Source organism: Vibrio sp. 1F263 (assembly GCF_041439035.1).
GTDB classification, from domain to species: Bacteria; Pseudomonadota; Gammaproteobacteria; order Enterobacterales; family Vibrionaceae; genus Vibrio; species Vibrio tasmaniensis_A.
On the sequence record NZ_JBGONI010000006.1, the window covers coordinates 1 to 57,671 of the forward strand.

Genomic DNA, 57,671 nt, shown 5'->3' on the forward strand with positions numbered 1-57,671 from the left:
ACCTTGGAACTTCAAACACTGACAAGTCGCCCCGTGGGTTCATGGGGCGGATACATAGAAGAAGCCCAATGGGCTTCTTCTATATACGAGTATACTATTTGTTTACGACAACCCTTAGCTTAATACCACTAATTTCGTCAATATAAGCCTCAGTAGCTCCCAGAACTGATAGAATATCTTTAGAAATCAGAGGTTTTGAAATTGCTGGTTGAACGATAGCTACTCCAACTTTGAATGAGGCATATCTAGCAACTTTTGACAGATGGATTAGCTGTTCTAGTGTTCCTTTGTCTATACGTGATGCCTTCTCTTGACTTAATCTAACTCGCTCTCTATCGATTAATCTGTTGATCAGAGCTTCTTTGTTAGCAAACCATTTAATACTTTTCACAGCTTGCCCTGCCACTTGATAGATATCGTCTACTCGTGCTCCTGGCTTCGCTACGCCTCTCTTTTTAGTACAATATTTGCAGTGGTATAAATCTATAATTAGCTCGGAATCATCGTTGTTTTTGATGGCGACAATATCAGCGACCTCTCCACTACCATCATCATCGAAAACTAGGTCATAACTATCTTTGATTTTCTGGATAGTATGATACTGAATTGAGTGAGGGTGTTTGAGGTGTGTTTGAGACTCGACCGAAATATCAACGCCATCCCACAACCAGCACTCAATATTGTTTAAGGAGTACAAGTATGCGTACTCTTCATACGAGTAGTATCTATACCCACCATCAATGATAGAGGTATCCTCCAAGAAGAAAGCTGGGGCGTTCTCATCAAAGAAATCAGTCACTAGATGCTCATCACTCCCTATGATTATGTATAGAGGTGTATCGGAGCCGTAAGTTACTTCACCCTTGGCTGTAATGGTTGCTGAAACACTAAATGATCCAAGAGGAGTCGAGATGTTAAAGTACCTGACGTTCTCTTTATCATTAGTTTTATCTGATAAAGTTAGCTCGCAGTTGAATAATGTCTCTTCCCACTTACCATCGCTTAGATATACTTTTCGGTCATTCTTGCGCAATAGCTCAACTGGCCATTCGACATTGAGTAACCTAAGATCTGGATATTCGGTTAACTCTTCACTTTGCATAGCAGTTTTCAATACTTGGTTGGTATCGATAGACTCATCTAAGATTTTTTTGCCAACGTTTTTGCACCAGTCGATCCATTGCTCAAGGGAATCACTGTCCATCGACCAGACTTTACCCTTGTATGAACATCCGACACTAACAAGTTTACCGTCCTCGTACCCTTTACCAAAAATATTGGATTTGATAGAACGTTTAGCTTCAATGTCTGGAATCTGATCATTGATTTCAGTTCCTGTATGCATAGAGTAGCGCAGACCTTTCTTGTTCTTGTTTAGACCAACATTTTGGAGCTTCAATCTCTTGAGTCCAGACAGTGCACGAAATACCCGCTCTCCGTTTACTTGAGGAGCTCCATCCGCGATTAGTTTTGCTAAACGTTTTACAAGACCATCCTTTGCAGATGAGTGAATAAAGAGCAACTTGTTTCGTTTATCTAAATAGGCAATATACAGATCCCAAGATTCGTCAAATAGCTCTTTGGAGCTTGACCATCCAACAGGAGCATATGACTTAACCGAAAAGATAAGCGTATCTTGCTCATCATTGAGAACGGAGTCATGAATCTGAAATTGCTTATTACCAAACTTATAGAAGTTTTCAGGTTTCCAAGTAGAGGCTTTTAAGTTAAATACGGTGGTACTTATGCTTGGTGTTAAGCCTAAATCCAGTAATTTACTTGGCTCTGAAAAGCCAGCTTTGAAATCTTGATATTTTAGCTCTGATGTTACTTTCTCACTGCTGATGTTACTGATAATACAATTCCAGTCTGAATCTTCATTATATAGCTCTTGAAGGCAGTCGTTCAGTTTAGGGTTTGCTATGTTAGCAACAAATTTTGCATCGCCGACTCCTTGCGTTGTTCTTGTGAAGCGTCCAGTAAACTGGAGCATTACATTGATGCTTTTATGTGGGTCATGAATCGCTGAGATTTTTAATTGAGGTAAATCGAATCCTTCTCCGAGCATATTTACACATACAATTATTCGATGTTTTCCCGCCTTAATCGCTTTAAGAACTTCGTCTTTGCGTTTTGCTTTACTTGTAATAAGTATAGGGCTGAGCTCAGTCTCATTTTTATAGTATTCAAATACTTGTGCTGCTCTTTTGATGTTGTTTGCTCTAGCCATCACTATGTGGTTAAGACCGTTCTTCAAGTCGGCCTTTAATAAGTCAATAGCTTTCTGAGCAATCACTTTATCTGCTTTCTCTTCTACAAACTCTTTCACTGGATGAAACTCTATTGGCTTAAAGTAACCATCAAGTTGGGCTTTGCTAAGTGAATAGTTAAATATAATCTTTCCGTCTACTCTAGAGCAGTCCGTTCGAAAAGGAGTTGCGGTAAATTGAAATACTGGTTTATCGGCAAACTGCGCTTTTATTCGAGCCCAAGTGGTCGCGGTTACATGGTGTGCTTCATCCACAACTAGATGAGAACATGCTTTTGTTCAAGCTTCTAAGGCACCCTTGTGGAACTGTGATAATGCAGCGGCAGTAGCAATGATTACATTCGAGTTTAATAGTTGATTTATTTCGACGATATCTTGAATACCGTGTTTTATAGTCGCAACGATAGGGTTCTCGAAGTTATCATTAAGCATCCCTAACTGTCTTAAAAGCCCAAGTTCTAGAAATTTTTTCTTGGTTTGTTCGCGCAAGGCGTCAGACGGTACAATGACTAATGTCTTGCGAAATCTCCCCGCCACAACTATGGATAAAATAGTTTCGGTTTTCCCCGTGCCTGTTGGCATAACGATACTAGCAGCACTAGTATCTTCGGATTTTTCGTAACCAAGTGCAGCGTAAATTCCGCCAATTTGTGGAGGACGTAAGCCAGGGATTCTAAGAGCCAAGTTTTCTTCTTGAAAGATAAAATTGTTTTGACACCATGATGTATGGATTTCGTCAGGTGACAGTTTTTTACCTGCTAAGCCTAACCAAGATAGTTGGCTTTTTCCGATTAAGCTCTCTTTTAAGATACTCATTTTCAATTCCTCAAAAATAAACGCACAAATGCAACATGGTTATTTGTAATCTGATGCATATTGATATTGCTTGTTAATGTAGTCAATTGAAATTGTTTAGAATTGATCAAGAATGCTTCAAATATTTATGATGACACTTAGGCTAGTGGATCTTCTGAACACTCCACCAGAACCTACTTTTTCAGGTCACCCGCGCTCTTGGTGATGTCGATTGTAGAACTCATCATTTTCTTCGTCGTAATCGTCTTTGATGATATTACAGTCAGCGATAGCCGCTTTATGATGTCTCTGTTTTTTCTTGTATTCTTCACTCTGCTGATCGATGCGGGAAGCTTCAGCAAACCAAATAACCCATTCAGTCGTTGATATCTCTTTGCTTTCAATGGCAACGGCGTTAAATGTACACATGTAATCACAGAACATGTTGAATAGTTTGCCGTTGTCATTTTGTTTGAGGAGTGATTCAGGACTCGCAGTTAGATAGTTATGGCTTTGCTCAAACATTTCTAGTGCTTTTAGATGGTCGTTAAGTCGCTTATCAATAAGATTTTTATAGTTAGGATGCACTTTATAATCCCAAACCTGGTAAGTTTTAGGAGTAAGAAACCACCTTACCGCGTTGTGCCGCTTAATTACCTTTATGAGATCTAGGCGTGGTGCGAGGTATGGGTGAATGTCTCCATTCTCGTCAAACTGCTCAATTGGGTAGAGCCTTGTATCATTCAGAGTCACAAACATGGCAATGTCACGCAAGTGAGGTTTAACCTCGTGTGCTTCGAAAATTTGTTTTAATGTACCGAGAAATGTCATAGTAATTGTTCCTAGTTTTTAGGTTTTTCGGCGATTTGTTTCGCCTGCTTAATCGAAAGGGGTAGGCGCTTTCTGTTTTTGATTAACGAGTGTTGTGAGTTCACTTGTCTCTCGACGTGTGACACCGAATTAGCCTTATTTACGTGTTGCTTAATTTGTTTAGCCAACTTTTTATCTACCTGATTCCAATCAATAGATTTATGGAACTTAGCAGGCTCTCGTTTTGGTAAGTGTTGGTTTAGCCAATCTTTGTCATATCGAAAGAGCCACATGTAGCAACTGCTCGAATGTTTAATCTCTGTTCTAGTTAATGTTGGGTTTTGAGAAATGATTGACTGGAGTGTTTGACGATATTGATTTCGTTTTTGGCAGAACCAGAGCCGTTTTCTCCAAGCCGCTAACCCTGACATCGAGTTGATTTTTTGTTCCACGGTTCCTACGCTAACACCGCATAATTTCGCGATATCTCGTCGATGAAGTCCACGGAATGCGAGTTTTATGATCATATCGACTAGCGAGTTACTTAGTCGTTTGAATCGATGATTTACCGCTATCCCATTCCTCTGCGCTAAGGCTGCTAGATAGCCCACCGAATATCCTGTCGCCTTGGCGACAGAACGAAGCGAGTTTCCTGAGGTTAGCTCTGATAGACAGACACGAGGTTTAGATGATTCCCGATTGCAATAATTTGAGGCCTGCTCAGTTTGTTGAAGATAAAACTTGGCGTTCTTCGCAAAGGAAGCACCAACCAATGCATGCTGTATGTAATGGTTGTAGTGGCCATTTAAGAGAAGGAATCTTAAGAAATTAAATTGGTATAGCTTCGAAGGCAGTAGCTTTGCACCAGCAAATAAAGGAGCCCAAAAGTCTTGTAGACGATTGACTGCTTCTGATTGCCTGATCTGTCCTTTCGGAGTTAACAAATGGGCCTTACCCATCCAAGATGAGTGAGAGGGCGTAGCAAGATGCTCGAATCTACGTTCGCATTCATATCGATGCCAACTACTGATGAATTGTGACAACCTCAACGCTCGTTCTAAACACAGATCAGAACCATGGAAAGATCTTTCGTAAAGTGTTGGTGGTAGTTCAATGCGCTTGTTAAGACCATCAGCATCTGTCGGTGCGTATTGCAGCCAACATGCATGTTTTGGACAAACGAACATACCGTAATACTGATGTACGGTACGCCAAATACCATGCCCATATTTCAATGCATCTTCCTCTAGGCATCGTGAGCAGAACTTTAGTGCGCTGCTAAACCGTAACCGAGAACAAGCGGTACGTGATACAGCAGCGATGTGACTGCCATCATTACTCAACATGTGCCATCTAAGTCTTGCTTTGCTTTTGTCATCTTGAAGGCAAGCGCCGACAACAGGGAAACAAGTACCGTTAAACAACAACCTTTCCGCGTCTATTGAGGTCTGTTTGGCAACTTGTTCGAGCATGCAAGGAAGCTGGGGGTTAATGCGAACATCCGTGCGCCCTAGGAGATCTCGGTTTTTTTCGCGTAGCGAGCGTCTTGGTGAGGCTGCGTGGTGTCGCGCAACTAGACTATAAAAGGCTTCTCCAGCTATTTCGTGCAGGTACATAGATCTATAGTTGTCCTGTAGCGACCAGCATGAGAATGTAGATCAGTGGTGGACTAAATCTGTTTGTTGAAGTCGATAAAAATAGGCGTGTAGTCCTCATAGTAGGAGTAATTATGTGATCATTTACTTTCCTCGTATTCGAGAAGTACTGCTCTAGAGCGCTTTTCCCTAGAGTCATGAAAATCTCTTTGTACCAATCGCCACAAGCTTTCTTAAAAGCTAACGTTTCAGTTTGCTCAAGCGTAAATCCCATGTGTGCCAACGTATTTTGTTGCACGGATTCAAGGTCTAGGGCGAGTTCTCCATTGTTTAATGCAATCATTAGCCGTTCAACCTTCAGCGTTGTTTCATCAGAATACAATTCTTGACATGTCATGTTGGAATCACACTTTGGACAAGCTAAAGTTGGTGTTGGCATTCGGCTGATGTTCTTCAAGCGGTAATCACATGAAGAGCAGGCGTTGATAAGTCTTGAACCGTGTTTGTAACAGTGAAACACACCTTGCAGTTGATGTGGTTGATGGAAATATGGCACACCATACGCGTCATGATCTTCTTCTATGCAGTCTTTGCAGTAACGCCATGTGCGGTTGTGAACTGTTTGCGAGTGTATAAATTCAATGTCATATTGTTTCCCTATCAGAAACAACGGAACTTGTCTTTTCTCATGTTCGTTCAGGAAAGACTCAATGACGTTACCGTGTAAATGCTTTTTCCAAATAGTACGATTATCACTATTTAAAGTGTCCATGAGTAAGAAGTCGAGATCTGAGAACGCTGTCACTGGAGAAGAACTAAATTTTTCGAGCCCTAAACGTCGTGCTGTAGTACTAAAAGTACCAAATGGAGACATAATATGAATCCGATGAAGATAACTTCTCAGATGTTCGTTGGGAAGCAAGTTTAAGATGTTATTCATACTTGCGAGCCTGTGCTAAAAGAGATTCAGGAGTGAGCTTCTCAAGCATTTCTTGATCTTTTTCAGATAGGTTTACGGCAGAGCGAGAGCTTTTAGTGGGCTGCTTCTTGAGTTGGTCACTGCCAAAATTTGAATCGCCGTAGGGAGAAAAATCCTCTTGAATCGAGTGAAGTTGAGACAAAGGAATACAATCTTCATATTTATGGAACTGACCACGTTTTAGAGCCGTCAGTGCTCCTGAAACCAGGATAAACTGTTCTTTAAATACATGGTTTAATGCAGCCATGCTCAGATCTTGATTGCTTGGAGTTAGATAGGTCAGATAAGACAACGTGGCCTTTATTAAACTACTTGCTATGGCAGGTATTCCTGCTGACAGGTAGTGTATATGACGCGTTAGAGTATCGATGTCAGTTGTCTGATTCTTAAGTAATTGTGTAGAACACATTTGCTTAATGAAGCGTTTCCAAAAAGAACTTTCAACATCACATTGTTCTAAGATAAGCGAACCTGTTTTTCCAATACGCCTAGCGGAGGTCATCTCTTTGGAAAATAGATTGAGTGTTGATAATGTCCCGACCAATAGGAGCGGTACACCAACCTTGTTAAACAACTCTTCAACGAACTTTAGTGTGGCATTTTCGTTGTTACCGACTTTTTCGTACTGTCGAGTCTCTGATAGGTTTTGAGCTTCATCTAGAGCAATAAGCCCAACTCCATGAATGAGTAAAGCTTTACGAACAGCAATCATTAGCGCCGTGACTGAACTTTTTTGATGTGATTCGTAATAATTCTCTCCCGTTACACTATCAATAGACTCAAGGATTCTCCATAGCAATGCCCGTTGGCCTCTCGCTGTTGGGATATCCACCTTAAGCCAGGCAATCTGTTCGTAGATGAATCTTTTCCCTTGATACTCTTGATGAGAAATGATTTGAGGAATGGCTGACAAGATGCTTTCAACCATCGCAGACTTGCCGCGACCTGATAGACCCGCAACCAAAAAGCTCTGCTGATTTGCTGTTTGCTTTAGAGTGCGTTCTTGCCCTTCAGGTATTTCAATAGAGTTGGCAAATTGCAATTGTTTAATATCGCCATACACCAAAGGATTGCGGTAGATATAGCCTCGCTCAATCATGCGAAATACTGTGTCATAAAGGCGAGGGGCTTCATCCTGAACAACATAGCACTCAGATAGGTTATCAATGAATGTTCTGGTGTAGTAGCCATGATGCTCAGTAGGGAGTGAACTCACATCAATCAACATGTCAGGAGATAATGTTGTTGTCTGTATAAATTGTTTAGGTAGCAATGGCATTCCAAGCGCTTCAATCAGAGGATTTCTTGCCATCTGAGAGTTAGGGTGAGGTGTATAATTAGCTATCATCTTGTTCATCATCAAAGTCAAAAAAATCAGGTGTTTCCAAGTGTTGGGTTTTCTTTTTAGCGGTCGAACTATCGATCTCTTCGTAACTTAACGTTGCTGCTATTTGTTCAGATTGTTTGTTGCGTTCAATAGAAGAAACAATATTCTTTCGTTTTTTAATGCCAGTCTCGATAGACTTTGCTGACGATGTTTTTAGGAATCTAGCGTCAGCTTTTGCTTGTTTATCGATTTCATCCAGTTTGTTTAAGAACTCAATTTTGTTAGCGAATGAATGCTCTTCATGAAGGCTTTGTTTTTGTTTGGTTAATTCGATTTCATGCAGAGTCGATTGCCAAATCTGATTACGATACGCTTCAGAGCGGTCAGTGAGTTCTAGAGTAATTAGTTCGTTAGATTCAAGGTCTTTACACCAAATTAAGTTCGTTGAATTTTGGTCGTATCGAACCTCTACTGTGTATCGACCAAAATTACGAGCTTTGTCTAACCACTGTTTCTGAATGATTTTGTTAGAGCTGTAATACAGCCCCTTAAAGTAAACACCCTCCATTCTCACAGTCGCCTTGTCAGCAGGTAGTAATGCGAAACGAAGTTGCTCCTCAGGTATCTGATCTGGCGGGATCATCATTTCTTCTAGCCCATAGAGATATAAGTCTCTAGGAGAGAAACCAACATCATCTCGAGACATCTCAAAGTTATGGTTGTTCTTTCTCAGACGGTTATTGTTGGTATAAATGATTGTCCTTATGAGCTTTTCCATGAACGCTTCGAAGGACATCGACGCTTTTCTAGAAGCGTGTTGTTCCTCCTTGCAGGGCACTTTCATAACTTGACCAGGCACAAATCGAACAGCATTTTGATGAAAGATATCAAACGCTTTCTCGACAGTCCCTTTACAATCCCCGCGATGATACGGAGCGAAGCTGGCGATTGATAAGCCAATTTCCCCTTTGAGCATGCTTTCAATATTACGGTCTGTATACTCGGAGCCTCGATCCATGACTAACTGAGAGCAGACATGGTGACACGGCCATTCATTTTCAGTAATTTCAACGCCATAACGATTAGCAAACTGGACTTTGTTGGTAAACGCGTTGAAAAGGGCTTGTGATGCCCCTGTCCAATCAGGGCCGTGAAAACAAGCATGAGTGCCAACAAACATGCCAGACCACGTATCCACAACTAGATAGATCACAGGGCGTCCCGTCGCTAACTGATTGGTTTTGTCATAGGGGTAACGGATGTATTGATCAACAACTGTTGCATCTATTTCGTAACGGCTCGTAGGCCCACGGACGCCTTGTCGAGCAAGACCTGATCGGCCTCGATGGTCTTTTTGGTAGTTGACTGTACCGACAGACTTCCGAATCAATTCAAGTTGATCAACGTTTTGCTTAAAATGGTAGTTAAAGGTGTTTCGTGAAATGAGCTTGGCTCTTGGAACGGGTAAAGCTATTTCATGTGCTCCCTCAACCATTGGTCTAACCCGTGCATACATGAACTTGCGTGTAAACTGATCGTAAAGGTCACTCAACCTGACTTTTCCGCCGTTTGGAATGGTTTTAGCAAATCGTCGAATATTTTTAATATCTTGTTGAGTTACTCCACGATAAGGCGTTCCATACCTGGTTTTGGGGCCACTTTTGCCTAACTCAGGGGCTTGGTCAAATGATGGTGATTCAGGTAAAGACTGATTCGTTCCACAGTTTCTCCATAGAGGGAGTAGAGCATTGATATGAGAACCGTAATACCAATAACGATTTAAAATCTTTGCTACATAACTACGACTGCGCCCCGATTTTTTTATCAAACGATCTAGGATTGAACTGCTATCGATAAATAGATAGTTGTAACGTAGTTCGTCGTTATCGACTAGCGGGGCAATGATGTGGAAGCTCTTGTCTCTACGTTGTAACCATTTACTGCGCTTTATGTCTTTCAGTAACTCTTCGTCTGACATGTATAGGTAAGGGCTAAAGGAATGCTTTAGCACTTTCCATTTGCCTAGCTTTATTTGACTCAACGTATCACTCAGCGAAAGCGTATGAGGCCTTTTTGGGCGCTCAATATTGAGTTGAGTGACAGCAATCATGTCGAGGTTTTGGCACATATCTACGATGAGATATTCAAGCCCCTTTTTGCCATCGACTAATTTTTGATTAATTCTCATCGTGCTTCGAAATCATGATTACAGGACGAAAAACTTCTATGCGTTCGTTCAGATCTACATTTAATTGGTTTGAATAGACCAAGTGTTGAAAGATCTCTAGAGCGGCAAGTTCAGAAACATCGTGGATTGACGCGGAGTAACTTAGACATTGCTTGAGAGTAAATTCAGGGTTGCTTAATAAGCAATTGCTGAGGGTTTCTAGCATTCCTTGGCATAGATGACCGTCAATTTGACTCTTCCTGACGTGGTGATATGTCTCTCTAAGCCATTGAAGGTTATATGTTTTATTAGGGTTTAAATCTTCTTCTGTCACCTGAATTAGGTGATGGTTGTGACGACCCCAATACATTTGCTCTATCCTGAACTTCTGCTTGGTTCGCTTTACTTTTTGCGGAGACTCGAACTCAGTACTCAAAGCTGAACTTGGCTTGTAATTGTATGGCTTAATATAAAGTTGTCCGCTTGTAACATCGTGAATTGTGGCAACAAAATCTGTGGTCATCGTTGCAGCAGGGATTTCTCTGCCATCTCGTTCTTTGTATTTCCCTGGGTGACGATAGTTCAGCTTTTCAGCGCATGAAAGTGTCTCATTGATCGGTAGTGGATACTGTTCTTGTATGTCTAACACATCAGGATCATGCTCTAGATGAAGGAATAGCGCGAGCTCGCCCAAACTAAATAGGTGATGACAACGATTAGTCTTATGGCTGAATAAAATATGCGATAAACCAACACTGTTAGATCTTCTAACTGTAATAAAAGGCTCATAGGTTTCATTTTTAATTTTACCTAAGTGTTTTCTTAATTTATTTAGTTCGCGTCTTGTGATGCTTGGTTGTGAGACTATCTTCATAATATTAATCCTTAGTGACTAATATATAATTAGCAGTTCATGACTAGGTTGTCCAACTTATTTTTAATTTAAGTTGTTGTTATAAAAGGATTTATTATAACTTAAATAAATCGAAACTAAGGTGGGGTATAAAAGAAAATCCTTCATGTTCAATATGATAATCGAGATTGCTCAAAATAATTACATATTTTCTAATGACTTTAATATTATCATCTAAATAATTAATATGGTTTTTAATGTTTATATTTATCAGTGGCTTAATCTATAATTTGTGAGTTATTCGTATTTTTTGATTTTATTTTTAATTTTGCGCCGAAATAAATGTTTTTGTGAGTGTATTTGCACATTATTTTCGGAGTTAGCTATCTATTTTAAATCGACTACTCTTAGAAATATGTGATCGTTAGTTAAGCCTCGTTATGGTTAGTGCAGAAAGATTTATCAATATGGCATGGGAATTAGAGCTTACCATCTGCTCACTAATAACTGAGCGCACGCCAGCGGGCTATCTGGATATGTGTAGAGACCAAGCGAAGCTTAGAGGCATCGATGTCTTTAGCTTGAACTTTAATGACTATGAATCCCCCCTAGCTGCTTTCGCAGCAGAAGAGAATCGAGAACTGGTTGTTACTTTGGAACAATGTAGACGCAAGACACTTGTCATCTTTGAGAGAGCTGACGCGTTGGCACCTTTAGAGTGTGATCAGACGTTTTGGCTAAGGTCTTTACTGGTTAATAACGATGCAAGTGAGCTTGTTGTCCTTTTTGTTTTAACAGCTGAGGAGGAGGCAAGTTTGTTTCAGGACTGTAAAGGTGCGTTTTATCGAGATTGTGTTGATTTAAACTAGAAGCCAGATAATTTCAGGTCTTATATGATACATAGATCAATAACTTACATTTAACCAGATATTAAAATGATTGCTTATTTACTATCTGATGAGTAACTCATGAAAATTAGCTTTGTAGACATTCAAAACTTCCGAAAGTTGAAGTGCTGTCGCGTGGAGTTTGCGAAGGAGCAGACGCTTTTAGTTGGGGCAAATAATAGCGGAAAGACTTCAGCAACAGATGCGTTGATTTGTTTTCTCGATAAAGGCAAAAAGATAACCTCAACCGATTTTACATTATGTAATTGGATAGCTTTGAATGAGTTTGCTGAATTTTGGATGAAACAAGGGGCAACTATAGCAGAGCTGCCAGAATGGCAACCTTATTGTCCTTCGTTAGATGTTTGGATAGATGCAGATGTTAAAGAAGTTCAAAGAGTTTCTCATCTTATACCTACTTTAAAGTGGAATGGAGAACCTTTAGGTGTTCGCTTGATATATCAGCCCAAAGACTTAGATAGATTACGAGAAAACTATGTTCGTGAAAGGGATGCTGTAGTTAAGGTAAATAAAGATAAGCAACTATCACTTTGGCCTAGAGACTTTAAAGACTACCTTAAAGAAAAGTTACATGTTGAATTTGAAATCAAAGCGTATTTACTAGACCCCTCCAAGAAAGATGAAACTCAAACGCTATCAAATGATTCTATATGTTTTGATGCTGATCCATTTAAGGGTATTTTTCGAGTCGATACGATTGAAGCGCAAAGAGGCTTTTCTGACCCCCACTCAGATTTAGGAAAGCCAGCTAGCAGCTTATCTTCTCAACTAAACGAGTACTACAAGCGTCATTTAAATCCATCTGATATGCCTGAGGCTGAAGATTTAGATGCGTTAGAGGCAGTTGAAAAGGCTCAAATCGAGTTTGATTCTCGTTTGGATAAAGCCTTTGAAAAAACTCTTGGCGAGATAAAGGAACTAGGATATCCAGGGTTTACCGATCCTGATATTAGGCTATCGAGCAGGTTGAACCCGATCGATACTTTAGAGCATGATGCTGCTGTAATCTTTGATGTTAGAAAACAGAATTTCGGTGACAATACATTTTCTCTTCCTGAGCAATACAATGGATTGGGTTATAAAAACTTGATCCATATAATTTTTCAGTTGATTACTTTCCGAGATCGTTGGTTGAAGGTTGGAAAAATAGGGAAAAAGCGCTCGGAAGAAGATACGGCGATTGAACCTATTCATCTAGTTTTGGTTGAAGAACCAGAAGCTCACCTCCATGCTCAAGTACAACAGGTTTTTGTTCGTAAAGCCTATAAGGTACTCAGAGAGTATGGAGCAGTTGAAGCTAACCTGACGACCCAAATGGTTATTAGTACCCACTCTAGTTACGTTGCTTATGAAGCAGGCTTTGAATCCCTTCGTTATTTCAAAAGAAAACCTGCTTCTAAAGAACAACCTACTCCTCAGGCTGAAGTGGTTAATCTTGCGACAGTTTTCCCCTCCGAGAAGAAAAATGAAACTGATGTATCGTCCACGAGTAAGTTTGTTTCAAGGTATCTAAAGACAACTCATTGCGACTTGTTCTTTGCTAATGGGGTGATTTTGGTCGAGGGGGCAGCAGAACGGATGCTTCTACCACATTTCATTTCCAATCATCATCAGGATTTGAGACGAAGCTATATTTCAATATTGGAAATTGGTGGTGCACATGCACAAAGATTACGTCCTCTAATTGAACTACTAGGTTTACCAACATTAGTCATTACCGATACTGATGCGTGCGACTCTCTAGGGAAAAAAGCACTCCCGAAAAGAGGGGCTTCTTTAGAGTCTGGTAGTGAAACACTAAAAAGTTGGTTTGATTTTAGTAATTTGACTTTGGACGACCTGCTTGACCTACCGCCTGAGCGAAAAGTTAAAAGTAACGTTCGTGTATCTTTCCAATATGGTATTCAGACTAAACTTACGCCGAAAGCGAGAACGACGAAAGAAGTTATTCCTTACACGTTCGAAGATGCAGTGGCTTTGACGAACTTCGAGCTATTTAAGAAGCTAAGTAACTCAACTGGAATGGTAAAGAAAATGCATTTAGCTACAAAAATGACAACACTAAATGCTTGTTGCAATGCAATGTATAAAGCTCTCGATGGAGAGAAAGCAAAAATGGCTTTAGATCTATTATTTGATGTTGAGCCTAACGAGCTTCTTGTCCCAGAGTACATAAGCGAGGGGCTGGTTTGGCTAGAGGGTGAGCTAGAGACGATGAGTCTAGAATATACATGGGCACCAGAAAATAAAGCCTCTGAAATTATGGAGGAAATGATTGATGAGTAAGCCTAACAGCCTAATTGGGGTCGATCAGGAAATCTACGGATACCTAAACCTTGATAATCCCAAGAGCTTTCTATTATTTGCTGGTGCTGGTTCAGGTAAAACTAGGTCTCTAGTAAATGTATTACAAGAAATACGAGAGAAGAACTTAGATCGCCTTATCCAAAATGGCCAACGGGTCGGGGTCATAACATATACCAATGCTGCGTGTAACGAAATTCAACGGCGCTTGTCTTATGACCCATTGTTTCATGTATCCACAATCCATAGCTTTGTCTGGGAGATGATTAAGCCGTTTACCGAAGATATCAAAAGATGGCTTAAGAATAAACTTAGTTCTGATATCGAGGATCTTGACTTGAGAATCTCAAAAGCTAGAGACATCAATGGTAAGACAGCTCAGCAAAATATTAGAAAAAGAGAGTCTAAAGCTACGAGATTAGACGACTTACGATTAGTAAAAAAATTTTCGTATTCGCCTACTAGTAATAGGATCGAAAGAGGTACGGTTTCTCATGAAGAAGTTATACAGATCACTGCAACGCTATTGAATGAGAGCTCGTTACTTCAAAACATACTTACGAATAGGTATCCCATACTTTTAATAGATGAAAGTCAGGACACAAGAAAAGAGCTTATGGAGGCTTTCATTCAAACTCAAAGTTTGAATTGTTCGAAGTTTTCTCTTGGGTTATTTGGAGATCTCATGCAAAGGATTTATGGAGGAGGGAAACATGATCTTGAGTCCTCATTGCCTGACGATTGGAAGACCCCTTCGAAAACGATAAATTACCGCTGCCCGCAGCGAGTAATAGAGTTAATTAATAGCATTCGCGAAGAGGATGACAAGAAAAAGCAGGAGCCAAAAGTTGGAGCGTCGCTTGGAGTTGTTAGGTTGTTTATTGTTGATTCTGATATAGCGCGTAAGCGAGATGTAGAAGCTTCAATTAGAGCTAAGATGTCAGTTATCTCAGATGATTCTTTGTGGCTTGAACCAAATCAAATAAAAGCTCTTACTTTGGAACATGCAATGGCAGCTATCAGGGGGAACTTCGATAAATTTTATTTCCCACTTGCTACAGTTGACGGTCTCAGAGACTCCTTACTTAACGGAACAAATACTTCTTTAAGGTTTTTATGTAATAGCTTGTTGCCTCTTGTTAACGCAATTCGAATTCGAGATGAGTTTGGCATTGCAAGTATCATCAAAAAGCACTCTGGAGTTATTAGCTCCAATAACCTAGATTTTTGCCTAGATCCAATATTGACTCTCAAAAATACAGATAAGTCAGTTGAGAAAGTAAGAGTCATAGTCTCGGAACTTAATCCTCCTTTGGTACAGGTTTTACGTTTGATAAAAGAATGTAAGCTACTTTATATTCCTGATGAACTTAATGTTCTTCTTGTAGGTTTATCTGACGAGACAAATGATGGGGAAGATGAGAATTTAAGTAAACGGTCAATTGCATGGAATCAGGCTCTTTTAGCTCCTATCAGCCACTTGGAAAACTACGCCCTTTATATTAACGAAGATTTAGGGTATGGAACACATCAAGGGGTTAAAGGGTTAGAGTTTGAGCGTGTTATGGCAATCATGGACGATAGTAGTGCAAATGGGTTTTTGTTCCGCTATGAAAAACTTTTTGGTGCTCAAGAGTTGTCCCAGACGGATATACGAAATCAATCAGAAGGTAAAGACTCTGTTCTATCAAGAACTAGAAGGCTGTTTTACGTGATATGTAGTAGGGCAGAAAAGAGTTTAGCTGTCGTTGCATACACAAAAGATCCCGAGGCTGTAAAGAGGAAGAGTTTAGAGTCTGGTTGGTTTACTAAAGATGAAATTGAAATGATGTAGCGTGGTTCTACCTGCTAGTTATTAGATGACGGTGATTTCTAGGTTATAGTGATGTGCAAAAGGCGAACCAAACGGTTCGCCTTTTTTATTCGAGTTAGTTTCCAACTTAGTTATCGATTTCCAACTCGGTTATCACAGTTTTCAACTTAGTTATCTGTGATCAGCTACGAATTAGTCTTCGTAGTTGTCGATGCTTGGGCAAGAACAGATTAGGTTACGGTCGCCGTATACGTTATCTACACGGTTAACAGTAGGCCAGTACTTCGAGTTCTTGGTTGCTTTCGATGGGAAGCAAGCCAGTTCGCGAGAGTAAGGGCGATCCCATTCTGCGCCTGAAAGGTCAACTTGTGTGTGCGGTGCGTTCACTAGAGGGTTGTTGTCTAGTGGCCATTCACCCGCTTTCACTGCTGCCATTTCGTGACGGATTGCGATCATCGCTTCACAGAAACGGTCTAGCTCTTCTAAATCTTCAGATTCAGTTGGCTCTACCATTAGTGTGCCAGCTACAGGGAAAGACATAGTAGGCGCGTGGAAACCGAAGTCCATTAAACGCTTAGCAATATCTTCTTCGCTGATACCTGTATCTTCCTTAAGTGGACGAATATCGATAATACATTCGTGCGCTACGCGGCCGTTAGTGCCACGGTAAAGAACAGGGTAGTGAGGACGTAGTTTTTCCATCACGTAGTTCGCGTTCAGAATCGCTACTTTCGTTGCGTCTGTTAGGCCAGGTTCGCCCATCATTGCGATGTAAGCCCAAGAGATAGGTAAGATTGAAGCACTACCTAAATCTGCCGCTGATACCGCGTAGTCAGAACCTTGTACACCGTTTTCGATGTGACCTGGTAGGAAAGGTGCTAGGTGCGATTTAACGCCGATAGGACCCATACCCGGACCGCCACCACCGTGTGGGATACAGAATGTTTTGTGTAGGTTCAAGTGAGATACGTCTGAACCGATGAAGCCAGGTGAAGTTAGACCTACTTGAGCGTTCATGTTCGCGCCGTCTAGGTAAACCTGACCGCCCGCTGCGTGTACTTGTTCACACACTTCTTTCACTTGCTCTTCGTATACGCCGTGCGTAGAAGGGTAAGTGATCATGATGCTTGATAGGTTGTCTTTGTGCTTCTCGATTTTCGCTGCTAGGTCTGCCATGTCGATGTTGCCATCTTCATCACACTTAACAACCACTACTTTCATTGAAACCATAGATGCTGTTGCAGGGTTAGTACCGTGCGCAGAGCTTGGAATCAGACAAACATTACGGTGAGCTTCACCGCGGCTTGCGTGGTAGCGTTGAATCGCGATTAGACCTGCGTATTCGCCAGATGCACCAGAGTTAGGCTGTAGTGAGAAATCGTCGTAACCGGTAATTTCACATAGCTTCTCTTTAAGATCTTTCGCTAGCGCTGTGTAGCCCGCTGCTTGCTCTAGAGGTGCGAATGGGTGAATTGAACCAAACTCAGGCCATGTTACTGGAATCATCTCAGCAGCAGCGTTCAGCTTCATCGTACAGCTGCCCAGTGGGATCATGCCGTGCGTTAGTGAGAAGTCTTTGTTCTCAAGCTGTTTTAGGTAACGCATCATTTGCGTTTCGCTGTGGTGCGTGTTGAATACTGGGTGAGTTAGGAACTCTGATTCACGACGGCAGTTTTCTGGAATTGCTGCAAACTCATTTGATGCAATGTCAGAAGATAGTGCTTGAACGTCTTCTTTCACGTCGAAGATTGCGAATAGTGCATTCACGTCGTCGATCGTTGTTGTTTCGTCTAAGCTGATACCGATTTTACCCTTAAGAAGGCGAAGGTTGATGTCTGCTGCTTGCGCTTTCGCGTACAGTGCATTTGTCTTCTCTTCAGAGTTGATCGTGATGGTATCAAAGAAGCTGTTGTTCGTTAGTTCGTAACCCGATTTAGTCAGGCCAGCCGCTAGGATAGCTGTCATGTGGTGTGTACGACGAGCAATAGTACGTAGGCCTTCTGCACCGTGGTAAACCGCGTAGAAAGACGCCATGTTTGCTAAAAGTGCTTGAGCTGTACAGATGTTCGATGTCGCTTTCTCGCGGCGGATGTGTTGCTCACGAGTTTGCATTGCCATACGTAGCGCTTGGTTACCGTGAGTATCGATAGATACACCGATTACACGACCTGGCATTGTACGCTTATGTTTTTCACGAGTACCCATGAATGCAGCGTGTGGACCACCGTAACCCATAGGAACGCCGAAACGTTGCGCTGAACCGATGACTACGTCTGCGCCCATTTCGCCCGCAGGCTTAAGTAGAGCGGAAGCAAGTAGGTCAGTAGCCACTGTAACCAGTGTTTTGTTAGCTTGAGCTTTCGCAATGATGTCTGTTAGGTCACGAACTTCACCCGTTGTACTTGGGTATTGAAGAAGCGCACCAAATACGTCTTGCTCTGGAAGTGTTTCAAGAGCACCAACCATTACTTCAAAACCGATGTACTCAGCACGAGTTTTAACAACTTCTAGTGTTTGAGGATGAACATCGTCGGCAACGAAGAATACTTTGCTCTTGCTTTTACCAGCACGCTTACACAGTGTCATGGCTTCGCCAGCCGCTGTCGCTTCATCAAGAAGAGACGCGTTCGCGATTTCCATACCAGTTAAGTCCATTACCATTTGTTGGTAATTCAGTAGAGCTTCAAGACGACCTTGAGAAATCTCTGGTTGGTATGGGGTGTAAGCTGTGTACCAGCCTGGATTCTCTAAAACGTTACGTAGAATAACGTTTGGAGTGAATGTGTTGTAGTAGCCTTGGCCAATGAAAGTACGTTTCACTTGGTTTAGGTTAGCGATCTCTTTAAGAGAGGTCAGCATGTCCATTTCGCTCAGTGGCGCAGCAAGTGTCATTGGTTTTTCAAGACGGATTTGTGCAGGAACCGTTTCGTCGATCAGTTCGTCTAGGCTAGTCGCGTTGATCGCTTCAAGCATTTTTTGCTGGTCTGCTTTATTAGGGCCGTTATGACGAGCAACAAACTCGTTTTGCGTACCCAAGTCTTTCAGTAATTGGCTTTGAAGTAATTCAGTCATGATATGTTCTACTTTCTCTCTGGAGCCGTGAGCTAGCCCCTAAAATTAAGCTGCTCCAAAGAGCAGCTTTATCGTAATGAGGTTACCTATTAGTCTTCTTCTACAGAGCTTAGGTATTCTTCCGCATCTTTAAGGTTGTTTAGTTCAGACGCATCAGACATCTTCACTTTAACAATCCAACCACCTTCATAAGGTTCTTCGTTGATTAGCTCTGGGCTATCTTCTAATTCTTCGTTGATTTCTACAATTTCGCCAGAGATTGGTGCGTAGATATCAGAAGCTGCTTTCACTGATTCAACCAGAGAGAAGCTTTCGCCAGCTTCAATTTCGTCTTCAGTGTCTGGCAGGTCAACAAACACAACGTCACCTAGTAGCTCTTGAGCGTGCTCAGAAATACCAATAGTTACAGTACCGTCACCGTTGTCTTTTACCCACTCGTGGCTGTCTGCAAACTTTAGTGTATTGTCCATTGCTTATTCTCCAAAAATTTATGAGGTTTTAATTTAAATCTTAAAATTGGTTTAACGGTAAAGAGGGAAGCGCTTGCAAAGCTCTTTAACTTGCTTGCGAACACGTTGCTCAACTTCAGCATTGCCTTCAGGGCTTTCAACTAAGCCATCAAGTACATCGCCGATCCATTCACCGATAAGTTTGAATTCTTCAGTGCCAAAACCACGACTGGTTCCAGCTGGCGTGCCTAAACGGATACCAGAAGTAATCATAGGCTTCTCTGTATCGAATGGTATGCCATTTTTGTTACATGTGATCCCTGCACGCTCTAATGCTTCTTCAGTTACGTTACCTTTCAAGCCTTTAGGGCGAAGGTCAACCAACATTAGATGTGTGTCTGTACCGCCAGTCACAATGTCACAACCGCGAGTTTGCAACACTTCAGCAAGAACTTTTGCGTTGTCGATCACTGAATCAATATAAGTATTAAATTCAGGGCCAAGTGCTTCGCCAAACGCCACTGCTTTAGCCGCGATAACGTGCATTAGTGGGCCGCCTTGAAGGCCAGGGAACACTGCAGAGTTGATCTTTTTGTTGATGTCTTCGTGGTTCGTAAGAATCATGCCGCCGCGTGGGCCACGAAGTGTTTTGTGCGTTGTTGTGGTAACAACGTGTGCGTGTGGTAGTGGGCTAGGGTGAGCACCTGTCGCGATAAGACCCGCGATGTGTGCCATATCGACCATTAGGATAGCGCCAACTTCGTCAGCAATTTCGCGGAACTTAGCGAAATCAATAACGCGTGGGATAGCACTACCACCTGCAATAATCATTTTAGGTTGGCTTTCGACAGCTAAAGCGCGAACTGCTTCGTAATCGATTTCAAGTGTGTCACGGTCTACGCCATATTGAACTGCGTTGAACCACTTACCAGACATTGCAGGACGTGCACCGTGTGTGAGGTGACCACCAGCATCTAAAGACATACCAAGGATTGTATCGCCGGGTTGAAGTAGGGCAAGTTTTACTGCACCGTTTGCTTGAGCGCCAGAGTGAGGCTGCACGTTTACGTATTCACATTTAAACAGCTGTTTAGCACGTTCAATTGCGATAGCTTCAACGGTATCTACGTGCTCACAACCACCGTAGTAGCGACGGCCTGGGTAGCCTTCTGCGTATTTGTTGGTTAGGCAAGTGCCTTGAGCTTGCATTACTGCTTTAGAAACGATGTTCTCAGAAGCAATAAGTTCGATTTGTTCGTTTTGACGAGTGTTCTCTGCTTGGATTCCAGCAAATACGGCGTCGTCAGTACCTGATAGGTTCGTAGAGAAAAAACTGTCTAAGCTGTGGTTTTGGTAAGCGTTCATTGTCGAGACCTTTCATTAAGCTAATGGTGATTGTTTTTATAGTCCATTAGGTCTTACGTTGATTTCTGCATCGGTATCGTTTGCGCTATATAGGTACAGACATACGTTGATTGCGTATTAAATATACTCTTACAGCGTTTCAGCGATCGTTGTAGGGTCAATGCAGCACGAATTGGTTCCCAAAAAATCGGGTAAAAAACAGCTCTTACAAATGTTAAATCTATCATTTGCGACAAGCCGAAGTAGCATCTCTTCATCTAACAAGTCGATAACATAGCTCCGTTAAAATCAATTTTCAACAAAAATTTCCAATAGGAAACAGATTTTCTTGTTTTGCTACGGGGAGCACGCTTTATTTCTCTGTGTGCTCTTTAATCAACAAAGCGCTTTATGCAACAATGAAATTAATAGACAGGAAGTAAAAAATTAGTGAGGGACCTATGTCAGAAGACATTTATGATGAGTACCCATCTCTAACGTTGGCGAAGGAAACGTTAGACCAGAATATTGAACCACTTAGGCTTGGCCAGCGCATTAAAGACATTCGCGGTAAGCTAGGGATCACGCTAGAAGAGGCAAGCCAAAGAACAGGCTTGGCGCGTTCTACGCTCAGTAAAATAGAGAACGAACAGATCTCTCCGACCTTTCAAGCGATGCAGAAATTGGCTATGGGGTTGCAGATAGATATGCCGCAACTCTTTGAGCCACCAAGAAAAAAAGTCGCTACAGGACGTCGTGATTTAACCAAAGTAGGCCAAGGTAAACCACACCCAACACCCACTTATGAACACGAATTGCTTGCCACAGAGCTCTCTAATAAGAAGATGATGCCGTTTAAGAGTCGGGTGAGAGCTCGTACTTTTGAAGAGTATAACGATTGGGTGCGCCACGATGGTGAAGAGTTCTTAATGATCATCTCGGGTGATGTGATGTTCTACTCAGAATTCTACGAACCCGTGCCAATGAGTGAAGGCGATAGCATGTATTACGATGCGAATATGGGTCATATGCTGATTTCAACTAGTGCTGAAGATGCGCTCATTCTGTGGGTGACTGCAAAATAACTGTAGGTCACTGCAAAGTAAGCTAACAAGTTTTGAATTTCTTATAGTGGATGCAAACGTTTGCTTTTGTTTTGAACGTTAGCTAATAGACGCGATATTGATGCGAAAATCATCAATATCGCGTTTTTGTATGTACCGAACAATTGTTTTTAAATTGTTAAATGTCACATTTTGAGCTGTTTGACTATTGTTAAGGGTGTAAAACTGACGCAGGCTTGTTTATTATAGTGAACATGGTTTACTCATGCTGATTGAAGTTTACTGAAGTGAATTCTTAGAAAGTGAGTTGTATGGGTTTTGTACAGTTATTCATAATTTATAGAGCCAACGATATAAGCCTATATAAAGGACATCACTTTTTACTATCTACTGTTTCTAACGTTAACCAGTATCGTTAGAGGCGACTCTAAATAGAGATATAAGCGGCAGACTCGATTTTGGACAGCCTGCAACGCTTCATGGAGAATAAAATGACTCAAGAACACGCTAATCAAGACCTACTAACAACACCACTGCATGCGCTTCACGTTGAAGAGGGTGCAAAGATGGTTCCTTTCGCTGGCTACGATATGCCCGTCCAGTACCCACTTGGTGTAAAGAAAGAGCATTTACATACTCGTGATGCTGCTGGTCTTTTTGATGTTTCTCACATGGGGCAACTTCGTCTACATGGTGTAAACGCAGCTGCTGTCTTAGAATCGTTGGTTCCTGTAGATATTATCGACCTTCCTTCTGGTAAACAGCGTTATGCGTTCTTTACTAACGATCAGGGCGGCATTATGGATGACCTGATGGTTGCTAATTTAGGCGACCACCTATTTGTTGTTGTGAATGCAGCTTGTAAGACACAAGATATCGACCATCTAACGGCGCACCTTCCAGCTGACGTCGAAATGGAAGTGATTGATGACCGCGCTCTATTAGCCCTTCAAGGCCCTAAAGCGTCTGAAGTTCTTGCTCGTTTCCAACCTAGCGTTGCAGACATGTTGTTCATGGACGTTCAAAAAGTCGATATCGATGGCGTTGAATGCATCGTGAGCCGCAGTGGTTACACGGGGGAAGATGGCTACGAGATCTCTGTTCCTAACGATCACGCTGAAGCACTGGCACGCAAGCTAACATCAGAAGCGGAAGTTGAGTGGATTGGCCTTGGTGCTCGTGACTCACTTCGTCTTGAGTGTGGTCTATGTCTATATGGTCACGATCTAGATACAACGACAACGCCAGTAGAAGCCAGCCTTCTATGGGGCATTCAAAAAGTGCGTCGTACAGACGGTGAACGTGCAGGCGGTTTCCCTGGCGCTGATATCATCCTTGAGCAAATCGCAACCAAAGATGTTCAACGTAAGCGTGTTGGTCTTGTTGGTCAAACTAAAGCGCCAGTACGTGAAGGCGCTGAGCTGTTCGATGCTGAAGACAACAAGATTGGTGTTGTAACAAGCGGTACAGCGGGGCCTAATGCAGGCAAACCTGTTTCTATGGCATATGTACGCACTGATCTAGCAGTAATTGGCACTGAAGTATTCGCTGAAGTTCGTGGTAAGAAGCTACCAATGACAGTAGAAAAAATGCCATTCGTACCTCAACGTTACTACCGTGGCTAATCTATTTTAAGAGAAACTATTGAGCTAAGCTAAGCTAAGCAAAGCAAAGCCTACTGTTTGCTTCTCTGTGTAGAGAAGTTCAACGGTAGGCTTTTTTGTTTAAGCCTGTCTCCCTTTTTATGAACGTATCTATTTTTATAAACGTATCTAATTTTAAGAGCGTATAACTTTCTATATCGCTACAAGCCCAGATACCTGAAAGTTCGTTTTTTAAAACGAGACATATGGCTATATCATTAAAATTGCTTACTATAATATTAGTGGTACGTGTTATGGTGACGATTCATCATTTTTGTAAATAAGTAGTAGGGGTTACAAGGAGTTATCTATGAATGTTAACCATACAATGAGTCCGGTTCGTAAAGCCGTTTTAGGGCTGTTAGCTCCATTGATTTACACATCAAGTGTTATGGCGACGGAAAACTCGGTCGAAAGTGCTCCTAATGTCGGTGTTTCACCTTATATTATCAATGGTAGCCCCACAACAGATGCAGAACTAACTAATACTTATCCAACGTTTACTAGCCTGTACTTTCATGATGGTTCAAAATTTTCTAACTACTGTGGTGGAACCATTATAGATGCACAATTCGTGCTTACCGCTGCCCATTGTGTGTATGAAAGTTACGCGTGGATGCTTAATACTTGGGTTGTTCCAGGAATGGCAGATCAAACAAAATATAACAACGGTGGATACCAATCAGCACGAGTCGAAAAGATATATTATCCAAGTGACTATAGTAATAATCTTGATCCCATCAACGGGAAAGTATTACCAAACGATATTGCTATCTTGAAACTCAAAACAGCCTTAAATGTACGAGACTACTCTTCTTCAATTAACTCTACATTCGACAATGTCTATGCATTGAATCGTGGTCAAGATACGTTTAAGGCAGTTGGCCGAGGCTTGACGAGTCATATAACTGATGACCAAGGCAAAACTGTTTCTAGAACTGCTACCAATGTAGTAAATCAAGCGAATTTAACCTTCGATGCTACAAATAGCTGTAATTCAACAGACAAACAGCTTTGTTTTGATGGAGCGCAGTTCAATGGATACAAAAACTCGACCTGTAATGGTGATTCAGGCGGTCCTGTCTATTGGTGGGATGGGGTTAGCTATCAGCAAATAGGCATTACGAGTTACGGGCCAGCTACATGTGGAAGCCTTACTGAAAAATACACGTCTGTTTTTACGGAAGTTTATGATTATGCAGGATGGATAGATCGAGTTGTTTCAGGCACTGAAAACGCAACTTTTGAAGTTAGAAGTACACCGAGTTCTCGTGTTCTCGTACGAGTGAGCGATGGTGAAACCGTTGATTCATCTTCTGCTTTGTTAAATGAAACGTCAATGCCGAAGATAAGCCTATCGGGCGGGTCTAATTCAGGCACCAACTCAGGCTCTAGTAGCGGCGGTTCTTTGGGGTTCTTGTCGATATTCGCGCTTGGTTTACTTATTTTAAGAAGACAATCTATTTAAAGTTAAGTAGACGTTCATCAGCATGATTGAGGGCTATACCTCGACAGGTTGTTCATTTAAGCATTAATGAAAGAAGTCTTAGATTAAGTCGACGCTAAAAAGCATCAGCGTCGACTTGGTTATTTCGGTGTACTATCGCTTCAAACTTGTCGATATGCCTGCTTATTGATTTTCGCCTTCCTGCTATACCTTTCGACAATTTCATCCATTTGCTTTATGGCATCGTTGATATTTTGAATACCACCTTGTACAACACCTTTCTCGCTTTGGTTCAATGCAGAAAAGGCCTGTTTTAATTCTTTATCTTCCAGCATATTTCCGTGTAACAGCACTTCTTTGTAAGTCAGTAATCTCTGCTGTACCGCAACAATTTCATTACGGGTATCTTCTGATTCTAAAGCCTGTTGTATGCAAGGAAATGCCAATTTATAGAGATTCGCAATTTCCAATTTCACGCTATCATTATTCGCAATTTGCAATTTTTCTTATTTCCTAGCTCTTGATAATTCAAACTTATCTGCCCGTGAGTTAACGCCGTTGTAAGTATGAAAGTCCATGAAACGTAACGTTTTTATCGGCCGAATAATATGCCTTTAATCACTTATGTAAACTGTTCTAAGTCAATATGGTCTGCTTCTTGCTGAAATTAGGTCATAACTGTCTATTCTGGAGGTGCTTATGTCACAAGAACCTATAGTCATTGCGCTGATTGAGCGTAGGAAGCTAGGCAATTGGTCTCAAGAAAAATTAGCGGCTAGCGCAGGGATGAGCTTGAAAACCTATCAACGAATTGAGCGGGGAGAGGCTGATATCAAAATGTCTCAGTATCGTTCGATCACGAGAACCTTGAAAGTTACGGACTTGGATGTCGTACTCGACGTTGTAGGAGCGTCTGAAGCAGCAGCGGAAGATGTAGCTGCTGCTAGTCGTTTGTTAACCAGTGAAGAGCGAATGCTGTTGATTAAACTGATTTTGTCGGTCAAAAAACAGAAGTAGCGTTTTGTTCTAATAGACACTTTCTAATCAATAGTATTGCGAATATGTAGCCTCAAAGAACCAGTCTTCGAATAAACAATGTCAGGTATCGTCTTTTGTCCAGCTAGTTAGAGCTAAAATGATTGTTTCATGGTGAGGTGCTCACTACGGACATGAAACAATTAGTCTACTCTTCCGCGAAGTTGTTTGGTGGTGCTTCTTTGCTTTTTACTTTCTAAACGTCTTTTTTGAGAGCCGCGTGTTGGCTTGGTTGCTCGTCTCACTTTTTGAACTTTTGTTGCTTCTAAGATCAGCTCTTTCAAACGTACCAAAGCATCGTCTCGGTTTTGCTCCTGAGTTCTGTACTGTTGAGCTTTAATGATAATCACACCATCTTTAGTGATACGACCATCTTTATGTGCCAGGAGTTTTTCTTTATAGAAATCGGGTAGGGTTGAGTGCTTTATGTCAAAACGTAAATGTATCGCACTCGATACTTTATTGACGTTTTGACCTCCGGCTCCTTGAGCTCTGATCGCGGTTAGCTGGAGTTCCCAGTCTTGAATTGAAACAGAGTTAGATATTTGTAACATAAACATCCATTTTGAACAGTAATATGGGGTCATGATACTGAATATTGGGTATGGTATCAGTAACTTTCTTAAAGAGTGGTAGTAGTGATGAAAATTGATTTAACGGCGTATGAAGGATTAATCTTTGATATGGACGGTACGTTGATCGATACAATGCCAGCACATGTGAAAGCATGGCAACAAACGGCGGAAGAGTTCGGCTTTTATTTCGAAGCGTCTTGGCTGCATAGCTTAGGTGGAATGCCGAGTTATAAGATCGCTGGTGAGGTAAATAGTAAGTACGGTTTATCGCTCGACCCACAAGCGGTTTCTACGTTTAAAATGGCTTCGTTTGCAGCTATTGAAGACAAAGGAGATATTATCCCTTGTACGTATTCTCTTTTGATAGACCATCTCGGTGACAAGAAGATTGCGGTTGGAACGGGCAGTCAACGCAAGAGCGCAGAACAACTGTTAGATAAAACGGATATCTTGAGTAAGTTGGATATCTTAGTGACAGCGACAGATGTGAAGAATCATAAACCAAACCCTGATACTTTCTTAGCTGCTTGTTTTGGTATGGGTTTACAGCCAAAGCAGTGTGTTGTGTTTGAAGATACTCACCTTGGTAAGCAGGCAGCCCATGCTGCGAATATGGATTGCATTCTGGTAGTCGAAGGGAATACGCTGGAGTTCTACCCCGCACCAAGTTGATTGTTGAGTGAACGACTCTAGAGTGAAATGAATAAGTTAGCGGGGCGGTGGTGCGATGCAGGCTCCCACTATGCAATTTCGCTCATTTCGCTATCAAGGAACAAACATACACTGTTTCTACCTACTGCTTTTGCTTCGTAAAGAGCTAAATCGGCGCACTTATAATTGAGTGCAGGTTCACCTGTTAGGTTGGTTATTCCGCCACTTATTGTAACGACGTTGTCGAACTCGATACTGATCGCGATTCTCAGCCTATTAAGCACATAGTCGGCTTCTTGTGGTGTCGTGTGAGGCAAGATAACCCCAAACTCTTCTCCCCCAATACGAGCCACGAAATCGGTATCTCGGCATTCACGTTGCAGTACCTGTGCTACGGTTTGTATGGCTTTATCGCCATAATCATGTCCAAATCTATCGTTAATGCGTTTGAAATGGTCAATATCCAATATGGCTAAGCAAGATTGCTCGCGAGTAGGGTAACGACTAACGCGAGAACACTCGTCACGAAGCTCCAGGTCGAACTTTCGTCTATTCCAACAGCCAGATAGTGCATCTTTTTCGCTAAGGTTTCTCAATTTATTCTCGAGCTCTTTGTGTTTGCTGATATCAACAAATGATGCAACATAAAATTGAATCACATCTTTTGAGTCTTTGATGGTTTGTATTCGAAGAATTTCCGTGATGAAGGTGCCATCCTTTCGTCGGTTCACCACTTCGCCTTCCCACATCCCTGTCTCTTTAATGACGCTCCACATTTTAGTGTAGAACTCTTCATTATATCGGCCAGCGTTAAACAATGAAGGCTGTTTACCTTTTACATCTTCTAACTCGTAGCCACTGACACGGGTGAACTCTTGGTTTACTTTTATGATTCGGTTATTTTTGTCTGTGATTAATAGGGCAGACATACCGTTCATTGCCGCTTTGGCGAGTTGGCTTTCGATACTGTTCTTTTTATGATTTCTGTTCCACAGTACGAAACCTGCAGATATCATTGAAATCAATATCGAGAGTATGATTATCTGAACGACTATGGCGTGATTTTCTTGTTGAAACTGAGTGTTAAATTGATGTTCTTCAATATGAAGAACCATATAAATTGGTCCTTCAAACTGCTTAATCTTAGGGCTGATGTCAGAGTGAAAATACCAGTTTTTACCATCAAAATAGCTGGATGAGGTGCCGCTTTGAATATTCTGCCACAGGCCTGGGGCTAGTTTTGCATACGTCTTGTCTGAACGTGATTCAATCACATGCCCAAATGAATCCTCAGGGTCGGGACCCATGATGACATGACCAGTATTATTAAGGATGACCGGAACTGTCGCTGATGTACCTATCTGGTAATGTAAGCGATCATAGATCTCGCGCATATTTAGGTTAGCAATGAAATAGCCAATAATGTGCTCCCCTACAGTGACAGGCGTCATAATGCGAAGTGTCGGCGAAAAGGGGCGAACTAACTCTCCATTTTCAACTTCTAGATCAATGCCTGTAGCTTTAACTTCTCCAATCTCTAATTCTTGTAGCTTTTTGTAGTAATCGCGAGAGGATTTGTTTTGTAACTCGTGGTCTGGAGTGACACTTGCGTGGCCATCTTTATAGTTGACGCGGAATACTTCATTAGCGTCTAGATCTAGGAAACGCAGTTGAGAGTAGTATTGTTGCCCGTGTGCCAATACAACCCACAGATCCTGCAGTGCTTGTTTGTTAGTAACTGAAGGCTCGGAAATGGAACGAAGTAGGGTCTGTGAGGCGGCAATAGAGGGAACCGCGTTTGATATTTGCTCAACAATAATAGCGAGTTGACGGAAGCTGTATTCGATTTGGTTTTGATTAGACTGTTTGATGTTTAGCGCATACTGGGCTTCAACCCGTTCAAATTCAGAGTTTATATAGAGAGCAGGGACTAATCCTAGGACAAACAAGGTACATAGAAATTGGCTGATCAGTTTTTTTATACTCGTATTCATCACTGTCCTCGAAAAATCAGCGCAATACTATATATTTTGTAGGCCTATTAATGTGATCTTGACCCAAAACTTATAATCAGATGTGCATATTATTTCGTTTTTAATGAAATTTATTGCACTTGGGGTGTTAATTGAGCAATTAGGTATCAGAAACGAGACCTGTCCGCAAATATAATGGGGAGCATAGTACGGACAGGTTATTCTAGATAAAGCGGATTTTTAGCCTATGTCTGGTCGTAATTAACTTAAGCCAACGATGTTTCCTTTGCTATCAATGTCCAACGACATAAAAGCCGGTTTATCCGGTAGGCCTGGCATGGTCATTACATTGCCGCACAGCGCGTAAATAAAGCCAGCACCAGCACACAGTTTTAGCTCCCTAACGGGTACGTCAAACTGAGATGGTGCACCTTTTACGTGTGCTTCTGTCGAGATCGATAGTGGTGTTTTTGCTAAACAAACCGATAGGTCGTTATAGCCATGCAGTTTGAATTCGGCCAGTTGTTTTTTAGCCAGTGGAGATAGCGAGATACTTGCTGCGCCATAGCCAACTTCAGCGACGGCCATCAGTTTTTCTTCTAGGCTTTGCTTTGAGTGATACAACGGCTTAAATTCACTCTGTTTTTGGCAAGCTTTTACTACGGCGTGAGCCAATTTAGTCGCCCCTTCGCCACCCTGACCAAATGCTTCGCTTACTTCAACACTAACGCTTGGGTCGAAGTCGGTGATCATCTGTTTCAAAGCATCGAGCTCTTGAGTTGAATCTTGTGGAAATCGATTGATCGCAACAACGGTAGGCACTTGGTATTGCTTAACGCTGTTGATGTGCCATTTAAGGTTCTCAAACCCTGCAATAAGCGCGTCTTGGTCATCATTAAAGATTGAATCTGGTAGCGGAGTTCCTGGTCTCAAATCGTATAAACCTGAGTTGGCTTTTAGACCACGTAATGTTGCGACAATAACAGCACAATCTGGATTTTTTTTCGATGCTTTCACTTTGATGTTACATGCTTTCTCAAAACCCATATCTGAGCCGAAGCCACCTTCCGTCACGACAAAGTCACTTAGCTTTAACGCAACCTTATCGGCAATAATAGAAGAGTTACCGTGTGCGATGTTAGCGAATGGCCCCGCGTGGATTAGGGTAGGAACCCCTTCAAGGGTTTGCATCAATGTTGGCTCTATGGAGTCTTTCATTGTGACTGTCATAGCACCTGCTACGTTGAAGTCATCTGCAGTTAATGGCAAGCCTTGGTTGTTGTATGCGAGTACCACTCGTCCGATACGCTTTCTTAAATCTTGGAGGTCATCAGTGAGAGCAAGAATAGCCATCAGCTCTGAAGCGGCTGAGATGTCAAAGCCATCCTCGCGCTCAAAGCCATTAATTGTTTTGTCTGCTTCGTTCTTGCCAACCGTGATCATACGCAGTGCGCGGTCATTGTGGTCAAGTACACGTCGCCACACGATTCTGCGTGGGTCGATATCCAGAGCTTTTAAGCCTGAGCGAGCCTCAAAGGCTTCTAACCCTTCACGTTGCTCATGATACAAACGAGCGTCAATAGCGGCAGATGCGAGGTTATGAGCGACTGTTACGGCATGAATGTCGCCAGTCAGGTGAAGGTTCAATTGCTCCATTGGGGCAACTTGTGAATAGCCACCGCCGGCTGCACCACCTTTTACACCAAATACCGGGCCCATTGAAGGTTGGCGAATGCAGGCCATAGCGGATTGGTTAATCTTTGCTAGACCTTGTGCTAGTCCGATAGTGGTGACGGTTTTGCCCTCACCAAGAGGCGTCGGTGTGATGGCCGTAACCACGACTAATTTACCATCTTGTTGGCTAGCGAGGCGTTCAAGTGATGTGAGAGACACTTTAGATTTGTATTGCCCTAATGGCTGATGTTCGTTGTGGTGCAGGCCAGCTTGCTTGGCAACTTCACTGATGTTTTTAAGGGGAGTAGAGCGACAAATATCAATATCAGACAGCATATTTGATCCTTATATCAGAACCGAAAGGTGGTACGTAAACGTTTGCGTGGCGATAGTACTGTATAAATTTGCCAAGTAAAGGCAAACCACATCAATTATGTGCTGGAAGATAACAGATCTAAAGAGTCATTGCGCGAGATCAAATCTTAAACGAGAAAAATATTCGATCTGATTACCTTCAGCTGCCGTTATATTGGTGTTGAATACAAAAAGGGCTGCATATAGCAGCCCTTCAAGGAATGGGTAATCCAACTTGGCGTTAACCTCTAAGAGTTAACTACCTAATAGAGTCGCTTAACGATCCCAGTATGTTTCTTCTAAGCTATCTTCGCGTTCAGGTAGTGCACGAGAAAGGCGAGGAGAGTGCTGAGTCAACACTTCATAGCTTACACGGTTTGAGTACTTACAAATTTGAGACAGAGAAGAATACGTTAGACACGAGTGCTCGTGCTTTTCTGAGTTTGGTACATTCACGTGGTGGTAGCTGTTTGCTGCCATGTCGTGTAAAAGTGCAGAAAGTGCACCATCACCAGCACCATTGGTGTTTTTAATTTCGCGCGGGCCACCAAGATAAGGGCCAATGTGAGAGTAGACTTTTACCGGATCTTGACAGTCTTGCTTACGCATAGCACGGCTGAACTCGAATTTATTGAACTCAGGAATGTTACCCGGTAATAATGGCAGAGTGGTTTCGCGTTTCGCAGGCTCGTCAGTGTAGCCAGCCATGTATAAACCGATAGGGCCTGCAGTACAGAGAACGAGGTCAACCCACTCAAGTGCTTTGTTAGCAGCTAGAAGCGGATCTTTTTCACCCGTTAACGCTTCACCTTCGTCTTCGTTCATCGCGACGATGGTTACGTTTTCTTTCAGATATTCTTGCCACCATTCCGCATTACCTTCGATCACGTACTTAGTACCAAGTGTTAGTACAACTGGCACATTGTGCGCTTTCGCGTATTCAATCGCTTTTTGTACCGCTTTTGGCATCGGATCTTCAGGTTTGCCGCGCATTAGGTATGACGACACAACCAATGCTGATGCTTTCTCGAACACTTTTTCAGGAACGCTTTCAGGAAGCAGTTGGTTCATGTGGCCTTCGTTGATTGCAAACGTACGTTCACCATCTTCAGAAATAAGCGTGTAGCAACGACCAATAGGACCATCAACCGTTTGAAGGTGATTTAGATTCATACGAGAAGAAGTGCGGCAAAGGTAACGATAACCAAATGAGCCAACTTCAATCTTCTTAGACATAACGCCGAGCAATACAGATTTACTGTCTGCAAGTACGGAATAGTTGTGCAGTGTGTTGCCGATAGTATCGCCAGGGTATTGATGCGTGATCAAACCGCGCTCAACTAACTCTTCGTACAGCGCATCTGCTTTACTCTCTTCCAATACCAGTGAGTGACCTTTACTCAGCTCATATTTTTCAAGGAACGCGTTATCAACACGGGCTTCGATATCAACAATCGTTTGACCAACACCGACAATTGTTGCGCGGTGAAGCTTAGGCGTTTGTTGCATTTGGTTGACCAACGGATCACGTGCGTGAGTTGGAAAGTAGTGTTTAGATTTACGCTGTCCAGGAAACTTCATATGAAAAATACAGTGAAAAAATTTTGCCGAATGATATCACATTTTGTTTCTGATTCTTTCATTTTTATTACATTTAGAATCACCTGTACGATGTCTGTACAGGTGACTCGTTTTACTTTTCGCTTGAGGGCATTTACGTGAGCCTATTCCGCTGGGAGGAGTGTTGCTGGATCAACGTAAGCCTCAGTACCCCATAGGGGAACGGTTGAAAGGCTATGCTTGAAACTGCCTTCTGTTTCTTTGGTGGTGTATGACAAGTAAAGCAGCGATTGATTCTCTGCATCGTAGATACGACGAACCTTCATTGTTTTAAAGAAGATACTTTTTGATTGTTTGAACACCACTTCACCAGATTTGCTTTTGTCTATTTTAGCAATCATTTCTGATGTAATTTCACCGGTTTGACGACAAGAAATAGAGCTATCGCTTGGATCGGAAAGGCTAAGGTTTGCTTCGATTGAAGCGATATGACAAGTCACACCTGCGATTTTATCATCATCTAAAGAAGACATTTTGATATCCTTCATTGTGAAGAATCCAAGAGAGACGTCGCCAACCTCGTTGTCCGAACAGCCAGCCAACATTGTGATGATACCCGCTGCTATTAAGGCTTTTTTCATAAGAAGTCCTTTTTATTTATAGAGTTCTGTTTACTATAAGGATATTGAAAGCTTGAATACGAGTGTAGAGCTTTTCGTTAAGTTCTTAAAGGATGTTGTTGGATAATGGAAAATATGAAGCATTTAAAGTACTTGTTGGCCTTGGTCATGCTCTGTATGCTCTGTGCTTGTAGCTCGGCACCTCAGTCGAATATATGTCTTCCAAATAGCTGTGACATTTGGGGATACTAACCGTAGGTACTAAAAGAATGAATAACGAAATACCTGAAATTGTACAGAAGAAAAACCAATGGCTGTTTAGTCAACTCGATATTGCCTACCCCGCAAAAGAGAGCCTGCTAGGCCGAGAACTTTATCAAAGCAAACTCCCGTCCAAGACATACCAACTCCTCACCCAAGATCAAACACCTTCCCAAATTGATGAACTGCATAAAGTCGACTTCCATAAACTGACCGTACTTTTTTCACTTAACCAAGCCAGCGCTTACCAAGATGAAACCGAAAGGGCGTACATGTTAGAGTTTTTGAGTCAGATTATGTTATCTGACGAACATGTCTTATACATAGGGACTCAAAATGGTGATGTAGCAGCGAGCGCTATCGTTACAGAAGCGGAGGATTCTCTGCTAATCTCAGACGTTGTGGTTGGAAGTGGTCAAAGTATCAACGCTTTTGCTAAGCAGATCCTTGATTTTTGGGCACAAGATCATGCTTCTCGCGATAAAGTGTGGGTCGAGAACTAAAGGTTCTTTGAGAAAGCGTTAATCTAAGTAAAATACCCCGTCTTATTTAAAGGGTATTGTATGTACAAGCTATTGTTCTCAATCGCTGTATTGTGTGTTAGCGCTTATTCTTCACTCAGTTTTGCTAATGACTGGGATATCAAACGCATCCTAGTTTTACACTCATACGAACCTTCTTATCAGTGGACCGCTGACTTCCAAAAAGGGATAGACAGTGCGTTCAGCCAATCTCAAGCCGAAGTTAAACTCTCAATCGAGTATTTGGATTCAAAGCGCGTCCATAGCCCTGAGTACTACGATTCTATCGCAAACTACTTACGTACCAAATATGCAGATTATAAGTTTGATGGTGTAATCGCGACTGACGACAACGCGGCTAACTTCCTTGAATCTCTGCCTAGTTTGATCGATCGCTCCACACCTGTCGTTGCTGCCGGTATTAACGATTTCAGTACCGACATGTATTCGGTGTCTGATAGAGCAACCGTGCTTTATGAGAACGATCAGATAGACGTCAATATTGATCTAATTTCGAAGTTAAGACCTAACCTAAAAATACTGTATTTCATCAATGATTACAGTGTCACTTCTGAGTTAATTCGCAAAGAGATGAATCGCGTGATGACTGAGTTCCCTAATATCACATTGGTTGAAATACGCGATTTATCGTTAGTGCGTACCCGTCAGTTTTTGGAAGGTATCTCTGCTGATGACGCGGTTTTGCTCAGTCATTACAATACCGAATTGAATCGAGGCGTGTATCATACTTATCAAGAGGTTTCGGATACTTTGTCTAAAGCAAGTGCTGCTCCAGTGTTTGCTTTGTGGCAGTTCTATATTTCGGGAGATGTACTTGGTGGCTATGTGAATCACTCTCAAAGCATGGGTGAAGAGACGGTTAAGGCGCTCGATAAGTACCTACCTCTTGGTTTCGACGAACCTTTAACTCCAGGTGAGAACAAACGTTTTGTTTTCAATTATCCAGCGATGACAAATTTCGGTATCCGTGAGAGTGCGCTACCTGATGAGGCTGTATTCATTAATGAGCCTTCATCCTTTATTCGTAAAAACTTTCAGTTGCTATTGGGATTGTCGATGGTCATTGCAGGTTTGAGCCTGATTATTTTGATGCAATTTGTCACTCTACGCCAAAAGAAAGAACTGGCTAAAAAGAGCAAACGAATCTTAAAACTCCAGAAACAAACACTGAATATTCAAAAAGATATGATTCATGTTCTCGGAGAGGCGATTGAAACTCGCTCTGGCGAAACCGGTAATCACGTTAAACGTGTCGCCAAGTTGTCTGCGTTGCTTGCTAAGTATCGTGGCTTGAGCCATCGCGAGGTCGAGATGATAGAGATCATCAGTCCGATGCATGATGTGGGTAAGATTTCAGTCCCAGAATCAATCTTGGATAAACCAGGTAAATTGACCGAGCAAGAGTGGGAAGTGATGAAGCTTCACACAACGGCAGGCTATAACTTACTGAAGAGTGGAGCCGGTGATATTACCAATCTGGCTGCTATCATTGCCAACGAGCATCATGAACGTTGGGATGGGGCTGGATATCCTAATGGCAAAGTGGGTGACGAAATTCACTTGTTTGCCCGTATTACGGCCGTCGCGGATGTGTTTGATGCACTACTCAGTGCCCGTTGTTACAAAGAGCCGTGGCCATTAGAGATGGTTATCGATTTGTTCGAGAGAGAATGCGGCTGTCAGTTCGACCCTGAGCTTACTCAGTTACTACTGAGCCACTTACCCGAGTTTGTTGCTATCCGTGATTCGTATCCAGATACCATCACCGCTGAATGTCGCATTGAATTAACGGATAAACCTATTGTTATTGAAGAATTGGCCGTGAATTAACGGTTTATTGGCAAATAAAGTCGTGATTGGTGACGCTCAAAGTATATTAATTTAATGAGTGCTGTTGCTTATGGTTAAGCATAAAGTGATCCACTGCATATTTCGCGTAGAGAAATAAGGGGCGATAGGTAAAGTGTTACCTTAATCATCACGCGTATTGAAAGAACACTATAGGATAAAACTTGAATTCAATGCGAGTGAGAGAGCTATGCGGTTAGAACAAACTAAATGTGTAATTTTCGATTGTGATGGAACACTCATCGATAGCGAGAAGCTGTGTTGCCAAGCCTTAGTGAATGTGTTTTCTGGCTTTGGGGCTAAGTTAAGCGTTAATGACTGCTATGTGCACTTTCAAGGTGGGAAGCTAGCTGACATCTTAATGGATACGCAAGCACGTTTAGGGCTATCTATCTCCATCGATACACTCGAGCCGCTTTATCGCACTGAATTAGAAGCCTTGTTCCAACGCCATTTAAAGCCGATGGATGGTGCTATTGAGCTTATTGAATTCCTCAAGCAACAAGACATTGAGTTTTGTATCGCTTCCAATGCGCCTAAATATCGAGTTGAATCCTCATTGGCAATGACAGGAATGCTCGACGACTTCAAAGGCAAAGTATTTTCAGCTTTTGATGCCAATAGCTGGAAACCGGAGCCCGACCTGATCATGTATACCGCAATGAATATGGGCTTTTTACCAAACGAATGTATTTATGTTGATGACACGGTGAAAGGCATTGAAGCAGGGGTTCGTGCGGGTATTCAATCTTTTAGATTGCGACCAACGTTTGAAGGTTCATTGAGTGATAATACCGAAGCCGACATAGCAGAGCTAGCGGCTCAGGATATTTACAGTTTGGAAGAAATATCGATTTGGATTAATGGCAAGCGCTGCTCAAGTGGTGGTATACCGCACTCTGGAGCTTTGGTGGGGTAAAGCCTAATTGAAGGCTGACTACTTTGCTTAATTGTGTTGTGTGGAAACCACATGCAGCACAAGTGAACTTCTCTCCACTTTCTGAAAGTAGATATTCGTCATGTTGGCATAAAGGGCATGTGATGTCGTCGGTGTATGGTGCATCTGTTTTATTCATTATGTGTCACCTGCAGCAAGAGGGTAAGCGAAAAAAGACCCGTTTAATTAGATTACCCCTAAGCTCGAATATTAGACAGTTTTGACACTTGATAATCTCGCCTTTGCGACTTACTTCATGTTAATAACTGAGGAGTATGGATTTGTCATGGTTATTAATCGACACCAATAAAAAAGGACTCTATATGAGTCCTTTTTAGGTTTGTTCTTAATTCTGAGCATTAAGTATTAAGCATTAAGTGCAAATAGCTGATAGCTATTTGCTAAGTGCGGTATCTTGCCAAAGTTTGAGACAGAGAAACCGATGCTTCAGTCAGCTTAGATACGCCCTTTGAAGAGTTTTGAGCGACATCTTTGATTACGCCTGATTGGCCTCGTATATCATTAAGCTCAGCAGCGATGGTATTCGCTACGTTGCTTTGTTCATCAGCTGACGTTGCTATTTGTAGACTCATGTCCATTAGCGCTTGTGCGGAATCTGCAATCGAGTTTACGTCATCACCGATATGTGAAATGAGTTGGCTACTGGTTTGCGCTTGATCAACCGTTTGCACCGTGATCTTAGCAATATTTTGACTCTCTTGCTGTAAGCGTTCAATCATCGTTTGGATCTCAACTGTAGCGGATTGAGTTCTGCTAGCAAGCGTTCTCACTTCATCAGCAACAACGGCGAAACCACGACCTTGTTCACCCGCACGAGCTGCTTCAATCGCGGCATTTAGCGCAAGTAAGTTGGTTTGCTCTGAAATTGCGTTGATCGTGGTGATGACTTCGTTGATTTGGCTTGTATTTACATTCAAGCTCGTAACAGAAGACGAGGTTTGCTCAATCAAAGAAGAAAGGGTGGTTATCTCTGAGATTGCTTGCTGAACCATAGCATGGCTATCATTGATTTGTTGAGCATCTTGCTCTGCTTGCTCTGTAGAGCGCGCAGAGATATTAGATACTTCATTCGCTGATGCCGTCATTTGGTCCATTGCAGTTGCAACAGAGTCTAGAGATGAATTCTGGCTCATAATCTGTGTTTCACTGCGCTTCATCTCTTTTTCGAAAGAAGCTGACGTTTCACTCAGTGTCGCTGCGTTTTGGTTTACGTTATTGACTAGTTCACTTAGCGTATCCATTGAACGGTCAAGGGCGCAACCAATCGTACCAAACTCATCTCGGCCCGGATGGAAGCCAAGGCGAGATGTTAAATCACCATCACCAATCTTTTGAGTGGTTGAGTAAAGAACCCAAAGTGCGCCACCTAGGAAGGTTGCAACCCAGTAACAGAAAAGACCAAAAGGCAAACACCATAAAAGACTGAGTAATAATGTGTACAGAGCTTGCTGCTTTTGGTTCTTTGTATCAGTAGTTGAAACGGTAAGAGAGTAGTAGTTGCCATCTTGTGCCAGTGCCGTAGCAGTCACCGAACCCGTGTTTGAAATAGTGGTTTCTTGAAGGCGTGTTTGTTGGCTAACAGAACGAACCGAAGCTGGGGAATCTGACGCTGATAAAATGCCTTGCAACTGATATTCAACCTGCTGTTTTGCACTCGCGTCAATTTGTTCCATATTGTTGACGTAGTTGAGGCCAGCGAGGCTTGCCACAGCGGCAAAAAAGATCAAGAAAATGACCCAAAACTTGTCGTTAATCGACATTTTAATAAACAGTTTGTCTATCGTTCTAAATTGTACTTCTTTCATAAAAACTCCACGGTAAATCCTTTACCGTGGACTCTAAATAACCGACCTCAATAAAAATGTGATTCCGGTCGATTAATTATGAAAATTAATGATAACAATATATCGTTCATGAGACATCAATCAAGTATTTTTGCTCTCGATGGGTTTATTAGCCTAATGATGGTAATAACCCTACTGAAATAAGGATTTGAACTGCAATGATAAACACGCCAACGCTACCCGCTAAAAACAGCGCTTTGCTTCCGCCTAACACTTGGTAAGTTGATTCTGTAGCGTGAGGTTTTACTAATAAATCTGTGTAACGAACTTTGTATACCATTACTGTCGGTAGCAGAATTGCGAGCACTGAAAGTGCAATGGCAGCGTAACCCAAAGCCATGATAAAACCTTGTGGGTAGAACAAGGCAAAACCTAATGGTGGTAAAAAAGTGATAGCGGCCGTCTTAACGCGTTTGGCATTGCCTAGTTTCTTGCTTAGAGAGTCCCCCATGAATTCAAATAACCCCAAGCTCACGCCAATAAAAGAAGTAAGAAGTGCAAGGTCCGCGAACACACCGACGATCACGCTCAGGTTGGATTGATGAACAGTTTGCGATAGTGAGACTAGAAGCGCACCCAAGCTAGTATCAGACAATAATTGCTCTTGGCTAACCACACCCAACGTAACACTCTGCCAGAAAACATAGATGACCAAAGGCAGTGCAGAGCCAATAATCATGACCTTACGTAAAGAGCGAACGTCACCATCCAGGTATCGAACAATTGAAGGGATGCTGCCGTGGAAACCAAAAGAGGTAAACACAACCGGTATCGCAGCAACAATCAGGCCTTGATGCAAAGGCATGCTCATTAGGTATTGAGAGCTGATGTTTGGTGCAAGGAAACTGAGTACCAGTACCATCGCAATCAGTTTAAGTCCGAATAAAACGCGGTTAACTTTATCAACACTGTGTGTACCAATCGTAACAACTCCCGCAACTAACAGTGTAAATAGGAGTGTAGTGACTTGGCCATTGAGTTCAATGCCTGCAATATCCGATATACGTTGGTTAAACTGCGCTCCGCCACCTGCAATGTATGCGGCACACAAAGCGTAGAAAAGAAACATCACGGCGAAGCTTGCGATCCACTTTCCTTTCGTTCCCAAAATCGTGTGAGCTAACGTGTGTAGAGTTGCGTCCGATTCAGCGAATTGATGAAGCTCTACCATTAATAATGCGGTGAAGGCCATGAGAGCCCATAAGCCAAGCATTAGAAATAGTGAAGTTGAAAAGCCAATTCCTGCAGATGCGAGTGGAAGAGCGAGCATGCCGGCACCAATGGTTGTGCCTGCAATGATCAAAGTACTGCCAAAAACCTTTGATTTATTCATTGTATATAATTCTTTACGTTAGGGTGGGTTTTCGTTGTGTTTCTTCTGGTCTAAGAGAATAAACCCAAAGAATATCTCGATTTTCAAGTATCTTGATTGAGTTTAATTCCAAATGCAATGTTTAATGTAATTAAAAATATCCACTGTATATAAATATGTACAGCAGTTGGTGCGTAAGGAACTAAAAATGCTTAAGCAAACGTTTGAGTGTGATTTGCATCAAAATTTATAGGGTAATTTGTTGTAATTGGTGTAAGGTGACAGTACATATGTCGTTCGCGTATGCCCCTTTAGCGTAAACAAGCGCTAATGATCGCGAGTAGCTTCAAGCTATAAATATGGAATGGGTAGAGTAGAGTGCGTTCATCAAAGTGACATAATTTAAGTCCAAGATGGTGCACTAGTTAATCGGACAACATGTCCACACCAAGGAATAGAGGGGGCACTATGAGTGACCAATCTTATAATGACGAAAGTCTAGAGTTGTTAGATGCTATGGAAATTGGTATCGATTTATCTGACTATGAACAGACGGTTAAACAATTAGCAGAAGAGCTTTTCAAGTCTTCGAACTAAGTTTTTAAGATCTTTAATTAGGTTTTACTGAACTAAAGGTTTCTGTAGTTCAACGTTCTCAAATTAAACAATTCTTAAACTGAGCAAATCTCATTCGCTCACGCGTCATAACAAAACTATCCTCATTAAAGTTCGCGAAGATAAACGAGTACGTTTACCATGTTACTTAGTTCTCGATACTTTAATGAGGTTCAATGAACTTTCTCGCACACCTCCACATCGCCAAGCATTGTAAAAGTAACTTAGCGGGTAATCTGTTAGGTGACTTCGTTAAAGGCGACCCTAGTAAATACTATTCAAACTCACTTTCAGACGGAATAAGACTTCATCGATTCGTTGATAGCTATACTGATCATCATGATGTATCTCGTTCTGCAAAATCGCTTTTCTCACACCAAACACGACGCTTTGCACCTATCGCACTCGATGTATTTTGGGATCACTGCTTAGCCAATCATTGGGCTCAGTTCTCAACGCAATCACTTGAGCGCTTTTGCGTAGACAGCCATCAACAGATCTTTGAACATCAAGAGCCTCATTGGCCTGAGCACTTCATTACTGTTCACCAGAAAATGGCAGAACAACGTTGGTTGCTAAGTTATCAAGACATGCCTTCCATTGAGGTGGTATTGCAACGCATGGCTTTGAGACGGCCAAAGCTTGGGATGCTTAAATCTTGCTATCACGACCTAGAGTATCACTACAACACGTTGCAGTGTCACTTTCATGAGCTTTATCCTAGTGTTTTAGAAGAAGCGAAGCAGTTTAATTCGCTTCAAATGAAGAAAAATCAAAAGGAAAGGTAAACAGCGTAATGCAGGTTTGCTACAATCCGCGCCTATTTAATCTTTGAGCATCATACTATGTCTGAATCTACAAAATCTTTTAACCAACTAGGATTATCTGAGCATCTTCTTGCTACGCTATCAGAGCTTAACTTTACGGCTCCTACCAGTGTTCAAGAGCAAGCGATTCCATTGGTATTAGAAGGCAAAGATGTATTGGCTGGTGCTCAAACGGGTACAGGTAAAACGGCCGCATTTGGTTTGCCAATTATCCAAAGATTAATCGAGACAAAAGACAATGTTATTCCAAACCCGAAGCTAGTTCGTGCGCTTGTGTTGGTACCAACACGTGAACTTGCGCAACAGGTTTTCGATAACGTAACCAGCTACGCAAAGGGCACCGACATCAAAGTCGTGGTGGCTTACGGCGGCGTTAGTATGAAGGTTCAAACTGAAAACCTACGCGGGGGAGCTGATATTCTTGTCGCGACTCCTGGCCGTCTTATCGACCATATGTTCACTAAGAACATCATGTTGAGCCACACTGAAGTGTTGGTATTGGATGAAGCAGACCGCATGCTAGACATGGGTTTCATGCCTGATATCAAACGCATTCTTTCTCGTATGAATGAGGTGCGACAGACTCTGTTCTTCTCTGCGACGTTTGATAACAAAATTAAAGCTCTGGCACATCGAATGATGCAGTCGCCAAGCGAAATTCAAGTGACGCCAAAAAACAGCACCGCTGACACCGTTACCCAGATGGTTTATCCCGTTGATAAATCGCGCAAGAGTGAATTATTGGCTTATTTGATTGGCTCAAAGAACTGGCAACAAGTGTTGGTGTTCACAAAGACTAAGCAGGGCACCGATGCTCTCGTTAAAGAGCTTAAGCTAGATGGCATTAAAGCGGCATCAATCAATGGTGATAAGAGCCAAGGTGCGCGCCAAAAAGCACTGGATGATTTTAAATCAGGCAAAGTACGCGCGTTAATTGCAACCGACGTGGCAGCTCGAGGTATTGATATCCAGCAGCTAGAACAAGTTGTGAATTACGATATGCCATTTAAAGCGGAAGACTACGTTCACCGTATTGGTCGTACTGGCCGTGCTGGCAACAGTGGTTTAGCGATCTCTTTGATGAGCCAGGATGAAGCTTACCTACTGGGTGACATTGAACGATTGCTGGATACGCGCTTGCCTCAAGAGTGGCTAGAGGGTTTTGAACCAAGCCTAGAAAAAGATCTAGCCCCCGATCGAGGTGGTCGCAGTAAAAGTCGTTCATCAGAAAAACGTAAGATGAAAGCGAAACTTAAGATTCACCAAAATCGCGGTAAAGCGCGTCGCTAAACCTGCTACTGGTTGAATCGTTTAAAACATAAGCAGACTCACTCAGACATAAAAATGCCCCGCTACTGATATATTCAGTAGCGGGGCATTTTCGTTTTCGTTTTAAGCACTAAGCACTAAGCACTAAGCATGAAACTTGAAGCCGCGATTTTAGTGTTTGTTTTGCTAATGTTCACATTTCCACACACAAGGGACTTCATAAATAAGTTCTTCAATCGAACTTGTATTCAATACCCATTCATCACTGATATTGAACGTACTGATCATTTGCTTGTTGAACAATTGCCAATGATTTAACAATGCTTCTTCAGGTGTCGATTGCATGTCGCCTTCATTCCATGTGCTTTCCATGAAAGGAGTAAGGCATACCGCTCCGTGCGCATACATGATCATTTGCCATTTAATTTCATAAATGTTGATCAAATTATCTGGATTCGCATCATTATATTCATCTGCCAACATATTAATTTGTTTTTCGATATCACCAACATTGTCGATAAAGTAATCGACTAAGTTGTCTTTTTGGCGAACAGAGTCGGTGATAAGTTGCATCGGTTTGCGTGAGTGAATCATGTTGCTAAAGAGGCGCATACTGAATAAATAGATAGTAATGTTTGGCGCAATGCCTTTTGGTAACTCTTCTACAATTTTAGCAATGTAAGACTGAAAATAATCATGTAAACAATCACTTATGGCATGCCAGATTTTCTCTTTGCTACCAAAATGGTGGCGAATAAGGCTATGAGATACGCCTGCTTTCTCACTGATGTTACGAAGAGAAACACTGTCATAACCATGCTCACAGAACATATCCGCAGCTACACCCATGATCAAAAATCTCGTCTCTTCAGCGTCTTTCGCGCTTCTTCTGCCTTGTTTCTTTTCAGTCATCTTCATTTCTACATTTACCTGATTACCACATTCTACACTGTTTTCCTTGAAATAAAAAATACTGCACAGGTGGAAAGTAAAGCTTGAGAATTCTTTAATAATAAATATACTGCCCACCTGTGTAATAAATCATAATAATTAAATGGAGAAGCATCATGCAATCCAATTTGTCTATCAAAGCGATACCGACCAAGCGTACGGGCGCGGTTATTGCCGCACTATTGCTCGCTGGCTCTCTAACTGGATGTAACAAAGTTCAGTCAGAGGAAAATGAGCAGGTAATCAAGCCTGTAAAGTTATTTGAGATTCCTCTGCAGGCAGATATCGAGCTTGATAGTTTTATCGCAAAAGTGGATGCAACCGACCGTGCTGCGCTTTCATTTCAAGTGGGTGGCGATATCGAAGTTTTTGATGTTCGTATGGGACAAGAAGTTAAGAAAGGTCAGGTGCTAGCCGCATTAGACGCGACGGATTACCGTATTGCCGTTGATGCAGCTCAAGCTAAATTTGACTTGGCGAACAGCCAATACAAGCAAGCTTCTGAGCTGTATTCGAAAAAGTTAGTCAGTACCGATTACTACGACCAAGCCGTCAACACCTTTACTGCCGCTGACGTTGAGTTGGAACAAGCAAAAACAAACCTTGGTTACACCACATTAGTTGCTCCATTCGATGGCGTGGTATCGATGGTGTTTGGTAAGCAATATCAGTTAATTGCTGAAAAGCAGCCAGTTCTTAATATTTTGAATCACAGTGAAATGGATGTGACGTTCTCTATTCCGGTATCTAAGCTTGAAGACCGTTCTATTCAAGACCTAACGAGCTCAAACATGTGGGTTGTAATGGATAGCCACCGCGGTATTCGTATCCCAACACGTTTTAAAGAGATCTCTACACAACCAGATGAAGACACCAACAGCTACCAAGCGGTTGTATCTATCGACAAGCAGATAGGCATCAATCTACTTTCTGGAATGACAGCGCAAGTTGAAGTTCAGAAGAGTAAGTCAGACTACGGTATTGGCATTGTTGATTCAGCTTGGCTAACCAAACAAGCTGACCATGGCGAGCTATGGCGAGCTATGGCGCTATAACCCAGACTCTCGATCGATTTCTAAAGTACAAGTCCTGCTTGATGAGCAAGGTAAAGTTATAGAAGGTCTTTCTTCTGGTGATCTTATCGTTGAAGCAGGTGTGGATGTGTTATCTGACGGACAGCAAGTAAAAGCTTGGCTTCGTGAGGGGGGTATTTAATGAACCTTTTAAAATTATCAGTTGTTGTCGCGTCGGTTTTGTTACTTCAAGCCTGTAACAATGAAGCTGTACACCGTGAACAACCGCCTTTATTGGTTTCTACCTTTGACGTTGGCGCGCCGCTGACTGATCAGTTCAGAAGTTTTAATGGACAGGTGATGCCTGCAGAACTTACACCGTTGGCATTTAAGCTTGCAGGCGAAATTCAACAAGTATTGGTGGAAGCCGGTGACAAAGTCGAAAAAGGGCAGTTATTAGCCACCTTAGATAACGCAACGTACCTTCAAGATCTAACTGATGCTAAATCTCAATTCAAACTGGCGAGCAAACAGTTGGCCCGTGGTACGGAGATGTTTGGCAGCAAGATGTTATCGCAATCAGAACACGACCAACTTACGGCCAACTACAAACTAGCATCGGCGAATTTGGCGGCAGCAAAACGCAAGTTAAGTTACACAGAGCTTTTAGCGCCATTCTCAGGAACAGTTTCAACCGTCGATAAGCAACGATTCGAAAACACGACTCCTGGAGAAACACTCCTGAGTGTGTACCAGAACGATAAGGTGTATGTGCGAATTCAAGTGTCAGATTCTATTTTGGCGTCGATCAGCCCAGACATGCGTTCGAGCAGTTACCGCCCCCAAGCAACTTTTGGAGGTCACTCGGGGGAATATCCTTTGACGTATCTAGAGCACACTAGCGAATTGCACCCACAATCACGTACCTACGAGTTTTGGATGCAGATGCAGCAGCCTGAAAGTGAAATTCTGCCGGGCACGAGCGTCACGGTCAATGTGGATATGGCGAAAGCGGGTCTGAGTGATGTTCAAGGTTACCAGTTACCAATGACAACGCTAGCAGCGGGCTCTGAAGCTAATCAGTTCTATGTGTGGAAAATGGAAGACGGACAAGCATTCAAAAGCGAAGTAGAAGTCGACAAAATCAGTGGCCAAGGCGCATTAATCGCTCATGGTGTTGAGCAAGGTGATCGACTCGTAAACTCGAATCTAAGAAAACTCCGTGACGGAATCGAATTGTCAGGAAAAGCAGAATGAACATCGCAGAATATTCAATTAAAAACAAAGTAATCAGCTGGCTGTTTCTAGTCATTTTGGCCATTGGCGGTGTGTCGTCTTTTGGCAACCTATCCCGTTTAGAAGACCCAGCTTTTACCATTAAAGATGCAATGATTATTTCAACTTACCCTGGCGCTACGGCAATGGAAGTTGAGGAAGAACTGACTTACCCACTTGAGAAAGAGATACGACAACTGCCTTATATCGACAAGATCACATCGACCTCATCGAATGGTATGTCTCAAATTATGGTCAGCATGAAGATGGACTACGGTCCAGACGAGTTACCGCAAATCTGGGATGAAATGCGTCGTAAAATCAACGATCTACAGCCAACACTGCCCATTGGTGTTAACTCAGTTCAGATCATTGATGATTTTGGTGACGTATTTGGTGTAATGATCATGCTGACCGGTGATGGCTACGATTATGTCGAGCTAAAACAGTACGCAGATTACCTAACGCGTGAAATCGAATTGGTTGACGGTGTTGGCAAAGTGAGTATTGCGGGTGACCAACAAGAGCAATTGTTTGTTGAGATGTCACTTGAGCGTTTAGCCGCGCTGAATCTAGATATGTCGATGGTTACTTCACTGCTATCACAACAAAACAGTGTGGTTTCGGCTGGAGAGGTGATGCTGAATGGTCAAAGCCTAACGATCAAGCCTAACGGCACTTTGAGCACGGTTGAAGAGTTAGAAAACCTGATCATTCATGGTCGTGATACGGGCAACCTCATTCGCTTGAAAGATGTCGCTGACGTGACTCGCGGTATCCAAGAAAAGCCAGGTAACGTATTAACTTACAATGGCAAACCAGCGATCAACCTAGGTATTGCGTTCTCTTCAGGCGTAAACGTCGTCGAAATTGGTAACGCGTTAGATGCCGAACTGGATCGTTTAGAAAGCATTAAGCCTGCCGGTGTAGAGCTGAACTACTTCTACAACCAAGCGCAAGAAGTAGACAAATCAGTGGCTGACTTTTTAATCAGCCTAGTAGAAGCCGTTGCTATTGTTATCATCGTACTGCTTTTTGCAATGGGTTTACGCAGTGGTTTGATCATCGGTCTAGTGCTTCTATTGACGGTATTTGGAACCTTCATCCTGATGGATTACAACGATGTCGAACTGCACCGTATCTCACTGGGTGCACTTATCATCGCTCTCGGTATGCTGGTGGATAATGCGATTGTTGTCGTTGAAGGTATTTTGGTTGGCTTGAAGAAAGGCAAAACCAAGCTTCAAGCAGCGAAAGACATCGTGATACAAACACAATGGCCACTATTGGGTGCGACCATTATTGCTATCACGGCCTTTGCACCAATCGGTTTGTCGAAAGACGCGACAGGTGAATTCATGGGCTCACTGTTCTGGGTTTTGTGTTTTTCATTGTTCTTGAGCTGGGTTACAGCGCTAACGCTGACTCCGTTCCTTGCAGAAATGATGCTGAAAGAAGAAGACAAGGTCGATGAGAACGAAGACCCATACAAAGGTATTCTGTTCGTTGTATTCGGCGCGTGTCTGAAAGTAGCACTTCGATTTAGGTGGCTTACCGTAGTAAGTATGGTCGCGCTATTAGCAGTTTCTGTGGTTGGTTTTGGTATGGTGAAGCAGCAGTTCTTCCCGCCATCAAATACGCCAATGTTTTACGTCGATATGTGGATGCCGGAAGGTACCGATGTACGTGAAACGATTAAGCAGACAGAAAAAGTTGAAAGCTACATTCGCCAGCAAGATGACGTTGAGTTTGTAACTACAACAGTTGGCCAAGGCATGCAACGTTTTGCGCTGACATACCAACCCGAGAAAAGTTACGAAGCGTACAGTCAACTGCAGGTACGAACGACTGACCGAGACACCATGTTTAAAGTCCTAGAAGGGCTAGACAAGGACTTGGCCAATAAATTTGAACAACCTACGTTCCAATTTAAATTGATTGAGTTTGGCCCGTCGCCAGCGTCAAAAATCGAAGCTCGTATTAGCGGTGCAGACCCGCAGATCCTTCGCAGCATTGCGGTTGAGGTAGAAGATATCTTGTTGGCGGATCCTGGTTCTCGAAATGTGCGTCACGACTGGCGTGAACGCACCAAAGAGCTCGTGCCACTGTTTAACGAATCAAAGGCACGTCGCCTTGGTATATCAAAGACGGATCTGTCTGAGACACTACAGATGGCGTTTGGTGGCTACAACATCGGTTTACTGCGCGATGGTACGCACATGTTACCTATCGTGGCACGCCTGCCTGAAGAAGAGCGTTTTGACTTTGAATCACTGAACAATGTAAAGATCTGGAGCCCATCACTGCAAACCTACATTCCTGTAGAACAAGTGATCGATGGGGTTGAGCTTCAATGGTCTGAGCCACTGATTCAACGTCGTGACAGAAAGCGTACGTTAACGGTTCTGGCTGATCACGATGTATTGGGTGATGAAACACCAGCTAGCTTGTTTGCTCGCGTAAAACCACAAGTAGAAGCATTGGCTCTACCAGAAGGTTACAGCATCAGTTGGGGCGGTGAGTACGAGAGTTCTAAAGATGCACAAGAATCTCTATTTGGTTCACTGCCAATGGGTTATTTGTTGATGTTTATCATCACTATGCTTCTGTTCAACTCGGTTCGTAAGCCACTTGTAATTTGGTTTACGGTGCCACTCTCTATCATTGGTGTTTCGATTGGTCTGTTAGGTACCAATATGCCATTCAGTTTCACGGCTTTCCTAGGCTTACTGAGCTTAAGTGGCATGATTTTGAAGAACGGTATCGTACTGCTTGACCAGATCAACAGTGAGCTACAAACAGGTAAAGACCCATATTTAGCGGTTGTCGACAGCGCGATCAGTCGTGTACGACCGGTATCTATGGCAGCACTAACGACTATCTTGGGCATGATTCCCTTGGTATTCGATGCATTTTTCGGCTCGATGGCGATTACCATCATGGCAGGCTTAGGCTTTGCTACAGTACTAACGCTAATAGTAGTACCAGTGATGTTCGCCATTCTATATAGAATCAAACCGTCCACTGCGGGTTATTAGGGATTGATATAAAACAGATTCTTTTAAGCCAGCCCAGTCAATTTTGATTGGGCTTTTTTACGGATATGATTTGATAAAACAAGACGAAGATAGGTCCGAACTAAGAGGACGTTGCGATAGCAATGCGTGCCTTAACAAGGATCGTTTTAAAAGATAGGTATTATAAAAGTCGTTAGCCAATGGTAAAGCGGCTTCCGGTATAATAGAGAATAGAGAATAGAGAATAGAGAATAGAGAATAGAGAATAGGGGCTAGATTCTAGATTGCTAGGCGGATATCCAACTCAATCGGCTTTGGCATGGCTAAGTGATAGCCTTGGTACATATCGAAGCCTAAACTTTGCATCGCAGTCAGTTGCTGTTGGGTTTCTATCCCTTCGATGACCGTCTTTGCACCGATTTGGTTGGCAAGCTTAACTACTAACTCCATTTTTTGAGTATCACCGTTTTCAAAATCCAACATCACAGAGCGATCGATTTTGATGATATGAGGAGTGATATGACGAACACGTTGCTCTGTTGACGCCTGTGCTCCAAAGTCATCAACCGCGATTTGAAAACCATTATCTGCAAGTGAGTGCGCCGCGTTTTTTAAGCGTTCTTCACTTTCTACATTAAGTTCGACCAACTCCATGACGATTTGTTCGCACGATAAGTTAAGCTCGTGAAGACGTTTAGCTAACAGAGTGTCTTTTACTTTTTCAGAGGCAAACAACTCACCAACGTTTGGAAGTACGTTCAAAAAAAGGTTTAAGTGACGGACCGTCGATTGTGCGAAGTTACGGATGTGAATGGCTCGGCTCAGCCTCTCTACGTTGATTTTGTCTGTGTATGAGGTTTCGTCTGAATGGAAGAAGTGATCTGGGCGAACGACATCACCTTTACAATTGGAAATACGAACCAAAGCCTCTACGCCTATCTGAGTCAAAGAAGAATCAAATATAGGTTGGTAGACACTTGTAAGTGTTAAGTCTTGGTATTTCGCAATAAACTGCATATCGGCATTCACAGATATACAACTAATAAATTCACTTCTGTCTGATAAAATCATAATCGCTAATAAAAGGTGTTTATTCAGTGACGAGAATATACATCACAGTTGTCATAATATTGACAGGTGTTGATAAATTGTCAATTAATAAAAATTAATTTGTCACGGTAACATCTAAATAATTAAAGTCAGCGAAAAATCAGGATGATAAAGGTCATTATGCATCAAGGATATATATTGATTAGCTTTTTTTATAGGTTCAGTGAATTTGATGTCTGAGTAACCTATATCATATCAACCCTATCAATATAAAGCCTTAACACTTATACACCTGAAATAAATGTGGTTAAAGGCTTACATTCTGGGGAGTATCAAAATAATAAAATAAATAGATCTTCGTGGTTACACAAAAATGATGTCTGTCTCTCAAAATTAATATTGAGGTTGTTAAGTTATTAATTAGTAAACTGGAGAACCCGGATAATAAATGTGTAGAATATAGGTGTTATTTTATAAAATAAAAGTGTAGGTATAATTATTTACGTTATATATCAAATTGAAAATTGGCTTGTATTTTACTGCCATTGTATTACCGCATAAAGTTGCAGGTATTTACGAACTAGTTGTTGATTTCCAGAGCGTTTTAGCGGGTGAGCGAATCGGATAAAACACGGACTGATTTTGAAGTTACTATTTAAATCATCTGCGAATTGAGTATCACTCTCTCTTAGCGTGATACCTTGTAGGCTGTAATCGCTAATCTGGTCTGGGAGTTCCCCCATCCACCAATGCAAGAGTTCACCACTGTTTTTACTTCGACTTATCCAATGGTCGGAAACAATGATCAATAGGTCATTGGGCTGAATGGCAAATCCGTACTCTTGCTGCCAGTTATGAATGTCCAGCATCAACTTTTTACGACAAGTCTTTCCTGCGCTCACCATATGGTGGCTAATCATCCAAACGGTACCAATTTCAGAAGAGATTCGGAAATGTCGTGGCGTTTCACCAGAAGAGAGCATTTCTAGTGGGCTTACGTTGCTTGCATGATTGAAGCTAACGAAAGTGTGTTCCATTCGTCTCGCAAACGCTTTGCCTATGTGATGTTCACTGATCCCTTGATTGTGTACGGTAGGGTAATGACGTTCACAGAGTTTCAAGCAATCGTCTTGAAACTGATTGACGCTTTTAATCACCAGATCTAATAACAATGAAGCCTCTTATACACAGTTACTATCTTATTGATGGGCAATAGTACGGTAATTAATGTGTCATTACCTATCGCCAAAGTGCGAGTTCTTGATCCCTCTATCAAAATTAACCATTACTGAGCGATTTTATGGATAGCACTGGCACTCTACAGGTCTGTAAACTAAATTATGAGGAATTATAGCTAGTTAGAAATTTTCAGCTGATTGGCAGAGATGCAGTGAGCTAACGAAATTATAGCTTAGTCGGCTAATCACAATTGTTCTACTTACTCTTTATTTGGAAACACCCATGACCATTCAATTAGATTCAAAGCAAAAATCCGAACTCACTCATACACTTCAAAAGTATCTACAAGATGAGCTCGATGTAGAGCTTGGTCAGTTCGACACTGAGTTCTTAGTCGACTTCATCAGTAAAAAGTTTGGGGCCGTGTATTACAACAAAGGGATAGAAGACGCTCAAAAAGTGATGGAGCGTAAGATGTTAGACATCTCAGATGAGCTCTATGAAATTGAACAAATCGTTGAGATATAACTCAGCAAGCGATTGTTCGACAAAGAAATTTGTCCATAAAGCAACTTGTTCAAAATTTTTGAATAACTCGTTTAATTTGAAATGATGTAACTAATGTAAAACTTGGTAAATAATATGTTACGCAAACTTGGTGTAGGGTACGCTTTTCAAAACTACACGACACGTTAACATTCGGAAGAGATGCATGAACAACAACGTCAAAAATTACAATCCTTTAGCAAGAGCAATGCATTGGATCTCAGCACTCGCAATATTTGGCCTATTTGGTGTAGGCCTATGGATGGTTGATCTTTCTTACTACAGTGAGTGGTACAAAACAGCACCAGACTACCACCGTTCGGTAGGCATTCTTTTGGCTGCCGTTACCATTATCCGCTTGCTTTGGAAGCTAGTTACCGCGTCACCTAATGTGGAAGGTAAAAGCTATGAAGTTGTAGCGGCGAAGATCGCTCATGGATTTATGTACATTAACTTAGCGGTTCTATTTATTTCAGGTTATTTGATTTCGACATCAGATGGCCGTGGGATCGAGGTATTCAATTGGTTCACTGTACCAAGTATGGGTGAACTATTTGCAAACCAATCTGATCTCGCAGGAACGGTTCACTACTATGCTGCATGGGTACTGATTATTATGGCATCAGTGCACGCCTTAGCGGCGATAAAACACCACGTTATCGACAAAGACGATACGCTACGAAAAATGATAGGAGCTTCAAAATGAAAAAGTCAATTATCGCTACAGGATTAGCATTTGCTATGGCAATGCCTTTCGCTGCGAACGCCGCTGATTACGTGATTGATACAAAAGGTGCGCATGCTTCAGTTAACTTCAAAGTTAGCCACCTAGGTTACAGCTTTATCCAAGGTCGTTTTAACACATTCTCAGGTGACTTCTCATTTGATGAGAGCAACGTTGAAGCGTCTAAAATCAACGTAACGGTTGATACAACTAGCCTTGACTCAAACCACGCAGAGCGTGATAAGCACATCCGTAGCGGTGATTTCATCAATGCTGGTAAGTTTTCTGATGCGACATTCAACAGCACAAAAGTGGTTGATAAAGGCGACGGCAAACTTGAAGTTATGGGTGACCTTAAACTTCACGGTGTAACTAAGCCTATCGTTATCGAAGCTGAATTCATCGGTGCTGGTCAAGACCCATGGGGTGGTGAGCGTGCTGGTTTCGTTGGTACAACTCGTCTAGAGCTTGCTGACTTCAATATCCCAGTAATGGGCGCTTCAAGCTATGTAGACATGGATCTGCATGTTGAAGGTGTAAAGAAGTAATCTAGCTATCAACATATTTAGAAAGATCAAAATCCTAGTCGATACGAGATAGGGCAGCGTTAGCCGGTTATTTAGTAATATGGAAAGTAGCAAAGCAGCTAGAATATAGAGAAAGGCGCAAAGTTTTCACTTTGCGCCTTTTTTATTGAGGTAAATGGCCACGCGTTTAGGTCTGTTTTGTGTCAAACCTTTTACTGCGTCTTAAGCCACCATTTACCTCTGCCAGTCAACGTTGCAATGACTGAGTTATCTAGCTGAACGACTAATCCCTAATAGTTCAGCCTACGATTCGTTGCTTTGTTTCTAATGAAACGCTTGCTTTGTAAACAGTCGCTAGTTAAGCCGTTTCTAGTTCAGCCTTTGGAACCACGTTTAGGCGGTCGCCATAGATTGGACGTAGTGCTTGCATAACTTCAGTACGAGTCATCACACCGACCATTACGCCATTTTCTAGCACTGGAAGCATATGTGGTTGGCTTACTTTCATCGCTTTTGCACGCTCTTCTAAAGAAAGAGAGGTCAGGCGAGTGGCATAGCCCATGCTTGTTGTCGGGTACAGTTGTTCTTTATCGATACATAGGAACTCAGCAACATCGACCAGTTTGTCGTTTGCATCAATAGCCACTACGTCACGGCTCATTAGGTCTACCACTTTCTGACCTTTAGTCGGAATGTAGTCTTGGCACCAAAGGTCAACCATTACGTCGTGAACAGAGAGGATACCTACTAGGCGGCCTTCAACATCGCAAACAGGAGCGCTAACAAGTTGAGCATCTAAAAGTGAATCAATCGCCACTGAAGTAGGCATTTCTACGCTCAGTGTAATTGGTTGAGTGTTCATGATTTGCTTGATAGTAGTTGTAGTGTTCATAGTGGTTTCCTTAACTGACGTAATTTCTGTTGTTTGAGTTATTGCTGTAATTTTTGCCGCTTTAAGCTGCGGGCGACGGTAGATACTCCAATTGGCTAAGCCGACCAATACCGCACCACCTACAATGTTGCCGAATGTCACTGGTATTAAGTTTGCAGTGACAAATTTCATGATGTTCAGGTCTGCATACTGGGCTGATGTTGCGCCAATTTGCATCCAAAAACTCTCTGGTGCGAATGCTTGAATTGTGATGCCTAATGGAACCATGAACATATTCGCCACACAGTGTTCAAAGCCTGAGCTAACGAACATTGCAACGGGTAATACGGTCATCATTGCTTTAGTCATGGCGTTAGCTGAGCTGAACGTTAACCAAATTGCTAAACACACTAGTAAGTTACAAAGCACACCCAAAGCGAAAGCTTGAACAGGGCTGTGGTGTAGCTTGTGTTGAGCAATGTTTAGAGCGTTTAAGCCCCATTGCCCGCCATCCAGTTGATATAAGCCTGCTGCGCTTACCAAAGCCAGTAGGAACATGGCGCCGATAAAGTTGCCTACATATACCTTGCCCCAGATAGACAGCATTTTGGTGAAGGTTATCTGCTTATTAGCCCATGAAATGCTTGATAACACCGAACTGGTAAACAGCTCGCCACCACAAATAACAATCAGGATTAACCCCATGCTGAATGCAAGACCACCGGCTAAGCGACTTAATCCCCATCCTGCATCAGCGCTACCTGTGGTCACCGTGATGTAGAATAAAAAAGCAAGCCCGATGAATGCGCCAGCCATGATTGCCAAGCTCAATGTCATGCTGCTGGTTTTATTTGCTTTGCTTAATGCAAATTTCTCGGCTTCCGCCATCATTTCTGTTGGCGAGAACAGTTGCTGATTTTCAGAAGTGCTGGTTGCCATATCCCCCCCTTGAACAATCCGTCATGTGTAATTCCTAGTGTTAATGACTTGGTTAATCCGTAATGGTTAATCAGTAATGTTTTGCAGGGCTCGTTGTGTCCTGCCATTCCAGATTAGGGTGTTGGGGGGTAGAGGTAAAATTGATAATTTTTAGAAACCACATCAAAAATATTGATATAGATTCGGTTAGGCGTAGAATGAAATTGATTGCTCATCGGCTTAACAAAAAACGAGCAGCAGGACATAAGTTATTAAAAGAATTAAGGATAGATTTTGCGTTATTCATTAAAGCAACTCGCCGTCTTTGACGCGGTAGCAGATTCGGGAAGCGTAAGTCAGGCAGCTGATAGGCTTGCATTGACTCAGTCGGCGACAAGTATGTCTCTTGCACAGTTGGAAAAAATGCTCGGCAGGCCTTTGTTTGAAAGGCAGGGCAAGCAAATGGCGCTCACTCATTGGGGCATGTGGCTTAGGCCAAAAGCGAAGCGTTTACTGCAAGATGCACAGCAAATTGAAATGGGTTTTTACGAGCAGCATTTATTGAGTGGAGAGCTCAAACTCGGTGCGAGCCAAACCCCGGCAGAACACCTGGTTCCAGACCTCATCAGTATTATTGATAACGACTTTCCTGAGATGCGAATCTCGCTTGGTGTACAAAGTACCGATGCGGTTATAGATGGCGTATTAGATTACCAATATGACCTTGGCGTTATCGAAGGTCGCTGTGACGATAACCGAGTTCATCAAGAAGTGTGGTGTACCGACCATTTAACGGTGGTTGCATCGGCTCATCACCCATTTGCAAAGCGTGAACGTGTCAGTTTGGCGCAACTAGAACAAGCGAAGTGGGTATTGCGTGAACATGGCTCAGGTACTCGCAAAGTTTTTGATAGCTCTATTCATCATTTAATTGGTGATCTTGATGTTTGGCGAGAATATGAACACGTTCCTGTTTTAAGAAGTTTGGTTGCAAACGGCCCATATTTGACGTGTTTACCTTATCTCGATGTCGAGCAGTTTGTTGAATCTGGCCAGCTCGTTACTTTGAATGTTCCTGAGCTTGAAATGGAACGTACGCTTTCGTTTATTTGGCGTGCGGATATGGCAGAAAACCCACTGGCTGAATGTATTAAGCGAGAAGGTAAGCGCATGATGAAAGGTAAACCGTCAGTTCTATAACGGTAATTTGATAATATACTGATAACCTAATGTGTTGAATAAGCGATTCCGGTCTCTATCTGGTGATAAATGCACATTCGCGTACATTATTAATGTGATCATGATCGGCTAAAAGAAGGCGTTCTTCCCATAATATGCTTACTTGATTTTAAGTGAGGCTAAATCCGGTGCGATGAATTTCGTAATTAGGCTTTAGAAATAGTATGAGTACATTAGTCGCGATTTCATTAACAACAGGTATTTTGTCAGGTCTATGGGGATGGATAGCTATCTCTTTCGGCTTGCTGTCATGGGCCGGTTTCTTAGGTTGCACCAGTTATTTTGCTTCGCCAACGGGCGGTGTTAAAGGACTAGCAGGCAGCTTACTGACCAACATGACAGGTGTATTCTGGGCAATGGTGATTATCGAAAGCTCTACCTTCGCAGGGTTAGAGATTTTAGGCTATATGATTACCGCTATTGTCGCTTTCTTTATGTGTATCCAAGCCAAACAAGCGTGGCTAGGTTATATCCCAGGAACCTTCATTGGTTGCTGCGCGACGTTTGCAGCAGGCGGCGATTGGCAACTTGTCGTGCCATCTTTACTGCTTGGTGGTGTATTCGGATACTTGATGAAAGCAACGGGGCTTTGGCTTCACGAAAAATCGACTCAATCTTCGGAAGCGGTTGAACAACACGCTAAGCAAGCCAAGGCTTAATTCGTTAACCTAGCCTTAATTCGTTAACCTAACCTTAGTTTAGTCACTGTGAACTCTTGCAAGATAACCCCCAATTAATTTGTATATCGATTTATACAGGCACACCACTTGGTGTGCCTTTTTTGGTTCTGGTTTTGGTTTCTTAATCAATTCAAGAAATTATCGACAGAAGAACTAATAGCATTTATCAGATAAGCAAGAAGCTAGGTATTTCCGTTTGCCATGGTGATCACGCGTTTTAAAGTCCATCTCAACAACAATGGAATACAGTCTTGTCCTTGATTCTCACAATGAGACACGATCGCTAAAGCCAGGTCTGGTTTTGCGTGTTTCTTGAGAACTTTAGCCACAACTTTTTTCGCTGGAATAGGGTGGTCATAAGGAATCTTAACCATGTCTCTGAAAAAGTTCTCAAACCCATTCATATACAAGTAGTGCTCGATGTCTCTGTCAGGCAGTTCTGTGAGGCGATGTCGTTCTTGATCATTACCAAGTTTAGATAACACAGTCGCAGCATACTTCTTACCAGCAGCGTCTCCGTCAGTCACCACGTGCCAATCGATGCCAAATTCTTGCGCGACTTTGATCAGTGCCTTGAGTCCTGATTGAGCGAACTCAATAATTTGAACGCCTTCCGCAGCAAGGTTATACCCACATTGGTTGGCTAACTCGTTAAACAACCAGACTTCGGTTTCACCTTCTACCAACAACCAACAGCGAGCATACAGAGCGCCGGACCGGTGAAAACGAATATGAAAACCAATTCGACGAAGTTCATCTTTGCTGAAGTGGTTCACATTGAGCTGGTTGGCTATGGTTTTATCTGACTGACGTACCAAACGACGAATCGATTGAAGCGGCACAGCAGCAAGTAGATCGCCACTGTTGGTGGTCAGGATTTTTTGCATGGGCAGCTTTTGCATCAAGCTCCAAGCCCTTGCCAAG

45 protein-coding genes and 1 pseudogene (1 of these 46 running past the window's edge) are annotated in these 57,671 nt (G+C 42.3%); 22 read left to right on the forward strand and 24 right to left on the reverse strand.

Annotated features, from left to right (window positions below; genetic code table 11):
- Positions 1 to 94 precede the first annotated feature (94 nt).
- From ACED25_RS05615 to ACED25_RS05650, 8 genes are all read right to left on the reverse strand, one after another.
- On the reverse strand, positions 95 to 2,524 hold the full coding sequence (locus ACED25_RS05615) for a DEAD/DEAH box helicase (RefSeq protein WP_371694840.1): 2,430 nt from the start codon (positions 2,522 to 2,524) through the stop codon (positions 95 to 97).
- 24 nt (positions 2,525 to 2,548) lie between these two features.
- Positions 2,549 to 3,085, reverse strand: a complete 537-nt coding sequence (locus ACED25_RS05620) for a DEAD/DEAH box helicase family protein (RefSeq protein WP_371694841.1) — start codon at positions 3,083 to 3,085, stop codon at positions 2,549 to 2,551.
- 186 nt (positions 3,086 to 3,271) lie between these two features.
- Complete coding sequence (locus tag ACED25_RS05625; RefSeq protein ID WP_371694842.1) at positions 3,272 to 3,895, reverse strand: hypothetical protein; 624 nt, start codon at positions 3,893 to 3,895, stop codon at positions 3,272 to 3,274.
- An 11-nt stretch (positions 3,896 to 3,906) separates the two neighbouring features.
- Positions 3,907 to 5,490, reverse strand: coding sequence for a TnsD family Tn7-like transposition protein (locus tag ACED25_RS05630; protein WP_371694843.1), 1,584 nt, complete (start codon positions 5,488 to 5,490; stop codon positions 3,907 to 3,909).
- Between the two features lie 4 nt (positions 5,491 to 5,494).
- Positions 5,495 to 6,409, reverse strand: a complete 915-nt coding sequence (locus ACED25_RS05635) for a TniQ family protein (RefSeq protein ID WP_371694844.1) — start codon at positions 6,407 to 6,409, stop codon at positions 5,495 to 5,497.
- On the reverse strand, positions 6,402 to 7,796 hold the full coding sequence (locus tag ACED25_RS05640; RefSeq protein ID WP_371694845.1) for an ATP-binding protein: 1,395 nt from the start codon (positions 7,794 to 7,796) through the stop codon (positions 6,402 to 6,404). Before ACED25_RS05640 ends, ACED25_RS05635 begins: the two co-directional genes overlap by 8 nt.
- Positions 7,786 to 9,963, reverse strand: a complete 2,178-nt coding sequence (locus tag ACED25_RS05645; RefSeq protein WP_371694846.1) for a Mu transposase C-terminal domain-containing protein — start codon at positions 9,961 to 9,963, stop codon at positions 7,786 to 7,788. Before ACED25_RS05645 ends, ACED25_RS05640 begins: the two co-directional genes overlap by 11 nt.
- The gene (locus tag ACED25_RS05650; protein ID WP_102573374.1) at positions 9,953 to 10,816 is read right to left on the reverse strand and encodes a TnsA endonuclease N-terminal domain-containing protein; all 864 of its coding nucleotides are present in this window, start codon (positions 10,814 to 10,816) and stop codon (positions 9,953 to 9,955) included. Before ACED25_RS05650 ends, ACED25_RS05645 begins: the two co-directional genes overlap by 11 nt.
- 446 nt (positions 10,817 to 11,262) lie before the next feature.
- Between ACED25_RS05650 and ACED25_RS05655 the strand changes: the two genes are divergently transcribed.
- From ACED25_RS05655 to ACED25_RS05665, 3 genes are all read left to right on the forward strand, one after another.
- Positions 11,263 to 11,664 carry a hypothetical protein gene (locus ACED25_RS05655; RefSeq protein ID WP_371694847.1) on the forward strand — a complete coding sequence of 134 codons (402 nt, stop codon included), beginning with the start codon at positions 11,263 to 11,265 and terminating at the stop codon, positions 11,662 to 11,664.
- A 99-nt stretch (positions 11,665 to 11,763) separates the two neighbouring features.
- Positions 11,764 to 13,989 carry an ATP-dependent endonuclease gene (locus tag ACED25_RS05660; RefSeq protein ID WP_102503460.1) on the forward strand — a complete coding sequence of 742 codons (2,226 nt, stop codon included), beginning with the start codon at positions 11,764 to 11,766 and terminating at the stop codon, positions 13,987 to 13,989.
- On the forward strand, positions 13,982 to 15,841 hold the full coding sequence (locus ACED25_RS05665) for a UvrD-helicase domain-containing protein (RefSeq protein ID WP_371694848.1): 1,860 nt from the start codon (positions 13,982 to 13,984) through the stop codon (positions 15,839 to 15,841). The genes ACED25_RS05660 and ACED25_RS05665 overlap by 8 nt, the downstream gene beginning before the upstream one ends.
- Positions 15,842 to 16,012: 171 nt before the next feature.
- Here the strand turns inward: ACED25_RS05665 and gcvP are convergent, their stop codons facing one another.
- From gcvP to ACED25_RS05680, 3 genes are all read right to left on the reverse strand, one after another.
- Positions 16,013 to 18,892: an aminomethyl-transferring glycine dehydrogenase gene (gcvP, locus tag ACED25_RS05670; RefSeq protein ID WP_371694849.1), complete on the reverse strand. Its 2,880-nt coding sequence runs from the start codon at positions 18,890 to 18,892 to the stop codon at positions 16,013 to 16,015.
- Positions 18,893 to 18,981: 89 nt separating this feature from the next.
- Positions 18,982 to 19,362, reverse strand: coding sequence for a glycine cleavage system protein GcvH (gene gcvH / locus ACED25_RS05675; protein WP_009845137.1), 381 nt, complete (start codon positions 19,360 to 19,362; stop codon positions 18,982 to 18,984).
- A gap of 51 nt (positions 19,363 to 19,413) precedes the next feature.
- Complete coding sequence (locus ACED25_RS05680) at positions 19,414 to 20,706, reverse strand: serine hydroxymethyltransferase (protein WP_017097964.1); 1,293 nt, start codon at positions 20,704 to 20,706, stop codon at positions 19,414 to 19,416.
- 440 nt (positions 20,707 to 21,146) lie between these two features.
- Between ACED25_RS05680 and ACED25_RS05685 the strand changes: the two genes are divergently transcribed.
- The 3 genes from ACED25_RS05685 to ACED25_RS05695 all read left to right on the forward strand — a co-directional run bounded on the left by ACED25_RS05685 (position 21,147) and on the right by ACED25_RS05695 (position 24,860).
- The gene (locus tag ACED25_RS05685; protein WP_012600696.1) at positions 21,147 to 21,770 is read left to right on the forward strand and encodes a helix-turn-helix domain-containing protein; all 624 of its coding nucleotides are present in this window, start codon (positions 21,147 to 21,149) and stop codon (positions 21,768 to 21,770) included.
- Positions 21,771 to 22,240: 470 nt separating this feature from the next.
- Complete coding sequence (gcvT, locus tag ACED25_RS05690; protein WP_371694850.1) at positions 22,241 to 23,374, forward strand: glycine cleavage system aminomethyltransferase GcvT; 1,134 nt, start codon at positions 22,241 to 22,243, stop codon at positions 23,372 to 23,374.
- Positions 23,375 to 23,702: 328 nt separating this feature from the next.
- Positions 23,703 to 24,860: a trypsin-like serine protease gene (locus ACED25_RS05695; protein ID WP_017097961.1), complete on the forward strand. Its 1,158-nt coding sequence runs from the start codon at positions 23,703 to 23,705 to the stop codon at positions 24,858 to 24,860.
- 140 nt (positions 24,861 to 25,000) lie between these two features.
- Here the strand turns inward: ACED25_RS05695 and ACED25_RS05700 are convergent, their stop codons facing one another.
- Positions 25,001 to 25,339 carry a hypothetical protein gene (locus ACED25_RS05700; protein WP_009845170.1) on the reverse strand — a complete coding sequence of 113 codons (339 nt, stop codon included), beginning with the start codon at positions 25,337 to 25,339 and terminating at the stop codon, positions 25,001 to 25,003.
- Between the two features lie 199 nt (positions 25,340 to 25,538).
- Between ACED25_RS05700 and ACED25_RS05705 the strand changes: the two genes are divergently transcribed.
- On the forward strand, positions 25,539 to 25,856 hold the full coding sequence (locus ACED25_RS05705) for a helix-turn-helix domain-containing protein (RefSeq protein WP_009845174.1): 318 nt from the start codon (positions 25,539 to 25,541) through the stop codon (positions 25,854 to 25,856).
- Between the two features lie 161 nt (positions 25,857 to 26,017).
- Here the strand turns inward: ACED25_RS05705 and arfB are convergent, their stop codons facing one another.
- Positions 26,018 to 26,428 (reverse strand): alternative ribosome rescue aminoacyl-tRNA hydrolase ArfB, encoded by a 411-nt coding sequence (gene arfB / locus ACED25_RS05710; protein ID WP_012600691.1) that lies wholly within the window; start codon positions 26,426 to 26,428, stop codon positions 26,018 to 26,020.
- A gap of 87 nt (positions 26,429 to 26,515) precedes the next feature.
- Between arfB and ACED25_RS05715 the strand changes: the two genes are divergently transcribed.
- On the forward strand, positions 26,516 to 27,121 hold the full coding sequence (locus ACED25_RS05715; protein WP_009845180.1) for a beta-phosphoglucomutase family hydrolase: 606 nt from the start codon (positions 26,516 to 26,518) through the stop codon (positions 27,119 to 27,121).
- Between the two features lie 68 nt (positions 27,122 to 27,189).
- Here ACED25_RS05715 and ACED25_RS05720 read toward each other — a convergent pair whose 3' ends face one another.
- The 4 genes from ACED25_RS05720 to ACED25_RS05735 form a co-directional block, all read right to left on the reverse strand.
- Positions 27,190 to 29,094, reverse strand: a complete 1,905-nt coding sequence (locus ACED25_RS05720) for a diguanylate cyclase (protein ID WP_371694851.1) — start codon at positions 29,092 to 29,094, stop codon at positions 27,190 to 27,192.
- Positions 29,095 to 29,334: 240 nt separating this feature from the next.
- Positions 29,335 to 31,083, reverse strand: coding sequence for a formate--tetrahydrofolate ligase (locus ACED25_RS05725; protein ID WP_371694852.1), 1,749 nt, complete (start codon positions 31,081 to 31,083; stop codon positions 29,335 to 29,337).
- Positions 31,084 to 31,377: 294 nt separating this feature from the next.
- Positions 31,378 to 32,682: an inosine/guanosine kinase gene (locus ACED25_RS05730; RefSeq protein ID WP_017097957.1), complete on the reverse strand. Its 1,305-nt coding sequence runs from the start codon at positions 32,680 to 32,682 to the stop codon at positions 31,378 to 31,380.
- A gap of 143 nt (positions 32,683 to 32,825) precedes the next feature.
- On the reverse strand, positions 32,826 to 33,302 hold the full coding sequence (locus tag ACED25_RS05735; protein ID WP_017097956.1) for a CreA family protein: 477 nt from the start codon (positions 33,300 to 33,302) through the stop codon (positions 32,826 to 32,828).
- 248 nt (positions 33,303 to 33,550) lie between these two features.
- Between ACED25_RS05735 and ACED25_RS05740 the strand changes: the two genes are divergently transcribed.
- From ACED25_RS05740 to ACED25_RS05750, 3 genes are all read left to right on the forward strand, one after another.
- Positions 33,551 to 34,045, forward strand: a complete 495-nt coding sequence (locus tag ACED25_RS05740; protein ID WP_029222777.1) for a hypothetical protein — start codon at positions 33,551 to 33,553, stop codon at positions 34,043 to 34,045.
- Positions 34,046 to 34,105: 60 nt separating this feature from the next.
- Complete coding sequence (locus ACED25_RS05745; RefSeq protein ID WP_017097955.1) at positions 34,106 to 35,914, forward strand: HD domain-containing phosphohydrolase; 1,809 nt, start codon at positions 34,106 to 34,108, stop codon at positions 35,912 to 35,914.
- A gap of 208 nt (positions 35,915 to 36,122) precedes the next feature.
- The gene (locus tag ACED25_RS05750) at positions 36,123 to 36,851 is read left to right on the forward strand and encodes an HAD-IA family hydrolase (protein WP_029222776.1); all 729 of its coding nucleotides are present in this window, start codon (positions 36,123 to 36,125) and stop codon (positions 36,849 to 36,851) included.
- Positions 36,852 to 37,270: 419 nt separating this feature from the next.
- On the opposite strand, the gene ACED25_RS05755 is transcribed toward ACED25_RS05750, so the two are convergent.
- Both ACED25_RS05755 and ACED25_RS05760 read right to left on the reverse strand, forming a co-directional pair.
- Positions 37,271 to 38,695, reverse strand: coding sequence for a methyl-accepting chemotaxis protein (locus tag ACED25_RS05755; RefSeq protein ID WP_371694853.1), 1,425 nt, complete (start codon positions 38,693 to 38,695; stop codon positions 37,271 to 37,273).
- Between the two features lie 148 nt (positions 38,696 to 38,843).
- Positions 38,844 to 40,067, reverse strand: a complete 1,224-nt coding sequence (locus ACED25_RS05760) for an aromatic amino acid transport family protein (RefSeq protein ID WP_371694854.1) — start codon at positions 40,065 to 40,067, stop codon at positions 38,844 to 38,846.
- Between the two features lie 447 nt (positions 40,068 to 40,514).
- Here ACED25_RS05760 and ACED25_RS05765 point away from each other — a divergent pair, with 447 nt between their 5' ends.
- The 3 genes from ACED25_RS05765 to ACED25_RS05775 all read left to right on the forward strand — a co-directional run bounded on the left by ACED25_RS05765 (position 40,515) and on the right by ACED25_RS05775 (position 42,778).
- A complete protein-coding gene (locus ACED25_RS05765) occupies positions 40,515 to 40,643 on the forward strand; it encodes a hypothetical protein (protein WP_017059831.1) in 129 nt (42 codons plus the stop codon).
- 194 nt (positions 40,644 to 40,837) lie between these two features.
- Positions 40,838 to 41,449, forward strand: coding sequence for an ACP phosphodiesterase (locus ACED25_RS05770; protein WP_371694855.1), 612 nt, complete (start codon positions 40,838 to 40,840; stop codon positions 41,447 to 41,449).
- A gap of 57 nt (positions 41,450 to 41,506) precedes the next feature.
- A complete protein-coding gene (locus ACED25_RS05775) occupies positions 41,507 to 42,778 on the forward strand; it encodes a DEAD/DEAH box helicase (RefSeq protein WP_012600681.1) in 1,272 nt (423 codons plus the stop codon).
- A 165-nt stretch (positions 42,779 to 42,943) separates the two neighbouring features.
- On the opposite strand, the gene ACED25_RS05780 is transcribed toward ACED25_RS05775, so the two are convergent.
- Positions 42,944 to 43,675 carry a TetR/AcrR family transcriptional regulator gene (locus ACED25_RS05780; protein ID WP_371694856.1) on the reverse strand — a complete coding sequence of 244 codons (732 nt, stop codon included), beginning with the start codon at positions 43,673 to 43,675 and terminating at the stop codon, positions 42,944 to 42,946.
- A 149-nt stretch (positions 43,676 to 43,824) separates the two neighbouring features.
- Here ACED25_RS05780 and ACED25_RS05785 point away from each other — a divergent pair.
- From ACED25_RS05785 to ACED25_RS05795, 3 genes and pseudogenes are all read left to right on the forward strand, one after another.
- Positions 43,825 to 44,923, forward strand: a pseudogene (locus tag ACED25_RS05785) (efflux RND transporter periplasmic adaptor subunit).
- Positions 44,923 to 45,978, forward strand: coding sequence for an efflux RND transporter periplasmic adaptor subunit (locus ACED25_RS05790; RefSeq protein WP_371694857.1), 1,056 nt, complete (start codon positions 44,923 to 44,925; stop codon positions 45,976 to 45,978). Before ACED25_RS05785 ends, ACED25_RS05790 begins: the two are co-directional and overlap by 1 nt.
- Positions 45,975 to 49,034, forward strand: a complete 3,060-nt coding sequence (locus ACED25_RS05795) for an efflux RND transporter permease subunit (RefSeq protein ID WP_371694858.1) — start codon at positions 45,975 to 45,977, stop codon at positions 49,032 to 49,034. The genes ACED25_RS05790 and ACED25_RS05795 overlap by 4 nt, the downstream gene beginning before the upstream one ends.
- 258 nt (positions 49,035 to 49,292) lie before the next feature.
- Here ACED25_RS05795 and ACED25_RS05800 read toward each other — a convergent pair whose 3' ends face one another.
- Positions 49,293 to 50,030: an EAL domain-containing protein gene (locus tag ACED25_RS05800; protein WP_050395113.1), complete on the reverse strand. Its 738-nt coding sequence runs from the start codon at positions 50,028 to 50,030 to the stop codon at positions 49,293 to 49,295.
- Positions 50,031 to 50,599: 569 nt separating this feature from the next.
- Positions 50,600 to 51,235: a hypothetical protein gene (locus tag ACED25_RS05805; RefSeq protein ID WP_009845296.1), complete on the reverse strand. Its 636-nt coding sequence runs from the start codon at positions 51,233 to 51,235 to the stop codon at positions 50,600 to 50,602.
- A 289-nt stretch (positions 51,236 to 51,524) separates the two neighbouring features.
- Between ACED25_RS05805 and ACED25_RS05810 the strand changes: the two genes are divergently transcribed.
- The 3 genes from ACED25_RS05810 to ACED25_RS05820 all read left to right on the forward strand — a co-directional run bounded on the left by ACED25_RS05810 (position 51,525) and on the right by ACED25_RS05820 (position 53,060).
- On the forward strand, positions 51,525 to 51,770 hold the full coding sequence (locus ACED25_RS05810; RefSeq protein ID WP_017059821.1) for a DUF2164 domain-containing protein: 246 nt from the start codon (positions 51,525 to 51,527) through the stop codon (positions 51,768 to 51,770).
- 184 nt (positions 51,771 to 51,954) lie between these two features.
- Positions 51,955 to 52,494 carry a cytochrome b gene (locus ACED25_RS05815; protein ID WP_102250471.1) on the forward strand — a complete coding sequence of 180 codons (540 nt, stop codon included), beginning with the start codon at positions 51,955 to 51,957 and terminating at the stop codon, positions 52,492 to 52,494.
- Positions 52,491 to 53,060: a YceI family protein gene (locus ACED25_RS05820; RefSeq protein ID WP_029222775.1), complete on the forward strand. Its 570-nt coding sequence runs from the start codon at positions 52,491 to 52,493 to the stop codon at positions 53,058 to 53,060. The genes ACED25_RS05815 and ACED25_RS05820 overlap by 4 nt, the downstream gene beginning before the upstream one ends.
- Positions 53,061 to 53,397: 337 nt before the next feature.
- On the opposite strand, the gene focA is transcribed toward ACED25_RS05820, so the two are convergent.
- Positions 53,398 to 54,849, reverse strand: coding sequence for a formate transporter FocA (gene focA / locus ACED25_RS05825; RefSeq protein ID WP_009845303.1), 1,452 nt, complete (start codon positions 54,847 to 54,849; stop codon positions 53,398 to 53,400).
- A 273-nt stretch (positions 54,850 to 55,122) separates the two neighbouring features.
- Here focA and ACED25_RS05830 point away from each other — a divergent pair, with 273 nt between their 5' ends.
- Together ACED25_RS05830 and ACED25_RS05835 are read left to right on the forward strand one after the other, a co-directional pair.
- Positions 55,123 to 56,028 carry a LysR substrate-binding domain-containing protein gene (locus ACED25_RS05830; RefSeq protein ID WP_009845304.1) on the forward strand — a complete coding sequence of 302 codons (906 nt, stop codon included), beginning with the start codon at positions 55,123 to 55,125 and terminating at the stop codon, positions 56,026 to 56,028.
- Positions 56,029 to 56,231: 203 nt separating this feature from the next.
- On the forward strand, positions 56,232 to 56,726 hold the full coding sequence (locus ACED25_RS05835) for a DUF1097 domain-containing protein (RefSeq protein WP_102250468.1): 495 nt from the start codon (positions 56,232 to 56,234) through the stop codon (positions 56,724 to 56,726).
- Between the two features lie 203 nt (positions 56,727 to 56,929).
- Here the strand turns inward: ACED25_RS05835 and ACED25_RS05840 are convergent, their stop codons facing one another.
- On the reverse strand, positions 56,930 to 57,671 hold the end of the coding sequence (locus tag ACED25_RS05840; RefSeq protein WP_009845306.1) for an ATP-dependent endonuclease. It continues 1,031 nt past the right edge of the window; the window shows 742 of its 1,773 coding nt (coding positions 1,032–1,773); the start codon falls outside the window, past its right edge; its stop codon occupies positions 56,930 to 56,932.

Excerpts from the sequence above, each read along its gene's own strand:
- ACED25_RS05620 (WP_371694841.1), bottom strand. The coding sequence starts at position 3,085 with ATGAGTATCTTAAAAGAGAGCTTAATCGGAAAAAGCCAACTATCTTGG.
- ACED25_RS05625 (WP_371694842.1), bottom strand. The coding sequence starts at position 3,895 with ATGACATTTCTCGGTACATTAAAACAAATTTTCGAAGCACACGAGGTT.
- ACED25_RS05630 (WP_371694843.1), bottom strand. The coding sequence starts at position 5,490 with ATGTACCTGCACGAAATAGCTGGAGAAGCCTTTTATAGTCTAGTTGCG.
- ACED25_RS05635 (WP_371694844.1), bottom strand. The coding sequence starts at position 6,409 with ATGAATAACATCTTAAACTTGCTTCCCAACGAACATCTGAGAAGTTAT.
- ACED25_RS05640 (WP_371694845.1), bottom strand. The coding sequence starts at position 7,796 with ATGATAGCTAATTATACACCTCACCCTAACTCTCAGATGGCAAGAAAT.
- ACED25_RS05645 (WP_371694846.1), bottom strand. The coding sequence starts at position 9,963 with ATGAGAATTAATCAAAAATTAGTCGATGGCAAAAAGGGGCTTGAATAT.
- ACED25_RS05650 (WP_102573374.1), bottom strand. The coding sequence starts at position 10,816 with ATGAAGATAGTCTCACAACCAAGCATCACAAGACGCGAACTAAATAAA.
- ACED25_RS05655 (WP_371694847.1), top strand. The coding sequence starts at position 11,263 with ATGGCATGGGAATTAGAGCTTACCATCTGCTCACTAATAACTGAGCGC.
- ACED25_RS05660 (WP_102503460.1), top strand. The coding sequence starts at position 11,764 with ATGAAAATTAGCTTTGTAGACATTCAAAACTTCCGAAAGTTGAAGTGC.
- ACED25_RS05665 (WP_371694848.1), top strand. The coding sequence starts at position 13,982 with ATGAGTAAGCCTAACAGCCTAATTGGGGTCGATCAGGAAATCTACGGA.
- gcvP (WP_371694849.1), bottom strand. The coding sequence starts at position 18,892 with ATGACTGAATTACTTCAAAGCCAATTACTGAAAGACTTGGGTACGCAA.
- gcvH (WP_009845137.1), bottom strand. The coding sequence starts at position 19,362 with ATGGACAATACACTAAAGTTTGCAGACAGCCACGAGTGGGTAAAAGAC.
- ACED25_RS05680 (WP_017097964.1), bottom strand. The coding sequence starts at position 20,706 with ATGAACGCTTACCAAAACCACAGCTTAGACAGTTTTTTCTCTACGAAC.
- ACED25_RS05685 (WP_012600696.1), top strand. The coding sequence starts at position 21,147 with ATGTCAGAAGACATTTATGATGAGTACCCATCTCTAACGTTGGCGAAG.
- gcvT (WP_371694850.1), top strand. The coding sequence starts at position 22,241 with ATGACTCAAGAACACGCTAATCAAGACCTACTAACAACACCACTGCAT.
- ACED25_RS05695 (WP_017097961.1), top strand. The coding sequence starts at position 23,703 with ATGAATGTTAACCATACAATGAGTCCGGTTCGTAAAGCCGTTTTAGGG.
- ACED25_RS05705 (WP_009845174.1), top strand. The coding sequence starts at position 25,539 with ATGTCACAAGAACCTATAGTCATTGCGCTGATTGAGCGTAGGAAGCTA.
- arfB (WP_012600691.1), bottom strand. The coding sequence starts at position 26,428 with ATGTTACAAATATCTAACTCTGTTTCAATTCAAGACTGGGAACTCCAG.
- ACED25_RS05715 (WP_009845180.1), top strand. The coding sequence starts at position 26,516 with ATGAAAATTGATTTAACGGCGTATGAAGGATTAATCTTTGATATGGAC.
- ACED25_RS05720 (WP_371694851.1), bottom strand. The coding sequence starts at position 29,094 with ATGAATACGAGTATAAAAAAACTGATCAGCCAATTTCTATGTACCTTG.
- ACED25_RS05725 (WP_371694852.1), bottom strand. The coding sequence starts at position 31,083 with ATGCTGTCTGATATTGATATTTGTCGCTCTACTCCCCTTAAAAACATC.
- ACED25_RS05730 (WP_017097957.1), bottom strand. The coding sequence starts at position 32,682 with ATGAAGTTTCCTGGACAGCGTAAATCTAAACACTACTTTCCAACTCAC.
- ACED25_RS05735 (WP_017097956.1), bottom strand. The coding sequence starts at position 33,302 with ATGAAAAAAGCCTTAATAGCAGCGGGTATCATCACAATGTTGGCTGGC.
- ACED25_RS05740 (WP_029222777.1), top strand. The coding sequence starts at position 33,551 with ATGAATAACGAAATACCTGAAATTGTACAGAAGAAAAACCAATGGCTG.
- ACED25_RS05745 (WP_017097955.1), top strand. The coding sequence starts at position 34,106 with ATGTACAAGCTATTGTTCTCAATCGCTGTATTGTGTGTTAGCGCTTAT.
- ACED25_RS05750 (WP_029222776.1), top strand. The coding sequence starts at position 36,123 with ATGCGGTTAGAACAAACTAAATGTGTAATTTTCGATTGTGATGGAACA.
- ACED25_RS05755 (WP_371694853.1), bottom strand. The coding sequence starts at position 38,695 with ATGAAAGAAGTACAATTTAGAACGATAGACAAACTGTTTATTAAAATG.
- ACED25_RS05760 (WP_371694854.1), bottom strand. The coding sequence starts at position 40,067 with ATGAATAAATCAAAGGTTTTTGGCAGTACTTTGATCATTGCAGGCACA.
- ACED25_RS05765 (WP_017059831.1), top strand. The coding sequence starts at position 40,515 with ATGAGTGACCAATCTTATAATGACGAAAGTCTAGAGTTGTTAGATGCT.
- ACED25_RS05770 (WP_371694855.1), top strand. The coding sequence starts at position 40,838 with ATGAACTTTCTCGCACACCTCCACATCGCCAAGCATTGTAAAAGTAAC.
- ACED25_RS05775 (WP_012600681.1), top strand. The coding sequence starts at position 41,507 with ATGTCTGAATCTACAAAATCTTTTAACCAACTAGGATTATCTGAGCAT.
- ACED25_RS05780 (WP_371694856.1), bottom strand. The coding sequence starts at position 43,675 with ATGAAGATGACTGAAAAGAAACAAGGCAGAAGAAGCGCGAAAGACGCT.
- ACED25_RS05790 (WP_371694857.1), top strand. The coding sequence starts at position 44,923 with ATGAACCTTTTAAAATTATCAGTTGTTGTCGCGTCGGTTTTGTTACTT.
- ACED25_RS05795 (WP_371694858.1), top strand. The coding sequence starts at position 45,975 with ATGAACATCGCAGAATATTCAATTAAAAACAAAGTAATCAGCTGGCTG.
- ACED25_RS05800 (WP_050395113.1), bottom strand. The coding sequence starts at position 50,030 with ATGCAGTTTATTGCGAAATACCAAGACTTAACACTTACAAGTGTCTAC.
- ACED25_RS05810 (WP_017059821.1), top strand. The coding sequence starts at position 51,525 with ATGACCATTCAATTAGATTCAAAGCAAAAATCCGAACTCACTCATACA.
- ACED25_RS05815 (WP_102250471.1), top strand. The coding sequence starts at position 51,955 with ATGAACAACAACGTCAAAAATTACAATCCTTTAGCAAGAGCAATGCAT.
- ACED25_RS05820 (WP_029222775.1), top strand. The coding sequence starts at position 52,491 with ATGAAAAAGTCAATTATCGCTACAGGATTAGCATTTGCTATGGCAATG.
- focA (WP_009845303.1), bottom strand. The coding sequence starts at position 54,849 with ATGGCAACCAGCACTTCTGAAAATCAGCAACTGTTCTCGCCAACAGAA.
- ACED25_RS05835 (WP_102250468.1), top strand. The coding sequence starts at position 56,232 with ATGAGTACATTAGTCGCGATTTCATTAACAACAGGTATTTTGTCAGGT.